The 55,932-nt window shown below is 62.1% G+C and carries 52 protein-coding genes (2 of these 52 only partly in view); 33 read left to right on the top strand and 19 right to left on the bottom strand.

Annotation, left to right across the window (positions count from 1 at the left end; all coding sequences use genetic code 11):
- The 3 genes in view from ACYU8T_RS11585 to ACYU8T_RS11575 are tightly spaced (at most 4 nt apart) and all read left to right on the top strand, a layout consistent with a single transcriptional unit that may run on beyond the window.
- Positions 1-201: the end of an SCO family protein gene (locus tag ACYU8T_RS11585; RefSeq protein WP_461159521.1), read on the top strand. Its footprint begins 456 nt before the window's first position; the window shows 201 of its 657 coding nt (coding positions 457-657); the start codon falls outside the window, past its left edge; it ends in the stop codon at positions 199-201.
- A 4-nt stretch (positions 202-205) separates the two neighbouring features.
- Entirely contained in the window at positions 206-631 is a 426-nt protein-coding gene (locus ACYU8T_RS11580; RefSeq protein ID WP_461159802.1) for a YcgN family cysteine cluster protein, read from the top strand.
- Complete coding sequence (locus ACYU8T_RS11575; RefSeq protein WP_461159520.1) at positions 612-1,322, top strand: M48 family metallopeptidase; 711 nt, start codon at positions 612-614, stop codon at positions 1,320-1,322. The genes ACYU8T_RS11580 and ACYU8T_RS11575 overlap by 20 nt, the downstream gene beginning before the upstream one ends.
- Before the next feature lie 3 nt (positions 1,323-1,325).
- Here ACYU8T_RS11575 and trhO read toward each other — a convergent pair whose 3' ends face one another.
- On the bottom strand, positions 1,326-2,141 hold the full coding sequence (gene trhO, locus ACYU8T_RS11570; RefSeq protein ID WP_461159519.1) for an oxygen-dependent tRNA uridine(34) hydroxylase TrhO: 816 nt from the start codon (positions 2,139-2,141) through the stop codon (positions 1,326-1,328).
- Between the two features lie 64 nt (positions 2,142-2,205).
- On the opposite strand from trhO, the gene pdeM reads away from it, so the two are divergent.
- Together pdeM and ACYU8T_RS11560 are read left to right on the top strand one after the other, a co-directional pair.
- Complete coding sequence (gene pdeM / locus ACYU8T_RS11565) at positions 2,206-2,865, top strand: ligase-associated DNA damage response endonuclease PdeM (protein WP_097090548.1); 660 nt, start codon at positions 2,206-2,208, stop codon at positions 2,863-2,865.
- Positions 2,866-3,050: 185 nt separating this feature from the next.
- The gene (locus ACYU8T_RS11560) at positions 3,051-5,840 is read left to right on the top strand and encodes a TonB-dependent receptor (protein ID WP_461159518.1); all 2,790 of its coding nucleotides are present in this window, start codon (positions 3,051-3,053) and stop codon (positions 5,838-5,840) included.
- On the opposite strand, the gene ACYU8T_RS11555 is transcribed toward ACYU8T_RS11560, so the two are convergent.
- Positions 5,818-6,552 carry a YggS family pyridoxal phosphate-dependent enzyme gene (locus ACYU8T_RS11555; protein WP_461159517.1) on the bottom strand — a complete coding sequence of 245 codons (735 nt, stop codon included), beginning with the start codon at positions 6,550-6,552 and terminating at the stop codon, positions 5,818-5,820. The genes ACYU8T_RS11560 and ACYU8T_RS11555 overlap by 23 nt on opposite strands.
- A gap of 23 nt (positions 6,553-6,575) precedes the next feature.
- Between ACYU8T_RS11555 and ACYU8T_RS11550 the strand changes: the two genes are divergently transcribed.
- Positions 6,576-7,136 carry a thiamine phosphate synthase gene (locus ACYU8T_RS11550; RefSeq protein WP_461159516.1) on the top strand — a complete coding sequence of 187 codons (561 nt, stop codon included), beginning with the start codon at positions 6,576-6,578 and terminating at the stop codon, positions 7,134-7,136.
- 305 nt (positions 7,137-7,441) lie between these two features.
- Here ACYU8T_RS11550 and ACYU8T_RS11545 read toward each other — a convergent pair whose 3' ends face one another.
- Positions 7,442-8,170 (bottom strand): hypothetical protein, encoded by a 729-nt coding sequence (locus ACYU8T_RS11545; RefSeq protein WP_097090544.1) that lies wholly within the window; start codon positions 8,168-8,170, stop codon positions 7,442-7,444.
- Positions 8,171-8,395: 225 nt separating this feature from the next.
- Here ACYU8T_RS11545 and ACYU8T_RS11540 point away from each other — a divergent pair, with 225 nt between their 5' ends.
- From ACYU8T_RS11540 to ACYU8T_RS11515, 6 genes are all read left to right on the top strand, one after another.
- The gene (locus ACYU8T_RS11540) at positions 8,396-8,845 is read left to right on the top strand and encodes a DUF3576 domain-containing protein (protein ID WP_097092617.1); all 450 of its coding nucleotides are present in this window, start codon (positions 8,396-8,398) and stop codon (positions 8,843-8,845) included.
- 86 nt (positions 8,846-8,931) lie between these two features.
- Positions 8,932-11,448: a leucine--tRNA ligase gene (leuS, locus tag ACYU8T_RS11535; protein ID WP_461159515.1), complete on the top strand. Its 2,517-nt coding sequence runs from the start codon at positions 8,932-8,934 to the stop codon at positions 11,446-11,448.
- 97 nt (positions 11,449-11,545) lie between these two features.
- On the top strand, positions 11,546-12,037 hold the full coding sequence (lptE, locus tag ACYU8T_RS11530; RefSeq protein ID WP_461159514.1) for an LPS assembly lipoprotein LptE: 492 nt from the start codon (positions 11,546-11,548) through the stop codon (positions 12,035-12,037).
- Entirely contained in the window at positions 12,034-13,059 is a 1,026-nt protein-coding gene (holA, locus tag ACYU8T_RS11525) for a DNA polymerase III subunit delta (protein WP_461159513.1), read from the top strand. Before lptE ends, holA begins: the two co-directional genes overlap by 4 nt.
- A gap of 39 nt (positions 13,060-13,098) precedes the next feature.
- Positions 13,099-13,503, top strand: coding sequence for a peptide-methionine (R)-S-oxide reductase MsrB (msrB, locus tag ACYU8T_RS11520; RefSeq protein ID WP_097090540.1), 405 nt, complete (start codon positions 13,099-13,101; stop codon positions 13,501-13,503).
- 111 nt (positions 13,504-13,614) lie between these two features.
- Complete coding sequence (locus ACYU8T_RS11515) at positions 13,615-15,690, top strand: transglycosylase domain-containing protein (RefSeq protein ID WP_461159512.1); 2,076 nt, start codon at positions 13,615-13,617, stop codon at positions 15,688-15,690.
- Here the strand turns inward: ACYU8T_RS11515 and ACYU8T_RS11510 are convergent.
- Positions 15,687-16,601: a retroviral-like aspartic protease family protein gene (locus ACYU8T_RS11510; RefSeq protein ID WP_461159801.1), complete on the bottom strand. Its 915-nt coding sequence runs from the start codon at positions 16,599-16,601 to the stop codon at positions 15,687-15,689. The genes ACYU8T_RS11515 and ACYU8T_RS11510 overlap by 4 nt on opposite strands.
- A gap of 317 nt (positions 16,602-16,918) precedes the next feature.
- On the opposite strand from ACYU8T_RS11510, the gene rho reads away from it, so the two are divergent.
- Both rho and ACYU8T_RS11500 read left to right on the top strand, forming a co-directional pair.
- A complete protein-coding gene (gene rho, locus ACYU8T_RS11505; RefSeq protein WP_461159511.1) occupies positions 16,919-18,175 on the top strand; it encodes a transcription termination factor Rho in 1,257 nt (418 codons plus the stop codon).
- Positions 18,176-18,196: 21 nt separating this feature from the next.
- Positions 18,197-18,916 carry a YjbE family putative metal transport protein gene (locus tag ACYU8T_RS11500; RefSeq protein ID WP_247232011.1) on the top strand — a complete coding sequence of 240 codons (720 nt, stop codon included), beginning with the start codon at positions 18,197-18,199 and terminating at the stop codon, positions 18,914-18,916.
- A gap of 44 nt (positions 18,917-18,960) precedes the next feature.
- On the opposite strand, the gene ACYU8T_RS11495 is transcribed toward ACYU8T_RS11500, so the two are convergent.
- Together ACYU8T_RS11495 and ACYU8T_RS11490 are read right to left on the bottom strand one after the other, a co-directional pair.
- Complete coding sequence (locus ACYU8T_RS11495; protein ID WP_461159510.1) at positions 18,961-19,938, bottom strand: quinone oxidoreductase family protein; 978 nt, start codon at positions 19,936-19,938, stop codon at positions 18,961-18,963.
- A gap of 16 nt (positions 19,939-19,954) precedes the next feature.
- Positions 19,955-20,653: a dienelactone hydrolase family protein gene (locus tag ACYU8T_RS11490; RefSeq protein ID WP_461159509.1), complete on the bottom strand. Its 699-nt coding sequence runs from the start codon at positions 20,651-20,653 to the stop codon at positions 19,955-19,957.
- A gap of 146 nt (positions 20,654-20,799) precedes the next feature.
- Here ACYU8T_RS11490 and ACYU8T_RS11485 point away from each other — a divergent pair, with 146 nt between their 5' ends.
- The 7 genes from ACYU8T_RS11485 to pepN all read left to right on the top strand — a co-directional run bounded on the left by ACYU8T_RS11485 (position 20,800) and on the right by pepN (position 29,261).
- A complete protein-coding gene (locus ACYU8T_RS11485; protein ID WP_097092615.1) occupies positions 20,800-21,054 on the top strand; it encodes a DUF6489 family protein in 255 nt (84 codons plus the stop codon).
- A 7-nt stretch (positions 21,055-21,061) separates the two neighbouring features.
- Positions 21,062-22,339: a tRNA uridine-5-carboxymethylaminomethyl(34) synthesis GTPase MnmE gene (gene mnmE / locus ACYU8T_RS11480; RefSeq protein ID WP_461159508.1), complete on the top strand. Its 1,278-nt coding sequence runs from the start codon at positions 21,062-21,064 to the stop codon at positions 22,337-22,339.
- A 59-nt stretch (positions 22,340-22,398) separates the two neighbouring features.
- Positions 22,399-24,249 (top strand): tRNA uridine-5-carboxymethylaminomethyl(34) synthesis enzyme MnmG, encoded by a 1,851-nt coding sequence (gene mnmG, locus ACYU8T_RS11475; RefSeq protein WP_461159507.1) that lies wholly within the window; start codon positions 22,399-22,401, stop codon positions 24,247-24,249.
- Positions 24,246-24,887 (top strand): 16S rRNA (guanine(527)-N(7))-methyltransferase RsmG, encoded by a 642-nt coding sequence (gene rsmG, locus ACYU8T_RS11470; protein WP_097090535.1) that lies wholly within the window; start codon positions 24,246-24,248, stop codon positions 24,885-24,887. Before mnmG ends, rsmG begins: the two co-directional genes overlap by 4 nt.
- Positions 24,884-25,666 carry a ParA family protein gene (locus ACYU8T_RS11465; RefSeq protein WP_461159506.1) on the top strand — a complete coding sequence of 261 codons (783 nt, stop codon included), beginning with the start codon at positions 24,884-24,886 and terminating at the stop codon, positions 25,664-25,666. Before rsmG ends, ACYU8T_RS11465 begins: the two co-directional genes overlap by 4 nt.
- Positions 25,663-26,592, top strand: coding sequence for a ParB/RepB/Spo0J family partition protein (locus ACYU8T_RS11460; RefSeq protein WP_461159505.1), 930 nt, complete (start codon positions 25,663-25,665; stop codon positions 26,590-26,592). Before ACYU8T_RS11465 ends, ACYU8T_RS11460 begins: the two co-directional genes overlap by 4 nt.
- Before the next feature lie 68 nt (positions 26,593-26,660).
- A complete protein-coding gene (gene pepN / locus ACYU8T_RS11455; protein WP_461159504.1) occupies positions 26,661-29,261 on the top strand; it encodes an aminopeptidase N in 2,601 nt (866 codons plus the stop codon).
- A 51-nt stretch (positions 29,262-29,312) separates the two neighbouring features.
- Here pepN and ACYU8T_RS11450 read toward each other — a convergent pair whose 3' ends face one another.
- The 4 genes from ACYU8T_RS11450 to ACYU8T_RS11435 are packed head-to-tail and all read right to left on the bottom strand — an operon-like array spanning position 29,313 to position 32,886.
- Entirely contained in the window at positions 29,313-29,927 is a 615-nt protein-coding gene (locus tag ACYU8T_RS11450; RefSeq protein WP_461159503.1) for an ABC-type transport auxiliary lipoprotein family protein, read from the bottom strand.
- Positions 29,928-29,938: 11 nt separating this feature from the next.
- Positions 29,939-30,901 carry an MlaD family protein gene (locus tag ACYU8T_RS11445; RefSeq protein WP_097090530.1) on the bottom strand — a complete coding sequence of 321 codons (963 nt, stop codon included), beginning with the start codon at positions 30,899-30,901 and terminating at the stop codon, positions 29,939-29,941.
- Between the two features lie 3 nt (positions 30,902-30,904).
- Positions 30,905-31,777, bottom strand: coding sequence for an ABC transporter ATP-binding protein (locus ACYU8T_RS11440; RefSeq protein ID WP_461159502.1), 873 nt, complete (start codon positions 31,775-31,777; stop codon positions 30,905-30,907).
- Complete coding sequence (locus tag ACYU8T_RS11435) at positions 31,777-32,886, bottom strand: ABC transporter permease (protein ID WP_201515446.1); 1,110 nt, start codon at positions 32,884-32,886, stop codon at positions 31,777-31,779. Before ACYU8T_RS11435 ends, ACYU8T_RS11440 begins: the two co-directional genes overlap by 1 nt.
- Before the next feature lie 99 nt (positions 32,887-32,985).
- Between ACYU8T_RS11435 and ACYU8T_RS11430 the strand changes: the two genes are divergently transcribed.
- Complete coding sequence (locus ACYU8T_RS11430; RefSeq protein WP_461159501.1) at positions 32,986-33,660, top strand: HAD family hydrolase; 675 nt, start codon at positions 32,986-32,988, stop codon at positions 33,658-33,660.
- 11 nt (positions 33,661-33,671) lie between these two features.
- Here ACYU8T_RS11430 and ACYU8T_RS11425 read toward each other — a convergent pair whose 3' ends face one another.
- Both ACYU8T_RS11425 and ACYU8T_RS11420 read right to left on the bottom strand, forming a co-directional pair.
- Positions 33,672-34,610, bottom strand: a complete 939-nt coding sequence (locus ACYU8T_RS11425) for a 2-hydroxyacid dehydrogenase (RefSeq protein WP_461159500.1) — start codon at positions 34,608-34,610, stop codon at positions 33,672-33,674.
- Positions 34,607-35,932, bottom strand: coding sequence for a cystathionine gamma-synthase family protein (locus tag ACYU8T_RS11420; RefSeq protein WP_461159499.1), 1,326 nt, complete (start codon positions 35,930-35,932; stop codon positions 34,607-34,609). The genes ACYU8T_RS11425 and ACYU8T_RS11420 overlap by 4 nt, the downstream gene beginning before the upstream one ends.
- 163 nt (positions 35,933-36,095) lie before the next feature.
- Here ACYU8T_RS11420 and ACYU8T_RS11415 point away from each other — a divergent pair, with 163 nt between their 5' ends.
- Positions 36,096-38,507 (top strand): ligase-associated DNA damage response DEXH box helicase, encoded by a 2,412-nt coding sequence (locus ACYU8T_RS11415; protein WP_461159800.1) that lies wholly within the window; start codon positions 36,096-36,098, stop codon positions 38,505-38,507.
- Here the strand turns inward: ACYU8T_RS11415 and ACYU8T_RS11410 are convergent.
- The gene (locus ACYU8T_RS11410; protein WP_461159498.1) at positions 38,504-38,920 is read right to left on the bottom strand and encodes a membrane-like protein; all 417 of its coding nucleotides are present in this window, start codon (positions 38,918-38,920) and stop codon (positions 38,504-38,506) included. The two genes, ACYU8T_RS11415 and ACYU8T_RS11410, sit on opposite strands and share 4 nt — an antisense overlap.
- Before the next feature lie 281 nt (positions 38,921-39,201).
- Between ACYU8T_RS11410 and ACYU8T_RS11405 the strand changes: the two genes are divergently transcribed.
- From ACYU8T_RS11405 to ACYU8T_RS11395, 3 genes are all read left to right on the top strand, one after another.
- The gene (locus ACYU8T_RS11405) at positions 39,202-39,717 is read left to right on the top strand and encodes a TadE/TadG family type IV pilus assembly protein (RefSeq protein ID WP_461159497.1); all 516 of its coding nucleotides are present in this window, start codon (positions 39,202-39,204) and stop codon (positions 39,715-39,717) included.
- Entirely contained in the window at positions 39,714-40,130 is a 417-nt protein-coding gene (locus ACYU8T_RS11400; RefSeq protein WP_461159496.1) for a TadE/TadG family type IV pilus assembly protein, read from the top strand. The genes ACYU8T_RS11405 and ACYU8T_RS11400 overlap by 4 nt, the downstream gene beginning before the upstream one ends.
- A gap of 83 nt (positions 40,131-40,213) precedes the next feature.
- Entirely contained in the window at positions 40,214-41,467 is a 1,254-nt protein-coding gene (locus ACYU8T_RS11395; protein ID WP_461159495.1) for a pilus assembly protein TadG-related protein, read from the top strand.
- A 33-nt stretch (positions 41,468-41,500) separates the two neighbouring features.
- Here the strand turns inward: ACYU8T_RS11395 and gyrB are convergent, their stop codons facing one another.
- Positions 41,501-44,008: a DNA topoisomerase (ATP-hydrolyzing) subunit B gene (gyrB, locus tag ACYU8T_RS11390; RefSeq protein ID WP_247231967.1), complete on the bottom strand. Its 2,508-nt coding sequence runs from the start codon at positions 44,006-44,008 to the stop codon at positions 41,501-41,503.
- An 86-nt stretch (positions 44,009-44,094) separates the two neighbouring features.
- Here gyrB and ACYU8T_RS11385 point away from each other — a divergent pair, with 86 nt between their 5' ends.
- Together ACYU8T_RS11385 and yczR are read left to right on the top strand one after the other, a co-directional pair.
- Positions 44,095-44,556, top strand: a complete 462-nt coding sequence (locus tag ACYU8T_RS11385) for a hypothetical protein (RefSeq protein WP_461159494.1) — start codon at positions 44,095-44,097, stop codon at positions 44,554-44,556.
- A gap of 146 nt (positions 44,557-44,702) precedes the next feature.
- Complete coding sequence (gene yczR / locus ACYU8T_RS11380) at positions 44,703-46,166, top strand: MocR-like transcription factor YczR (RefSeq protein ID WP_461159493.1); 1,464 nt, start codon at positions 44,703-44,705, stop codon at positions 46,164-46,166.
- Between the two features lie 186 nt (positions 46,167-46,352).
- Here yczR and ppa read toward each other — a convergent pair whose 3' ends face one another.
- Entirely contained in the window at positions 46,353-46,895 is a 543-nt protein-coding gene (ppa, locus tag ACYU8T_RS11375) for an inorganic diphosphatase (protein ID WP_097090516.1), read from the bottom strand.
- A 41-nt stretch (positions 46,896-46,936) separates the two neighbouring features.
- Positions 46,937-48,856 carry a M61 family metallopeptidase gene (locus tag ACYU8T_RS11370; protein WP_461159492.1) on the bottom strand — a complete coding sequence of 640 codons (1,920 nt, stop codon included), beginning with the start codon at positions 48,854-48,856 and terminating at the stop codon, positions 46,937-46,939.
- Positions 48,857-49,008: 152 nt separating this feature from the next.
- Between ACYU8T_RS11370 and hisS the strand changes: the two genes are divergently transcribed.
- The 4 genes from hisS (at position 49,009) to ACYU8T_RS11350 (ending at position 53,402) form a co-directional block, all read left to right on the top strand.
- Positions 49,009-50,286 (top strand): histidine--tRNA ligase, encoded by a 1,278-nt coding sequence (gene hisS / locus ACYU8T_RS11365; protein ID WP_201515457.1) that lies wholly within the window; start codon positions 49,009-49,011, stop codon positions 50,284-50,286.
- Complete coding sequence (prfA, locus tag ACYU8T_RS11360; protein ID WP_097090513.1) at positions 50,286-51,377, top strand: peptide chain release factor 1; 1,092 nt, start codon at positions 50,286-50,288, stop codon at positions 51,375-51,377. Before hisS ends, prfA begins: the two co-directional genes overlap by 1 nt.
- Positions 51,374-52,201, top strand: a complete 828-nt coding sequence (gene prmC / locus ACYU8T_RS11355; protein WP_461159491.1) for a peptide chain release factor N(5)-glutamine methyltransferase — start codon at positions 51,374-51,376, stop codon at positions 52,199-52,201. The genes prfA and prmC overlap by 4 nt, the downstream gene beginning before the upstream one ends.
- A gap of 424 nt (positions 52,202-52,625) precedes the next feature.
- Complete coding sequence (locus ACYU8T_RS11350; RefSeq protein WP_247231954.1) at positions 52,626-53,402, top strand: DUF4167 domain-containing protein; 777 nt, start codon at positions 52,626-52,628, stop codon at positions 53,400-53,402.
- Positions 53,403-53,490: 88 nt separating this feature from the next.
- Here the strand turns inward: ACYU8T_RS11350 and ACYU8T_RS11345 are convergent, their stop codons facing one another.
- Both ACYU8T_RS11345 and ACYU8T_RS11340 read right to left on the bottom strand, forming a co-directional pair.
- Positions 53,491-53,868 (bottom strand): acyl-CoA thioesterase, encoded by a 378-nt coding sequence (locus tag ACYU8T_RS11345; RefSeq protein ID WP_097090510.1) that lies wholly within the window; start codon positions 53,866-53,868, stop codon positions 53,491-53,493.
- Positions 53,861-54,160: a hypothetical protein gene (locus tag ACYU8T_RS11340; RefSeq protein ID WP_461159490.1), complete on the bottom strand. Its 300-nt coding sequence runs from the start codon at positions 54,158-54,160 to the stop codon at positions 53,861-53,863. The genes ACYU8T_RS11345 and ACYU8T_RS11340 overlap by 8 nt, the downstream gene beginning before the upstream one ends.
- 74 nt (positions 54,161-54,234) lie before the next feature.
- On the opposite strand from ACYU8T_RS11340, the gene ACYU8T_RS11335 reads away from it, so the two are divergent.
- Positions 54,235-54,663, top strand: a complete 429-nt coding sequence (locus ACYU8T_RS11335; RefSeq protein ID WP_461159489.1) for a CBS domain-containing protein — start codon at positions 54,235-54,237, stop codon at positions 54,661-54,663.
- Between the two features lies 1 nt (position 54,664).
- Here ACYU8T_RS11335 and ACYU8T_RS11330 read toward each other — a convergent pair whose 3' ends face one another.
- On the bottom strand, positions 54,665-55,932 hold the 3' portion of the coding sequence (locus tag ACYU8T_RS11330) for a lipopolysaccharide biosynthesis protein (protein ID WP_461159488.1). Its footprint extends 220 nt past the window's final position; only the last 1,268 of its 1,488 coding nucleotides appear in the window; the start codon falls outside the window, past its right edge; its stop codon occupies positions 54,665-54,667.

The following is a 55,932-nucleotide window of genomic DNA, read 5'->3' as shown; positions in this document are numbered from 1 at the left end:
AAGGATTTCGTCGTCATCGCCAACAAGGAAAAGGCGGAAGGAGCCAGCGGCTATCTGGTAAGCCATAGCCGCACGCCTTATTTGTTCGGTCCTGACGGTCAGCCTGTGGCTCTGGTGCCGGTGGATGATCCGGGAACGGCGGACAAGCAGGAAGGCACGGCGGATGATGTACGCGCCTTCCTGGAAAAATGGGTCAAGTGACGGTTTGAACTTCTGGGAAAAGCCACTCGACAAGCTGGACCGCGCGGAGTGGGAAGCGCTGTGCGACGGGTGCGGCAAATGCTGCCTGCACAAGGCTGAGGATGAGGATACGGGGCGCGTTTATCCGACCAACGTCGCCTGCCGTTTGCTCGACCGGCATAGCGGGCAGTGCAGCAATTACAGCGAACGGCGGCGCTACGTGCCCGATTGCGTCCGGCTGACGCCGCAAAAGGTGAAGACCATCAGCTGGCTGCCGCGCACCTGCGCCTATCGGCTGCGGGGCGAGGGCAAGCCGCTGCCGTCCTGGCACTATCTGATCAGCGGCGATCGCGAGGCGGTGCATCGTGCGCAAGAATCAGTGCGCGGCTGGACGATTGCGGAGGCGGACGCGGGCGATTGGGAAAATCATCTTGTCGACCGCGAACTCTGACAGCAGCATCACGATCGACGGGGTTGCCGTTCCGGTCCGCATCCGCCGATCAGCCCGGGCCAAAGCTTATCGTCTGTCGCTCGACCATGCGCGCGGGGAATTGCGGCTGTCGCTGCCGATGCGGGCCAATCTCAACCGCGCCCTGGGGTGGGCGCAGGGGCATGAAGGCTGGGTGCGGACGCAGATGGCGGCCCGGCCCGCGCTGGTGCGATTAGAGGATGGGACATGCTTTCCTCTGGAAGGGCGGGAGGTCCGCATCTGCTGGATCGCGGACGCGTCGCGCACGGTGCGGATCGAAGGCGACCGGCTGACGCTTGGCGGCGTGCGCGAATCGGTGGGGCCGCGTGTGCTGCGCTGGCTCAAGGCGCGGGCGAGGGCGGTGATGGAAGAGGAAAGCCATGCGATGGCGCGCGATCATGGCCTGATCGTGGCGTCGGTCGGCATAGGCGATCCCCGCAGCCGCTGGGCCAGTTGCGCGTCAAGCGGGGCGATCCGCTACAGCTGGCGCCTGATCCTGTGCCCGCCGCATGTCCGGCGCGCGACGGTGGCGCATGAACTCGCCCATCTGCTGCACATGGATCACAGCCCGGCCTTTCATGCGGCCCATGCGCGGATATTGGGAGAAGATCCCAAGCCCGCGCGCGCCTGGCTAAGGGAGCATGGATCGGGGCTGCACCGCTACATCGGCTGAGGGTTAAGGCGTTTCGCCTTCGGGCTCGCAGACATGCGCGGCGTCGTGGCGATGGGCGAGGCCACAGCTGCGGCAGATGATGTGGTTACCGGGCGTCAAGCCATGGCCAACCGACACGCGTTCATCGAACACATAGCAATCGCCCTGCCAGCGGCTCTGGTCTTCCGGCATTTCCTCCAGATAGCGCAGGATGCCGCCGCGCAGATGATAGACATCCTCAAAGCCGCGCGAGCGCACCAGCGCCGTCGACTTTTCGCAGCGGATGCCGCCGGTGCAGAACATGGCGATGCGCGGCTCGCGGCCGTCTTCGCGCAGCTGCTCGGCGAAGCGGTCGAACCAAGCGGGAAATTCGCGGAAGGAGCGCGTGCCGGGATCGATCGCGCGGTCGAAGCTGCCGACCGCGACCTCATAGGCGTTGCGGGTATCTATGACGATCGTGTCGGGATCGGCGATCAGCGCGTTCCATTCGGCCGGGTTGAGATAGCGCCCGGCTTGTGAGGCGGGGTCGAGGTCGCCTGCGCCCAGCGTCACGATCTCCGCCTTCACCTTGATCTTCATGCGGGCGAAGGGCGGTTCTTCTGCGGTGGCGAATTTGACGTCGAGATGGGCGCAGCCCGGAAGCGTACGGATATGGGCGAGGAGAGCGTCGATCGCTTCGGCACTGCCCGCGACCGTGCCGTTGATGCCTTCACGCGCAAGGATCAGCGTGCCGCAAGTGCCGAGCCGCGCGCATATTTCGCGCAGCTCAACCGCCAGAGCTTCAGGATCGGTGAAACTGGCGAAGCGGTAAAGCGCGGCGATGGTGAAGGGCGAAGCCATGGCGCGCCCATAGCGGCTTCAAACCACTCTTGAAAGGGCGGGCGCGAGCGCGCATAGGCGAGCCATGGTTCCCTTTTCGTTCGCGGGTCACGAATTCATGGCTTTGCCTGAGGCGGCGCTGTTCTGGCCCGCGCGATCGGCTTTGCTGGTGGCGGACCTGCATTTCGAGAAGGCGAGCTGGTTCAGCCGGTTCGGCCAGTTCCTGCCCCCGCATGACAGCCAGGCGACGCTGGACGTGATCGAGGCGCTGGTGGCGCGGACGGGCGCGCGGGCGGTGTGGTCGCTGGGGGACAGCTTTCACGATGCCGATGGCGCGGCGCGGCTGCCGTCCAAGGCCCGCGAGCGGCTGGAGGCGCTGACGGCGCGGCTGGATTGGTTGTGGATCACTGGAAATCATGACGCCGGCATGGATGCGACGCCGGGTGGGCGGCGTGTCGTGGAAGCCGAGGTCGATGGCATCTGGCTGCGGCATGAGGCCGATCCGGTCGATCCGCGACCGGAAATTTCAGGCCATTTCCACCCCAAGCTCCGCCTGTCGTTGCGTGGGCGACGGGTATCGCGGCGTTGCTTTGTCGGCTCTTCTTCCAAGCTGATTCTGCCTGCCTTAGGCGCGCTAACCGGCGGGCTGGACGCAGGACATGGCGAAATCCGTCGCGCCGTCGGGCCCGGCGCTATGGCGATGGTGCCGGTGGCCGACCGCATGCTGCGTTTCCCGCTTGGCTAGCAACGCTACGGAAACGTAGCGTTAAGCTGTTGCTGCTAAGCCACAGAAACCTGTAATCAGGTAAACCAACGGACGCAAAGGGTTGGAAAAGCTGGCTTGCCTTGCCTTTGGCCTGCTGTGTCCGCATAATCGCACTCCGTAGACGACATGGGACAATCATGCGCTGCAGGAGAGGAAAGGGTCTCATGAGCAAGAAGAATCTTTGGCTGTTGTCCGCCGGCATCATCGCGCTGGCTGGATCCGTATCCCATGCGCAGGCGCAGGAAACCCAATCGCAGACCAGCGCGGCAGAGGATGAAGGCATCATCATCGTAACGGCGACGCGCCGGGCCAGTCCGCTGTCGGACGTGCCGATCGCGGTATCCGCCGTGACGGCGCAGGCCATGCAGAATAGCGGCGCCAGCGATATCCGGTCGCTCAACCAGCTTGCGCCATCGCTGCTGGTGTCTTCGACCGGGTCGGAAGCCAATGCGTCCGCCCGCATTCGCGGCATCGGCACGGTCGGCGACAATCCGGGGCTGGAAAGCTCGGTCGCGGTGTTCATCGATGGCGTATACCGTTCCCGCACTGGCGCGGGCCTCAATGAACTGGGCGAAATCGAGCGCGTGGAAGTGCTGCGCGGGCCGCAGGGAACGCTGTTCGGGCGCAACGCCTCGGCTGGCCTTATCAACGTGATCAGCAAGGCGCCGGAGTTCGAATTGGGCGGCAAGGCCGAGGTCACCTACGGCAATTATGACTATTGGCGGCTCGCCGGGCGCATCACGGGGCCCGTATCCGAAAAGCTTGCCCTCAGCCTGGATGGGGTCTGGTCTAAGCGGGACGGCTTTTTCGACCTGGTGGACACGAGCGGAAACAAGGTTGGCGAGACCAATGATCGCGACCGCTATTTCCTGCGCGGGCAGGCGTTGTTCGAACCCAATGACGCGCTGTCGATCCGGTTGATCGGCGATTATACCAATCGTGACGAAAGCTGCTGCGGCGCGGCCTATATCGAGACGCGCGAGCGGCGGCCGGTGGCGGGCGGCGGGTACAGCACGGCTCCCTTCAATCGCATCGCCGCGATCCTGGCGGGACAGGGCAGTGTCTTCCCGTCCGATCCCTACGACCGGGAGCTGACGATCACGCCCGGGCGCGATTATGTCAGCAAGGTCAAGGATTGGGGCCTGTCGGGCGAGGTCAATTACGACTTGGGCGGCGCGAAACTGACCAGCATCACCGCCTATCGTGATTATAAGAGCCAGGACTATGGCGATTATGATTATAGCGGCGCTGACCTGCTGTACCGCGATCCCAATACCTATCGTCAGTTCCGCACCTTTACGCAGGAATTGCGCGCGCAAGGCTCCGCCTTTGGCGAGGTTCTCGACTGGCTGGTCGGCGGCTACTATGCGCATGAGAAGCTGACGCTGGAGGACAACATCGTCTTCGGCGACGACTATGGCCGCTTTGCCGCGTGCCGCCTGATGGCCGGGGCTGGGGTCAACAGCAACCTGACGGCGCAGCAACTCGCGGCGTGCGGCAGTGGCCTCGCGACACAGGCGCTGATCAGCGGGACGCAGGCGCAGCTCAATGCGGGTCTGACGCCTGCAATCGGCGCTGGCGCCGCGGGCGCACTTTCAACCGGCCTTGGGAACGGGCTACGCGCATTGGCGGCGATTCCCGGCGGCACGGGCGATCTGGCGTCGGTATATCGTCAGAAGAGCGAAAATTGGGCGCTCTTCACCCACAACATCATTCACATCACCAAGCAGCTCGATCTGACGCTGGGCCTGCGCTACACGCATGAGACAAAGCGTTTCTCAGCAGATTTCAGCAATAATAACGGAACTTGCGCTGCGTTGCAGGCGCGCAATCCCGGGGCGCTGAACGACCTGTTCGAGATCGCCACCACCCCTGCATTGGGGAGCGCCGCCGCGTTGGCGCAGGGTATATTGACGCTGGGTTGCCTGGGCAACAGTTCGACCGGGCTCAATACGCTGAACCTCAACGACAGGATCAGCGATGGCGAGTTTTCCGGAACGGCCGTGCTGTCATGGAAGCCTGTGGACGAAATGCTGGTCTACGGCAGCTATTCGAAGGGATATAAGGCGGGCGGCTATAATCTCGATCGGTTCCAGCTTGGATCGACCGGGCTGAACCCCGTTCCCGCCGTCTTCTCTCCGCGCGGCAATTCCGATGTGAGCAGCCTTCGCTTTGCCGCGGAGAAGGTCGATGCCTTTGAAGTGGGGCTGAAATATACACAGCCGAAGTGGAGCGTGAACATCGCGGCGTTCCGGCAGGAGTTCAAGAATTTCCAGCTGAACACCTTCAACGGCACCAGCTTTGTCGTCCAGAATATCAATGGTTGTGATGGATCGCTTTCGGCAGGCCGCACCTGTGACAGCGATGATGTCGGACCGGGCCTGATCAGCCAGGGCGTCGAACTGGAATTGTCGGCGTCGCCAGTGCGCAATGTCCGCGTGGCGGGCGGATTTACCTATGCGCGGGCGAAATTCGCCAACCGGTTGGTGGGCAGTGGCGACGGGTCCGTACCGCTCGATCCGGCGTTGTTCCTGCTGCCGGGATCGCTCAACAGCCAGGCGCCCGAGGTGGTGACGACGGTCAGCGCATCCTGGACGCCGGAGATCGGCTCCTCTGGGCTGTCCGCGCTTTTCTATATCGACGGGCGCATGACCAGCGACTTCAACACGGGGTCGGACCTGTTCCCCGAAAAGCGGCAGGATGGCTTTGCCGTGTTCAACGCGCGGGTCGGCATTAGGGGACCCGAGCAGCGCTGGGCGGTGGAATTCTGGGGCCAGAATATCTTCAATCAGGATTATACACAGGTGGCGTTCAGCAGTCCGTTGCAGTCGAGCAGTCCTTCGACATCGACGACGGGTCAGTTCGCGCTTGGCGCGCCAATGGCAAACCAGCTTATCTCGGCCTATCTGGCTGAACCGCGCACCTACGGCATTACCCTTCGCGGGAGTTTCTGATCATGCCTCTCCCGCTCGCCGGAACAGGGCGGGCGGGAGAAGGCCTTTGGCCGAACAGGGCCGTGCCGACGCGAATATGGGTGGCGCCCAGCATGATCGCCGTTTCGAAATCGCCCGACATGCCCATGGATAGCTGATCCATGCCCTCGTCCCGGGCGATCTTTGCCAACAGCGCGAAATAGGGCGCGGGCTCTACGTCCGCGGGGGGGACGCACATCAGGCCGGCCACGGGGATGCCGGCGTCGCGGGCGGCGCGGATCAGTGCCGGGGTTTCCGCGATTGGGCAGCCGCCCTTCTGCTCTTCCGCGCCGATATTGACCTGAATGAAGCAGGGGACGCGCTTGTCGGCCGCATCCATGGCCTTGGCGAGCGCGGTGAGCAGGGAAGGGCGATCGAGCGAATGGATGACGTCGAACAGGGCGACGGCGTCGGCCGCCTTGTTCGATTGCAGTTGGCCGACAAGATGCAGGGAAAGGCCGGGGGTTTCCTCTCGCAGCATGGGCCATTTGGCCTGGGCTTCCTGAACACGGTTTTCGCCGAATATGCGCTGGCCCGCGGCGATGAGCGGCCGGATGGCGGCGGCTTCCTGCGTCTTGGAGACGGCGATGAGGGTTATGTCATCGGTGGTGCGGCCGGTGAGGCGGGCCGCACGCCCCATTGTGTCGCGCAGGGCGTTCAGCCGGTCGGCGGCTTCGATGCTGTCGGTCGTCATAGGGGCTGCTATAGGCGAGGGCGATGAGAGCCCGCTACGCTAAAAATCTGCCCTCGATCTGGCTGGTGACGGACGAGCGTGTGTCGGATGATGCGCTGCTGGCGAGCGCTGCGCGGTTGCCGAAGGGGCGAGGAGGTATTCTGTTCCGCCATTATCATACCAGCGTGGGTGCGCGACGGGACCTGTTCCACAGGCTGGCGCAGGTGGCGCGGCGGCGGGGCCTCATGCTGCTGCTAGCGGGATCGGCGCGTGAGGCAGCGGCCTGGGGTGCCGATGGCTGGCATGGGCGGGGATACTGGCGGGCGGCGCGGCCTCTGGTTCGCAGCATGGCCGTTCACAATGCGCGCGAATTGCGAGCGGCTGAGCGGGCGGGGGTGGACCTTGTCTTCCTCTCGCCGCTCTTTGCGACGCGGTCGCATCCGGGGGGGAGGGTGCTGGGGCGGGTCGCTTTCGCGGCTCTGGCGCGCAGGGCGAGGGTGCCGATCGTCGCATTGGGAGGCGTTCGTGCGGAACATCGGCTGATGCTGAAGGGGATCGGCGCTTCGGGCTGGGCGGCGATTGATGGTCTTACTGAGGGATCATAGTGGCTTGCACAGGAGTGAATTCTCCCTCTCCCCTTCAGGGGAGAGGGTTGGGAAAAGGGGATTGAGGGAACGTCGCCCTAGTCGTCCCCGCTCCCGCCTTCACTTCGCTCGGCACCTCGGCCAGAGTCAGGTGCCTCTGGCTGATCCCTGAAGGGAACAGGGGAATGTTTTGGATCTTGGTCGGTAGACAATGCGCCCCAGGCCTGTTGGTTTTCGACAGCGCTCAGCCTCACGAAATCCCAACATTCGCTGGGATGACGAGCGAGTGGCTCAAATCATAGGTTGAAGGCAGCTGGGGACCAGGATCAGAACTTGAACACAGTGCCCAGATACACCGCCTGATTATCCTGACGGTCGTCGGTCATCGGCGTTAGGCGGCCGATCACGCTATTGTTGTAGCGAAGACCAGCGGTGACGTTCAGGTTGCGCGTCAGCGAATAGGAGCTGGCGAGATCCAGCGAATAATCCTTGTCCGCGTTCGGGTTGCGGATCGCGGTGCCCGGATCGCGGCGGCTTTCGATCATCACCTTGGTGCTGAAACGATTCTTGCCCTGATCCAGCGAGAAATTCTTCGCGCCAGCCATCTGCTCGATCGAAACCGGGTCCAGTTCCTTGCGGCCCACCGCTTCAGGCAGGGCGAACTTGCGCCAGTTATGCGCATTGTTCAGGCTGAAGGCGACGGGCGCGATGCCGACCGGGTCGATCGTGCGGCTGACCGTCACGCGATCATTGAGATCGGCCGCGCGGACCATGACCGTTACCGAGCGCTGTCCGCTGAGCGAACCGCTGGTGGGCGTAAACTTGAAATTCTGACGTCCGGCCGAGGCTGCGATGCGCGCATAGGCGGCAGCGAGGCGCGGATCCTTGGTCGTGGGCGTGAAGGAGGAGATGCTGCCCAGCGCGCCGAGCGAGACCGGGACATCGGCGCGGAGCTTCACAAGATCGGTGGCAGCGCCAATGGCAGGAGACAGCATGAAGCCAGCGACGGCAACTGCCGCGCCCGCTAACGCCAAATGTCCCCTATTCATGCGCATCACACGAATCTCTTCCCCACCGACTAATTTTTTAAAGCTGTACACCTATGTGCCTGCAATGGGTAGTGCGCCATGACCTTTTTGTCCGCGCTGTTGCACGGAACACACAGAGTCCAAACGCGCGAGGCGGCCAAGCGTTTCAGCGGCGACGACGGCCCCCTTGCCCATTGCCACGGCTTCTCTATAGATGCGGGGCGTTTTTCTTCAAATATGGGACATGTCCTGATGGTCCGCCGCCTACCCGCTCCTGTTTCCGCCGGTCTGCTGCTGGCCGCGCTTCTGCCGCTCGCCGCGTGCGGTGGCGGGTCAAAGGAGCGGCCCAAGGCCGACCTGGCCGCGTCCAAGGTGACGACGATCGGCGTCAACAGCTATCTGTGGCGCGCGACGCTAGACACGCTGTCCTTCATGCCGATGGTGCAGACCGATTCTAACGGCGGCGTGATCGTCACGGACTGGTATGCCAATCCGAACACGCCCAACGAGCGGATGAAGCTGACCGTGTCGATCCTGGACCAGGACTTGCGCGCCGATGCGCTGCGCGTCGCGGCCAGCCGCCAGGTGAACCAGGGCGGCCAGTGGGTCGATGCGCCGGTGCAGGCTGCGACCGTGCAGAAGCTGGAAGAGATCATCCTGACCAAGGCGCGCGACCTGCGCCGCATGGCCATTGCGGGATAAGCCATTCCCTTCAAAGGATTTCCTGAATAACTGGGGCTGGGCTTCTCAAAAGCTCAGCCCGCCTGCATTTTGAGGACTTGGAATAGATGCAAAGGCGCTTCAACCCGCTGGAGGCCGACGCCCGCTGGCAGTCTGTCTGGGACGAGAAGCAGACGTTCAAGGCGTCGGATACGAGCACCAAGCCGCGATCCTACGTGCTGGAGATGTTCCCCTATCCGTCCGGGCGCATCCATATCGGCCATGTCCGCAACTATTCGATGGGCGACGTACTGGCGCGCTTCCGCCGGATGACGGGGCATGAAGTGCTGCATCCGATGGGCTGGGACGCCTTTGGCATGCCGGCCGAAAATGCGGCGATGGAAAAGAAGGTGCATCCGGGCGACTGGACCCGATCCAACATCGCGACGATGCGGGCGCAGCTGAAGAAGCTGGGCTTTGCGCTTGATTGGAGCCGCGAACTCGCGACATGCGAGCCGGACTATTATGGCCATGAACAGGCGCTGTTCCTGGACATGATGGAAGCGGGGCTGGTCTACCGCAAGGAAAGCGCGGTCAATTGGGACCCGGTCGACATGACCGTGCTGGCCAATGAGCAGGTGATCGACGGCAAGGGCTGGCGGTCTGGCGCGCCGGTCGAGAAGCGCAAGCTCAGCCAGTGGTTCCTGAAGATCACGCAATTTGCCGATGACCTGCTGAAGGGGCTCAAGACGCTCGATCAGTGGCCCGAGAAGGTGCGGCTGATGCAGGAGAACTGGATCGGCAAGTCGGTCGGCCTGCAGTTCCGCTTCCAGCTGGACGAGCCGGTGGACGGCATCGAGGAACTGGAGGTTTTCTCCACCCGGCCCGACACCATTTTCGGCGCGAGCTTCGCGGCGATCGCGGCGGATCATCCCATCGCGCTGGCGTTGGAGGCGAAGGATGCGGGGCTCGCCGCCTTTGCCGAGGAATGCCGTCATAGCGGCACCGCTGCGGCGGAGATCGAGACGCAGGAGAAGAAGGGCTATGACACCGGGCGTTCGGTGATCCACCCCTTTACCGGCCGTAAGCTGCCGCTGTTCGTCGCGAATTTCGTGCTGATGGAATATGGCACGGGCGCCGTCATGGCGGTGCCGGGTCATGACCAGCGCGACCTGGATTTCGCCCGCAAATATATGCTGCCGGTCGAGCGCGTGGTCGCTGCCGAGGGCGATGAGGACAAGGGCATTGGTGACGAGGCCTATGCTGGTCCCGGCCGCCTGGTGAATTCCGATTTCCTCAATGGCATGAGCGTAGAGGATGCCAAGAACGAGGTGATCCGCCGGGCGGAGAGCGAAGGGTGGGGCAACGGCACCACCGTGTTCCGCCTGCGCGACTGGGGCGTGTCGCGACAGCGTTATTGGGGCACCCCGATCCCGGTGATCCATTGCGACGATTGCGGGCCGGTGGGCGTGCCCAAGGATCAGTTGCCGGTCGTGCTGCCCGAAGATGTCAGCTTCGACATTCCCGGCAATCCGCTGGATCGTCACCCGACATGGAAGCATGTCGATTGCCCCAAGTGCGGCAAGGCGGCGCGGCGCGAGACGGACACGCTGGACACCTTTGCGGACTCCAGCTGGTATTTCATCCGTTTCGCGAGCCGGCCCAAGGACAAGCCCTTCGACCGCGAGACGGTAGAGAAATGGCTGCCGGTCGGGCAATATATCGGCGGCGTGGAACATGCGATCCTGCATCTGCTCTACGCGCGTTTCTGGACCCGTGCGCTCCAGCATATGGGGCAGATCGGCTTTGCCGAGCCGTTCACCGGCCTGTTCACGCAGGGCATGGTGACGCATGAGACGTACAAGTCGCCCGAGGGTGCTTGGCTCGCGCCGCAGGATGTAGCGCGGCAAGGCGACAAGCTGGTCATGGTCGAAGGTGGTGCGCCGGTCACGGTTGGCCGCGTCGAGAAAATGTCCAAGTCAAAGAAGAATGTCGTCGATCCCGATGACATCATCGCCCAATATGGCGCGGACGCGGTGCGCTGGTTCATGCTGTCCGACAGCCCGCCGGAGCGCGACCTGCCCTGGACGGAGAGCGGCATCGAGGGATCGTGGCGCTTTATCAATCGCCTGTGGAGGCTGTTCGGTGAGGCCGACAAGGCTGCCGAGGGGCAGGACAAGGCGCTCGACCGCAAGCTGCACCAGACGATTGACGGCGTGGCGAAGGATATAGAGGCGCTGTCCTTCAACAAGGCGGTGGCGAAGATCTACGAGCTGACCAATGCGGTGGAGAAGGCCAAGCCATCCGCCAGTCGAAGCGCGGCGATCCGGGCTTTGGCCCTTCTGGTCGCGCCGATGACGCCGCATCTGGCGGAGGAAGCCTGGGCGGACATGGGCGAGGACGGCCTGATCGCCGACGCATCTTGGCCGCAAGTCGATCCGGCATTGCTGGTCGAGGATGAAGTCACGATCGCCTGCCAGGTGATGGGCAAGCTGCGCGATACCATTACCGTGCCCAAGGGGACGGCCAAGGAGGAACTCGAACGGCTCGCGCTGGCGGCGCCCAATGTGGCGCGGACGCTGGACGGCGCGACGCCGAAGAAGGTGATCGTGGTGTCTGACAGGCTGGTCAATCTGGTGATTTGAAGATCGCCGTTCGGGCTGAGCGGGCTTGGGCACTTTTCTTTCGAAGAGGAAGAAGGGGGCTTCGACAGGCTCAGCCCGAACGGATATAGGGTTGCTGATGAGATACGCTGTTCCCCTCCTGCTCCTCGCTACCCTTTCCGCCTGCGGGTTGCGTCCTGTTTATGGCGGCGGCAGTCATGGCGCTGTTGCGCAGAAGTTGGGCAGCATCGACATCGCGCCGATCGAGGGCAAGGCTGGTTGGCTGGTTCGCAACGCGCTGAACGATCGCCTGGCCGCGATGAGCGGCGAGGGGCCGAGATATCGGCTGGTGGTGAAGCTGGATGACCAGATCAGCGGCTTTGGCCTGCGCGCCGACCAGGCGATCACGCGCGAGCGGCGGACCTTGCGGGCGCGCTATCAGCTGATCGATGACAAGGGCGCACAGATTATCGACGATACGGCGGGATCGGATGCCGGCATCGACGTCACGTCGAGCGAATATGCGACCATCGCGGCGGAAGACACTGCGCTTGAGCGCTTGTCCCAGACAATCGCGGATCAGATCATATCCCGGCTCGCCCTGTTCGCGGCGAGGGACCAGCAGCGTTGAAGGCCAATCGCGGCCAGATTGAAAAGGCGCTCGACGCACCGTCGGCCGATATCCGTTTCTTCCTGCTCTATGGTCCCGATGAGGCGGGAAGCGCCGCGCTAGGCAAAAGGCTTGAGCGGGCGATGGGACCCGAGGCCGAGCGCGTCGATCTGGACGGGCCCACTTTGCGGGACGATCCTGCGCGGCTGGCTGATGAAGCTGCGTCCTTTTCCATGTTCGGCGACCGCCGGTGGGTGCGGGTGAATGGCATGGGCGAGGAATCGCTGGCTGCCGTAACGGCGCTGCTGGAGGCGGAGGCGGCAGGCAATCCCGTGATCGCGACGGCTGGGGCGTTGAAGGGCACGTCGAAGCTTTTGAAGCTGGTGCTCGACAGTCCGCGAGCCATGGCGTTCATTTCGTACCAGCCGGATGCCCGAGAGGCCGAGCAGATCGCTGTAGCGCTGGCGCGGGAAGGGGGGCTGCGCCTGCCCAACGACCTCGCCAAGCGGATCGTCGACCTTACCAATGGCGACCGCGCGCTGATGAGCGGCGAGATCGAGAAGCTGATCCTCTATCTCGACGCCGCGCCGGATCGCCCTGCCGAGGCGACGGCGCAAGCACTGGATGCCTTGTCGGCCGACAATCCCGATGCGGACGCTGCTCCGCTGGTGAACGCTGTGCTGGGAGGCGACTTGCGCGCGATGCACCGGGAACTGGGCCGCTTGGGCGAGGCGGGAACAGCGATGGCGGCGGTGCTGCGGCCGCTGCTGACGCGGGCGATGCTGATCGCCAATATTCGTACGTCCTTCGATGAAAGCGGGCGGCTGGAAGGTGCGGTCGAGGCGGCGGGCAAGCAGGTGTTCTGGAAGGACAAGCCTGTCGTGACCCGGCAGGTACGGCTGTGGGACGCGCATGGCATCGCCCGCGTGATCCAACGGCTGGCGCAGGCAGAGCGGGCGAGCCGATCGGGCAGGGGGCTTGGCGACCTGATGGTGCGGCACGAATTGCTCGCCATTACCCGGCAGGCGGCGCGGGAGCGCTAGGCGCTTGATCGCAGGAAGAGCCGTCGCCATATTGCGGCCATGGACAAGCTCAACCTGACCGATGCCGAATGGCGCGAGCGCCTTTCCCCCGAACAATTTCATGTGTTGCGAGAGGCCGGGACCGAGCGGGCCTTTACCGGCAAATATAATGGCAACAAGGCCGATGGCGTCTATTATTGCGCCGGATGCGGGGCCGAGCTGTTCGATGCCGAGGAAAAATATGACAGCGGGTCTGGCTGGCCGAGCTTTACCGCGCCCGTGGACATCGACGCGGTGGAAGAGGTGCGCGACAGCAGCCATGGCATGATCCGCACCGAAGTACGTTGCGCCAAGTGCGAAGGGCATTTGGGCCACGTCTTCCCTGATGGGCCGGGCGTCAACGGCCTGCGCTATTGCATGAACAGCGCGTCGCTGGATTTCAAGCCGCGCGACGAGGTTGAATAATCATTCATCGCCGGTAAAGCGTCGTCCCTCTTGAGAAACAGGCTCATGGGCAGGCTCGCGTCCGATTTGCGCTGGCGGCTCTATCAGTTAGCGCGTATCCGGGCGGGATAGATGGCACGATCAGGCAAGAGCAAGGACACGCCCGGGGGCGCGAAGCGGTGGCTCGTGAGGGCGTTCAAGTTCGGGCTGGTCGCGACCCTTGGCGCTTTGTTCGCGATCATCGTTGCGGTGGTGATCGCCTATCAGTCGCTTCCCAGCTATGAATCGCTGAAATCATCGCCCAATGGCCAGATGATCCGCGTCCATGCCGCCGACGGTAGCGTGATCGTCTCTTTGGGGCCGAGCTTTGGCCGCTGGCTGTCCTATGATCAGATCCCCACGGTGATGGTCGATGCGATGGTGTCGACCGAGGACAAGCGTTATTACATGCACCCCGGCGTCGATCCGATCGGCATGGCGCGCGCCACCTGGGTTGCGCTGGAGAACCGGGGCAAGGGCCGCCGCTGGCAGGGTGCGTCGACCATCACCCAGCAGGTGACGCGCAACATCTTCCTCAACAACAGCTATAGCTGGGGGCGCAAGGTCAGGGAGATGATCCTGGCGCTGGCGCTGGAGCGGAAATTTTCCAAGCGGCAGATTTTGGAGCTTTACCTCAACAAGGTGTATTTCGGCGGCGGCGCATATGGCATCGATGCCGCAAGCCGCAAGTTCTTCGGTCATCCCGCGACCACGCTTGATCTGCCGGAAGCCGCGATCATCGCAGGCCTGGTGAAGGCGCCGTCCAGCTACTCCCCCACCGCTGACGCTGAAGCGGCGATCGGCCGCGCGGGCGTGGTGTTGCAGTTGATGCAGGAAAATGGCGCGATCAGCGCGGCCGAGCGCGCGAGCGTCGACCTGGACGACGTCAAGATGGCGCCGGAGCCGCCGCAAAACAGCGTCCGTTATTTCACGGATTGGGCTTTGCCGCAGCTCGACGTGCTCGTCGATGAGCCCAATGAACCGCTGGAAGTGTATACGACCATCGATCTAGGCATGCAGAAGGCCGCGACCGCAGCGATCCAGGCCAATGTGCCGGGGGGCGCGCAGGGCGCGCTGGTCTCACTCGATCGCGATGGGGCGGTGCGGGCGATGGTCGGCGGGCTCGATTATGTGACGTCCAACTATAATCGCGCGACCACCGCAACGCGACAGCCGGGTTCGGCGTGGAAGATCTTCGTGTACATGGCGGCGCTTGAGGCGGGTTACACGCCGGATACGGGCGTGACCGACAAGCCCGTCACAATCAATGGCTGGAGCCCGCGCAACAGTTCCGGCCGCTTTTCCGGCGACATCGATGTGCGCACGGCCTTCGCTTATTCGATCAATACGGTCGCGGCGCAGCTGGGCGTGGAAGTCGGCTTTCCCACGGTGGCCGACATGGCGCGACGCTTTGGCGTGACGACGCCGATCAACACGCATCCTTCGATGGTGCTGGGCACGTCCGACGTGCGCCTGATCGACATGACGCGCGCCTTTGCCTCCATCGCGCGCAAGGGCGTGGCGGTGACGCCCTATGGCATCACCAAGGTGACGACGGCTGACGGGCGGCTGCTTTACCAGCATCAGGATGATACCAGCCGCGTGCTTGTCGCGCCCTGGGTGGCCGCGGGCATGACCGACCTCATGCAGACGGCGGTCAGCACCGGCACGGGCAAGGCCGCGCAGATCGGCCGCCCTGTAGCGGGCAAGACCGGCACGACGAGCAGCAACAAGGATGGCTGGTTCCTGGGCTTTTCCAGCGGCATCACGACTGGCGTCTGGATGGGCCGGGACGATGCGCGCCCTGTCGGCGTGTTGCAGGGGGGACGCGCGCCCGCCCATGCCTTTGCCGACTATATGAAGGTCGCGGTTTCGCGCCGCCCTGTGGAACAGTTTGAGACGCAGGTGACGCTGCCCGAATGGCAATTGGAGCCGGACGAGGAAGCCTATTATGGCGAGCCCGACAATGGATCGGGCGGTGGCATGATGGTGGATGAAAATGGCATGCCGATCAGCCAGGACCAGCAGCAGCAACAGGATGACGGCACGGAGCCGGACGACCAATCCGTCGAGCAGGCGCCTCCCGCCCGCACGACGCCGCCCCGGTTGGATCAGCAATGGATCGACCAGGTGCTCGGCCGCGAAGGGCGGCGGCCGCCGCCGCGCTAACCGGCCTTACGCGGTGCGCTGGCCAGGCGCTGCCGGTCGAGGGCGCTCGCGTCCGGCATCAGGAAGTCGATTTTTCCCCGGCCGAAATCGATGGCGACGCGGTCGAACATCTTGAGCGCCTGAATGCCGAGCAGCAAAGTGGGCTTGTCGGACAGGCCGAGTTCCCGAAAAGGCTGCGCATCGGCGAACATGACCGGCAGGTCGGTCAGGGAGATCGGCCCCATGCGGATCTTGCCGATGCGCCCCAGTTGACCGGTCAAGGTCTCGCCCGTGACACTGATCAGGCTGACCTCGCTCATAGAGGGCGCACGTTTCTTGCGGATCAGCTTGTCGCGCAGGGCCGGGTTGCCGACGCTGAGCTGTGTGCCGGTGTCGAGTATGATGTTGACCTTCAGCCCGTTCGCGTCGGAATGGAGCAGGATCAACTGTCCCTTGCGCCGCCGCGCCTCGACGATGATCGCATTGGGGTCGCGCCATAAGGGACGGCTGGCGCCGATTTCCATGCGTCCGGTGCGGAAGTTGAGGAGGAGACGCTTGGCATGCAGGCTGTCGAGCCCCAGCAGTCCAGCCGCGCCGAGATGATCAGCCTCCAGAACCGGAGCCTCGATATCGTCGATCATTTCCTTGCCATAGCCGAGGCGGGGGAGGGCAACCGTCCGCGCTTCGCTGCGCCCTGCCATGCTGACGATGGTGACGGGGCGGCGGGCGGGGAGGGCGAGTTGATCGGCAAGGTCACGGGATATGACGGTGCGCTGCGAGCCCGTATCCACGATGAAGTTCCAGGGCCCGCGGCCACCAATGTGGATCGGAATGGAGACGCGGTCGTCGCTGGCGCCAAGGGTGCGGACAATGGCGGGCGGATCGACTGCCGGGACGGGCTGACCTGCAGCGGGCAGGCAGAGCATCAGCATTGCCAATGGCGGGACGAGATACGCGTTTCTCATGCCCTTCGCCTCTTCAGCGGGAAGGCCAGATCATAGCATGGATGAGCGGCGCGGGTCCATTGCCGCAACTGTTGCACCATTTGCCGACAGGAGTGGCCGGAGCGCGCATTTTCCGGGAACGGGACGCGACGCGATGCCTTGACTTGCATGGGCGCTGATCGCTAAACGCGGACAGTCTATCCCGGCCGTCCCGCGCCGGAGTCCCGTGTTTCTCCATACCGGGCAGATCTCTCCTTTTCTATCGCAGTTTCGTTCCTCATCTCTCTCCATCGGACTCAAGTCGAATGCACCTTAAGGACCTCAAGAAGAAATCCCCCGCCGATCTTGTCACCATGGCGGAAGAATTGGGCGTGGAAGGCGCGTCGACCCTGCGCAAGCAGGACTTGATGTTCGCAATCCTCAAGGCCGAGGCGGAGAATGGCGAGCAGATCATGGGCGAGGGCACGATCGAAGTGCTGCCCGATGGCTTCGGCTTCCTGCGCAGCCCGGAGGCTAACTTCCTTGCCGGTCCCGACGACATCTATGTGTCGCCCAACCAGGTGCGCAAGTTCGGCCTGCGCACCGGCGACACGGTGGAAGGCGAAATCCGCGCGCCCAAAGATGGCGAGCGCTATTTCGCGCTGACCAAGCTGATATCGGTCAATTTCGACGGTCCCGAAGTCGTCCGGCACCGCGTCAATTTCGACAATCTGACGCCGCTCTATCCGACGCAGAAGTTGGTGCTCGACACGCTTGATCCCACGGTCAAGGACAAGTCGGCCCGCGTCATCGACATCGTGTCGCCGCAGGGCAAGGGCCAGCGCGCGCTCATCGTCGCGCCGCCGCGCACCGGCAAGACGGTGCTGTTGCAGAACATCGCCAAGGCGATCACCGACAATCATCCGGAAGTCTTCCTGATTGTCCTGCTGATCGACGAGCGTCCGGAAGAAGTCACCGACATGCAGCGCAGCGTGAAGGGCGAGGTCGTGTCCTCCACCTTCGACGAACCGGCGCAGCGGCATGTGCAGGTTGCCGAAATGGTGATCGAAAAGGCCAAGCGCCTCGTGGAACACAAGAAGGATGTGGTGATCCTGCTCGACTCGATCACCCGCCTGGGCCGCGCCTACAACACGGTTGTTCCTTCGTCGGGCAAGGTTCTGACCGGCGGTGTCGATGCCAATGCGCTGCAGCGTCCGAAGCGTTTCTTCGGTGCGGCGCGCAATATCGAGGAAGGCGGCTCGCTCTCCATCATCGCGACGGCTCTGATCGACACCGGCAGCCGCATGGACGAAGTCATCTTCGAAGAGTTCAAGGGCACCGGCAACTCGGAAATCGTGCTGGACCGCAAGGTTGCGGACAAGCGCATCTTCCCGGCGCTCGATGTCGGCAAGTCGGGCACCCGCAAGGAAGAGCTGCTGGTCGACAAGGCCAAGCTCAGCAAGATGTGGGTGCTGCGCCGTATCCTGATGCAGATGGGCACGGTCGATGCGATGGAATTCCTGCTCGACAAGATGAAGGATTCGAAGACCAACGAAGATTTCTTCGATTCGATGAACCAGTAAGCGGAGTTATATCAGGCCGTTATGATCGACCTTCTTACGACTGCCGCTGCCGCCGCGCAGGGTCTGGGATCGCCCGCCGACATTTGGGGGCACATCGTCAACGACTTCAGCAATATCGGCTCTCCGACTGCTCTGGCGGCCTTTGGCCAGGTGCTGATGATCGACATCTTGCTAGCTGGCGACAATGCGATTGTCGTGGGCGCCCTGGCAGCGGGGCTGCCGGTGCAGCAGCGTCAGCGCGTCATCTTGATCGGCATCATCGCGGCGTTGGTGCTGCGTATCGGTTTCGCATTGGTCGTGACCCAGTTGATGCAGATCGTTGGTCTGATCCTGGCCGGTGGGTTGCTGCTGCTGTGGGTCAGTTGGAAGATGTGGCGCGAACTGCACCCGAAGCGGGGTGCGGATACGCCGGACCCCAGCGACGACGACATTTCGGGGCTGCGGCCCGCCAAGAGCTTCGCGGCCGCAGCCTGGGCCGTTGCCGTTGCCGACGTGTCGATGAGCCTGGACAATGTGCTGGCGGTCGCGGGCGCGGCGCGGGATCATCCCGGCATCCTGATTATCGGGCTTGTTCTGTCGGTCGCTCTGATGGGTGTCGCGGCGAACATCATCGCCAAATATATCGAGCGTTTCCGGTGGATCGCTTATCTGGGTCTCGCCGTGATTATCTATGTCGCGGTCAAGATGATCTATGAAGGCTTCGTCGACCATCAAGTCGGCGTCCTGACGCTCTTCAGCTAATGAGCGGCGGCGGGTTTGATGCCCGCCGCCTGCTTTCCTGCTTTTTAAACCCCGTCGGGCACCAATATGGTGCTGCCCATCGTCTTCCGCCCTTCCAGCGCCTGGTGCGCTTCGGCAACATCCGATAAGGCGTAGCGCTGCCCGATATGCGGGCGAACGATGCCGCGGCGCATGCGATCGAACAGACGCGCGCTGACATGGTCCAACTCTTCCCGCGTGGCGATATAGTCGAACAGGGTGGGCCGGGTCACATAGAGCGATCCGGCGCGGCTGAGCTCCAGCAGCGAAATGGGCGGCACCGGACCCGACGCGTTGCCGTAGCTAACCATCATGCCGCGCCGCTTCAGCGAAGCGAGTGAGGCGGTCCAGCTGTCCCTGCCCACGCCATCATAGACCACATCGACCCCGTTTCCTTCCGTCAGCTCACGCACTTGGCCGGCAAGGTCTATGAATGGGCAGTACAGGCTATGGTCCGCCTCGACCTGAGCGGCTTTTTCTACAGAGCCGCTATGCGCGATGACGGCCACGCCCTTGTCGCGAAGCCAAGGCACCAGCACTGATCCGACACCGCCCGCCGCCGCATGAACCAGCGCCACCTGGCCGGACTGCAACGTCAGCGTGTCTTCGGCCAGGAAGCATGCGGTCATCCCCTTCAGCATCATAGCGGCCACTTCGTCCGTGCCGATTTCCGCCGGAATCTTGATCACCCGGTCGGCCGCGACGGTACGATGGGTGGCGTAGGCGCCAAAACCACCCGCCGCACCGACTTTGTCCCCGACGGCCAGGCCCTCGACGCCCGGCCCGACAGCCGCGACATAGCCCGCGCCTTCCACGCCGAGGGTGAGCGGGAGCGGGGTGCCGTAGAGGCCGGAGCGGTGATAGGTATCGATGAAGTTCAGGCCTATGGCGTCCTGCGCGATCAGCACCTCACCCTTTGCCGGGGGAGCGGGATGGAAATCCTCCCGCTCGATCACCTCCGGACCGCCCGTCTCGCGAATGACCATGCGCCACGCCTGAGCCATTGATGGCGTCCCCTGTTTAGAGATGGGTAGCGAAGAAGTCGGCTGTCCGCTGGTCCGCCAATTGAGCGGCTTCTTCCACCCGGCGGTCGCCCATCTCGGCGGCGAAGCCGTGATCGAGCCCCTTATAATCATGGAGGACCACATGGCGGTTGTCCTTCAGGCCCTCATGCATCTTCTTCTGAACCTCCGGCGGCACGAAGCCATCAGCGGTGGGAATGTGCAGCATCACCGGCTTGCCGATCGCATGCTGCTCACTCAGGAGATTGTCGATGCCAACGCCATAATAGCCGACAAAAGCGTCGCCATCGGTCCGGCAGGCAGCCATGAACGTCAGGCGGCCGCCGAGGCAGTAGCCGACAACGCCAACCTTGCCATCACCGCCAAGCTGGGCCCGCGCGAACTTGATCGCTGCTTCGATATCATAAATGGCGCGGTCCTGATCCAGCTTCTGCATATGGTTGATCGCTGCCTGGAAATCCTCGGCGACATCAGCGTTCAGTTCGACATGCGGGGTATCGCGCCAAAACAGATCGGGCGCGACGGCCAGATAGCCCTGGGCCGCCCAATTTTCGCATTTGCGCCGGATGCCCTCATTCACTCCGAAAATTTCTTGAATGACGATGATCGCCGCGCGGGGCGTGCTTTGCGGCTGCGCGACATAGGCGTCGAATTGGCCATCGCCTTCCAGGGTCGAAACTGACGTGAATGATCCCATGGCTGTTATCCTTCCCTAATATCGGAGTTTAGGGTGAGGATAATCGGCTTTGGGTGAGCCGCCAACGCCGCTTTTGCCAATTTATTTGCGTTTGTGGCCCATGTTGCGGCATGACGATCAGGGCTCCGCAGACGAAGGCGCATGACATGAAAGTGACCGTGGACGTAGATTGTACCCCAGCCGAAGCACGGTCTTTCCTGGGCCTTCCCGACGTGACGCCGATACACGACAAATATGTGAAGACTATGCTCGACAGCTTCGACGGCATTGCCAATGTCGAGCAGATGGAAACCATGTTCAAAAGCTTCTCTCCGCTAGGTGATGCGGGGATGCGCTTGTTCCGGCAGATGATGGATATCGGCTTGGCCAGCGTTCCGGGGAAGAATGGCGACAAGCCTTGAGCCGTTGATGGCTGACACGATTTTCGCGCTGTCGAGTGGTGCGCCGCCGGCAGCCATTGCCGTCATCCGGATTAGCGGGCCTTTTGCGGCGGCGGTGCTTCAGAGTCTGGCGGGACACCTTCCTGAGCCCAGGCGCGCGCGTTTGGCATTATTGAAGGACCCCCGCAACGGGATGCCGCTCGATCGGACGCTGATATTATGGTTTCCCGGGCCGACAACTGCAACCGGTGAAGATCTGGCTGAAATCCATTGTCATGGCGGGCGCGCCGTGGTGGCCGGGATTGAAGAGGCACTGAAATCCTTCTCCGGGCTGCGGCTTGCGGCTCCGGGTGAATTCACGCGGCGTGCTTTTGCGCACGGGCGCATGGATCTGAATGAAGTCGAAGGACTGGCCGATCTGCTCGCTGCCGAAACACAGCAGCAGCGGCGCGCAGCCTTGCTCATGTCGGAAGGGCATTTTTCTCGACGGCTGGAGGCGTGGCAGACACGGCTGCTCGATCTGTCCGCAATGGTTGAGGCTGTGCTGGATTTCTCCGACGAGGACGACGTACCGGAGGCTGGTGCCGAAGAGCTTGTTGCCAGTGGTGCCCGGCAGTTGGCTATGGAGGTGAGAGCGGTTCTCGTTGCCCCCTCGGCCGAGCGGCTGCGTGACGGTATCAGGGTGGTGCTTGCCGGACCGCCCAATGCCGGGAAATCGACGCTGCTGAATGCGCTCGTTGGGCGGGATGCCGCGATCGTTTCCGAAGTTGCCGGGACGACGCGCGACCGGATCGAAGTACCTGCGGCGCTGGCGGGCACAGCCTTCCTCTTTACCGACACCGCTGGATTGCGGGATAGCACGTCGGACGCCATCGAGATAATCGGAATGGATCGGGCGCGCGCGGCGTTGGAGAGCGCGGATATCATCTTGTGGCTTGGAGACGCTGCGGAACTGCCCCGGCCCGACGCAATATTGGTGGCCGCCCAATGCGACCGCCGGGCCGTCGCCCAAGGCTTGCCGATATCGGCCGTCACAGGGGAAGGAATGGCCGAACTCATATCCACATTGCTGGAGCGAGCCGCTGCGCTTTTGCCTGGAGAAAGCGAATATGCGTTGCATGAGCGCCAGCGGCGGGGGGTCATGTCGCTTGCCGAACATTTGAGCAGCGCAGCGGCAAGTGGCGACTTCCTGATAGTTGGGGAGGAATTACGCCACGCTCGAGCAGCCATCGACAGTCTGACTGGCCGCGCCAGTACCGAGCATATGCTGGACCGCCTTTTTACGGGATTTTGTATCGGCAAATGAATGCTGTTCCACGTGGAACAGTTTTGCCCCGCTCCGCCAAGTCTGTTATGGGCACGGCCATGCGGACAGCTTTTGATGTGATTGTGGTTGGCGGCGGCCATGCCGGGTGCGAAGCAGCGGCTGCTGCTGCCCGAAAGGGCGCGCAAGTGGCACTTCTCACCTTTGAGAAGGCGACCGTAGGCGCAATGTCCTGCAATCCTGCTATAGGCGGCTTGGGCAAAGGCCATCTGGTCCGAGAGGTCGATGCGCTCGATGGGCTAATCGCGAGAGCTGCGGACGCTGCCGCCATCCACTATCGCATGCTGAACAGCAGTAAGGGCGCCGCGGTTCAGGGGCCAAGAGTGCAGGCGGATCGAGCGCATTATCGCGCCGCCATCCATCGCATGATCGAGGCTCAGGCGGGATTGACCCTGGTTGAAGGGGAAGCCTCCGCCTTGTTGCTGGACAAGGGTGAAGTGGCGGGACTGGCGCTGGCGGATGGGACAAGCCTGTCGGCACCGGCCGTCATTCTGGCAACCGGCACCTTCCTTGGCGGAAAGCTTTTCCGAGGCGAAGAGACAAGCTTTGGCGGGAGGACGGGAGAGCGGGCTGCGGCGGCGCTTGGGCTGCAACTCCGCGAGCTTGGGCTCCCTATGGCGCGGTTGAAAACTGGTACGCCGCCGCGGCTCGACGGTCGAACAATCAACTGGGCTGTGCTGGAAGAGCAAGCATCGGATGAAGGGGGCTGGACGATGTCGGCGCTGTCGAAGCACCGGCAGCTTCCTCAATTGAGTTGCGCGATCACGCGTACGAACGCGATTACGCACGCAATCATACGGGATGGCTTGGGGCGTTCACCTTTGTTCAGTGGCGCGATCGAAGGGCGGGGGCCGCGCTATTGCCCGTCGATCGAGGACAAGGTGATCCGTTTCGGGGATCGGGATGGTCACCAGATTTTCCTTGAGCCGGAGGGGTTGGATACAGAGCTGGTCTATCCGAACGGGATCAGCACGTCCCTGCCTGCAGATGTCCAGGAACGGATGGTCCGCTCGATGATCGGGCTGGAGCAGGTGGAGATCGTTGTTCCGGGCTACGCGGTCGAATATGATCATATCGATCCGCGCGCCCTTCAGCATACGTTGGAGATGCGGGACGTGCCGGGTCTCTTCTGTGCAGGCCAGATCAATGGCACGACCGGATATGAGGAGGCCGCTGCTCAGGGGCTCGTCGCTGGCGTCAATGCGGCGGCGCGGGCGCTAGAGGTCGAGCCGATGATCCTTGACCGGGCGAGTAGCTATATCGGCGTGCTGATCGATGATCTGGTTCTTCAAGGGGTGACTGAGCCTTATCGGATGTTGACTGCGCGTGCGGAGTATCGGCTACGATTGCGGGCTGACAATGCGGGTTCGAGGCTCGTGGATATCGGCCGGGAGCATGGTCTTCTGAGTGAAGAGCGGCTCGCTCATTATGATAGCTTGTCGGCGCAAAGGGTCGTTGTCGACAAGGAGCTCGCAGAGCAGTTCAGCGCCACCCAGCTTGCCCGTGCCGGAGCAAATGTCCGGCAAGACGGCGCACGGCGAAGCCTGTTTGAATGGGCGCGTTTTCCGGAGGTGCAGCGGGAACTACTGTTTGCCCTCGCGCCTTCGCTGACCAACATCGACGCTGACCTTCGCGAAGAGATTTTGGAAGATGCGCATTATGCTCCCTATCTCGAGCGCCAGGCTGCCGAGATTGCGGCTCTGCGCCGTGACGAGCGGGTGATCATTCCGATGGATTTTGATTTCGCCTCAGTCGGTGGCCTTTCCAGTGAAATGGTGGAGCGTCTCGACCGGGCTCGTCCCGATACGCTCGCAGCGGCAGCGCGCATAAGGGGTGTTACGCCTGCGGCCTTGGCGGCATTGCTGGTTCATGTGCGTCGGCAGGCGGCATGACCGAGGACGAAGCGAAGACGTGGCTGAAGGCGAATTTCGACGTTCCACGTGAAACATGGGCACGCTTGGACAGCTATGTGCAGATGCTCTTGGCGGAGATGGATCAGCAGAATTTGATCGCGGAATCGACGCGCGAGCATGTGTGGTCGAGACACATCGTAGACTCTGCCCAGTTGATGAAGTTGGATGGCGCCGCGAATGAAGGACTATGGATCGACCTGGGATCAGGAGCAGGGCTGCCGGCGATCGTGGTCGCTATATTGAGCAAACGGCCCGTTCTGATGATAGAGTCGCGCAGAAAGAGGATCGACTTTTTGAACCGGCTTGTCGGTGAATTGTCGCTCAACAATGCAGATGTGTATGGCGGTCGGGTCGAGAGTGCCCCGGCGACGGAGGCAGCTGTGATTAGCGCGCGGGCCTATGCGCCACTGGACCGACTGCTTTCATCGGCGCTGCATTTATCCACGGATAAAAGCCTGTGGATCTTACCGAAAGGGCGCAATGCGCAAATTGAACTGGAGGCGGCGCGATCCTCATGGCAAGGTGTGTTTCACGTGGAACGCAGCATCACTGATCCGGAAAGTGCAATCATCATAGCACGGTCAGTCGCGCCAAGGGGCAAGAAAGGTCGCAAATGATCCGTATCGCCATTGCCAATCAGAAAGGCGGTGTGGGGAAAACCACGACCGCGATAAATTTGGCTACAGGGCTGGCAGCGACGGGGTTGCGGGTGCTGCTAATCGATCTCGATCCGCAAGGAAATGCATCCACGGGTTTGGGCGTCAATCAAGCTGACAGGACATGGTCGAGCTACGATCTGCTGGTTGGTAATTGCGCCATCGAAGACGTTATCCATCCTACGCGCGTGCCCAAGTTGGATATCGTCGCTGCAACCCAGGACCTGTCTGGTGCTGAAATCGAGTTGATCGAATATGAAGAGCGGACCCACAGGCTGGAGCGGGTTCTCAGTGAAGCCCAGGCAGGGCGGTGGGACATTTGCCTGATCGACTGTCCTCCTTCCCTTGGTCTGCTCACCATCAACGCGATGGTGGCGGCGCAATCACTTCTTGTCCCTCTTCAATGTGAGTTCTTTGCGTTGGAAGGGCTGTCGCAGTTGTTGCAAACGGTCGAGCGGATACGTGGGCGTTTCAATCCCGGTCTTTCGATCCTGGGGGTGGCTCTTACGATGTATGACCGTCGAAACCGGCTGACTGATCAAGTCGCTGATGATGTTCGGGCGTGCCTGGGAGACTTGGTATTTTCCACGGTGATTCCGCGTAACGTCAGGCTTTCTGAAGCGCCAAGTCATGGCGTGCCCGCACTTATCTATGATTTTCGTTGCTCCGGATCGGAAGCCTATATGCGCCTTGCCCGCGAACTGATTTCACGACTGCCCCGACAGGAGGCTGCAGCATGAGCAGTGAGAGTGATGAGAAGCTGAAGGTGGCCAAGCGTCCTCATGGACTTGGCCGCGGTTTATCAGCATTGTTGGGCGATGTTTCCCGAGAAGAGCCGGTGGCGCCTCAAACGCCTTCAGCTTCGACCAAGGCGATCCAGAGCATCGAGGTGGCGCTGATCCAGCCTCACCCGGAACAGCCCCGCCGCCATTTCGACGAGGGCGCCTTGGCGGAACTGGCCGACAGCATCGGGAAACGCGGCGTCATACAGCCGATCATCGTCCGTCCGCATGGTGGTGGATTTCAGATCGTGGCGGGGGAACGCCGCTGGCGTGCCGCCCAGCGCGCGCAACTGCACCGTATTCCAGCAATCGTTCGTGATTTTGACGAAGCAGAGACGCTGGAAATCGCGCTCGTGGAAAATATCCAGCGCGAGGATCTCAATCCGATCGAAGAGGCGGAGGCATACCGCAAGCTGATCGCCGACTTCCATCACAGCCAGGAAGCGTTGGGCCGGATCGTCGGCAAATCGCGCAGCCACATCGCCAATTTGATCCGGCTACTAGACTTGCCAGCATCCGTACAGCGGCAGGTGGTCGAGCAGAAGCTGTCCATGGGGCACGCTCGGGCCTTGATTGGCGCTCCCGATTGCGAAGCGCTGGCGCAGACTGTCGAAGCCAAGGGTCTGTCGGTCAGAGATACCGAGGAACTGGTTCGCCGGTCGAAGAAGGGGGAAGGGGCAGCCCCGCGCAGCCGCGCGGCCTCCGCTCCATCATCAGGCAAGGATCCCGACATCGCTGCGTTGGAGCAGCATCTTGCCGACATTCTGGGGGTCAAGGTAGAGATCGGGCATGGCGAAGGTGCGGGCGGCACATTGTCCTTGCGCTATTCGACGCTCGACCAGCTGGACATGCTGTGCCAGCGGCTTTCAGGCGAACGGATCTGATGGGATTGTCTGCCGTCTGACAGACGCGGCCACTGGCCTTTTGACTGCGGGCTTCTTAGGTTGCGGTCATGGCTGACATTCAATCGACAAGCGCTTCCTCTCCTATAGTCGTTCGGCGTCGGGATTACCGTCCACCCGACTGGCTTGTCCCTACTATCGATCTTGATTTCAGCCTCGATCCGGCGCGTACGATCGTCCGGGCGAGCCTTAGCGTCACTCGCAACGGAGGGCATGACCGGCCACTCAAGCTCGACGGCGACGAGCTGACGCCGATCGAGGTGAAAGTCGATGGGCGCGCGCTCGGGCCGGGCGAGTGGAGTATCGAACAGGGCGCTTTGGTCATTCCTCTGCCTGAAACCGCGCATCAGGTGGAAACTGTGGTCGCGTTGGCTCCTGAGCAGAACAGCAAGCTGATGGGCCTTTATGCCAGCGGCGGGCTGCTGTGCACGCAATGCGAGGCGGAGGGATTTCGCCGGATCACCTTCTTCCCTGACCGGCCTGATATTCTCTCGCGCTATTCCGTTCGCCTGGAAGCCGACCAGGCCCGCTATCCGATCCTGCTTTCGAACGGCGACCCGACAGAGCAAGGCGAGCTGCCGGACGGGCGGCATTGGGCGAAGTGGATCGATCCATTCCCGAAGCCTTGCTATCTTTTTGCCCTCGTCGCCGGAGATCTTGCCTGCAACAGCGACAGCTTTGTCACGATGAGCGGACGCGCGGTTAAGCTGGGCATCTGGGTCAAGGAGGCCGACTTGCCCCGCACCAGCCACGCCATGCAGGCTTTGAAGGACAGCATGGCCTGGGATGAGCGGGTCTATGGCCGCGAATATGATCTCGATGTGTTCAACATTGTCGCCGTAGCTGATTTCAATTTCGGAGCGATGGAGAATAAGGGGCTTAACATCTTCAATTCGCGCTACATTCTTGCCGACGCGGAGACCGCTACGGACGCCGATTATGATGGCGTCGAAGGGGTGGTGGCCCATGAATATTTCCACAACTGGTCGGGCAACAGAGTGACGTGCCGCGACTGGTTCCAACTGTCGCTGAAGGAAGGGTTCACCGTCTTTCGGGACCAGAATTTCTCGGCCGACATGGGCAGCCACGCCGTCAAGCGGATCGAAGACGTGCGCGTTTTGCGAGCCGCGCAGTTTCAGGAGGACTCAGGACCGCTGGCTCATCCGGTGCGGCCGGAATCCTATATGGAGATCAGCAACTTCTACACAGCGACGATCTACAACAAAGGCGCCGAGCTGATCAGGATGATTGCCCTGATGCTTGGCCCGGATCGCTTTCGCGCAGCTACCGACCTGTATTTTGAGCGGCATGATGGAGAAGCGGCGACCTGCGAGGATTTTATCCGGGCAATGGAAGAGGGCGGCGGAATCGATCTCACCCAATTTCGCCGCTGGTATGAACAGGCGGGGACACCCCGTGTCAGGGCCAGCTTAACGCATGATCCGATCACGCAGTCGGTGGAACTGGTGCTGGAGCAGAATACGCCGCCGACGCCGGGGCAGCCCGACAAAGCGCCGCTGGCTATGCCGCTGCGCGCGGCGCTGTTCGACCGGCATAGCGGCCGCAGCAGTGGCGAGACGCTGCTGATGCTGACGGAGGAGCAACAGCGCTTCACCTTCAATGGCTTTGCCGTGGCTCCTGTTTTGTCGATCAATCGCGGCTTTTCAGCGCCGGTGATTGTCGAGACCAGCAGGAGTCAGGCCGATCTCGCCTTCCTCGCCGCGCATGATGATGATCCCTTCGCCCGGTATGAGGCAATGCAGCAATTGATGGTCAACGCGCTGGTGGGCAGAGTGGCGGGGCAGGCGGTGGATGAGACAGCAGTCATCGCGGCGATCCGCGATACAGTAAACGATCCGCATCTCGACAGCGCCTTTATCGCCGAAGCTATTCGGCTGCCCAGCGAAGCATATATCGGCGATCAGATGGTGCAGGTCGATCCGGACGCCATCCATGCGGCGCGTGACGCGTTGCAGCGGCGCGTCGGAAAGGAACTGGAACCGCTTTGGCGCGATGTCCATGCCCGGACCAGAGCCAACGGGTCCTCGCTCTCGGCTGCTGCGAAAGGCGCTCGCAAGCTGCGCAACAGCGCCCTGATCTATCTGGTGGCGTCGGGCGCGGCGGATGGGCCCACAGTGGCTTTCTCGCAATTTGACGAAGCCGACAATATGACGGAGCGGCAATCGGCGCTCGCTACCTTGGCAAATGACCGCAGTAACGAACGCGAGGCGGCACTCGACATCTTCTACAATCGGTATCGGGATGATGCGTTGACGCTCGACAAGTGGTTCCAGACGCAAGCCTTTGCTTCGCATCCGGGCACCGTTGATCTGGTCGAGGAGCTGGCCGGGCATCCCGATTTTACCTTGGCCAATCCCAACCGGGTGCGTTCGCTCTTCGGCGCCTTTGCAGGCAACCAGTGGGCGTTCCATCATCAGTCTGGGAAAGGCTACAGGCTTGTGGCGGACTGCATCATCGCGCTCGACAAACTCAATCCGCAGACGGCTGCGCGCCTGGTGCCTCCGCTGGGGCGCTGGCGGCGTTTCGACGAGGAGCGAGCCGCTTTGATGCGTGGGGAATTGCAGAGAATATTGTCGCAGCCCGGTCTATCAAAGGACGTCACCGAACAAGTGAGCAAGAGCCTGGAGTAAGGCTGAGGATGCCATGCTGAACGTCATTCAGAATGGCATCCTTCAGAGGGCTTAGCGTCCGCTAGCAGTGAACCATGCGGCCACGTCAGCAGCAACCTTGTTCGCCGCGCCGTTGAGCGGTGCGCCGATCGTGGTTGCGTCGATCTTGCCACCTACAGGCACGCTGGCAGTAAAGCGCTGCCGCGCAATTGCCGTGCCGCCGGGGCCCGCAAGGATGGCATCATAGGTGACGACGGCGCTGTTGCTTGCCTCATCCAGGCCGAAATCTACCAATTCGCCCATCAATCGCTGGCCCGCATCCGCTGAATATTGACCGGGATCGAGCACGATGCGGTTGCTGCTGGCGGCGATCGTTTCGGACAGCAGCTTCTGGAACAGGTGGCGCGGCGTGTCTGCCCACTGCACCTTGGTCACATAGGCGAGCGACGTGGGCGAAGTGCGCACGGGAACGCGAACCGTGTCGAGGAGCTTGGGAGACTCCGGATCCGCGACGGTGATGGTTGTTCCCGCAGCGGTGCTGCGAAGCGTGCCCGGTGCGACCTTCCGCGCAGCATCCAGCGACAGCAGCCGTTCGGGCGGCTTGCCGCCGAAGGAAACGCAGCCTGACAGGGACGCGGCGAAAGCCAGCATAATCGGGAGGGCGGCAGGTTTCTTGTGGAACGTCATCGCTGTCCCTCTCATCGCTTATAGTCGGGCAGTTTGGGCGACCCGACGATCGAACCCGCACCCTGTTGATCCAGTTTTTCGGCAACGCCGCGGAACGCGCGCGACATTTCACGCAGGTCGCGCACCAGCTGATTGACCTCCGGCATCGTCTGATTGCTGAACGCGCGGACGCCCGGTTGCGCTTCGGCAATCGTCTTGTCGAGCGTTTCGATGCTGCGGGTGGCCGACTGCACGCTCTTGCGCAGATCCGCCATCAGCGGCTTGCCTTCTTCGGTGAGCATCGAGTCCGTGGTCGCGGCGAGCTTGCCGATCTGTTCCGCCGCTATGCCCGTGCGCTGAACCGCAATGCGCGCTTCGGCAAGGGTGGCGGCGATTTCGGGGCTGCGATCTGCGAGAGCGCCCGATACGCGTTCGACATTGGCGAGGATGCCCGCGATCGATTGCTGATTCTTGTCGTTCAGAAGTTCGGTCAGCCGCTCGGTCAGGGTGGAGAGCCGCTCCAACAGTTGCGGAGCGTTGTTCAGCAATTCACCCAGCGCACCCGGCTTTGTGGGGATGACCGGCACGCCGTCAGGGCAGGCGGTCAGGGGATTTTCTTCCGGACAGGTGATGGGCGGAGCGCCTTTCACAGCGCCATCCAGCACGATCTCGCTGACCCCGGTGAAGCCGACGCCAGCGATCGTTGCGGTGGTTCCCTGAAGGACCGGCGTGCCTTCCTTGACGGAGATGCGTACCTTGACGAAGCTTGGATCGCGCTTCCAAAGCTCGATCTTCTCAACCTGTCCCGATGGAACGCCGGAATAATTGACGCTCGATCCCTTGGCGAGGCCGTTCACCGACTGTTTGAAGAAGATGTCATATTCCATGTTGTCGCCCTCGGAGAGGCGCGAAAACCAGAAGGCGGCGACCATGATTGCCGCCAGCAGCAGCAATGTGACCGTGCCCACCAGCACATGGTTGGAGCGGGTTTCCATATCCTATCGCCTTCCGTCCGATGGCTGCGGCGCCGTCTTTTCCCGTTCGCGGGTCACGGCCGCCGTCGCGGCGCGCCCGCGTGGGCCATTGAAATATTCCTGAATCCAGGGGTGATCCGTCGCCAGCAGCTCATCGATCGTGCCGACAGCGATCACCTTCTTATCTGCCAGCACCGCTACGCGATCGCAGATCGAATAGAGTGTGTCGAGGTCATGGGTGATGAGGAAGACGGTGAGGCCGAGCGTTTGCTGGAGCTTTCGCGTCTGATCATCGAAAGCTGCTGCGCCAATCGGATCTAGCCCGGCAGTGGGCTCGTCAAGAAACAGCAGGTCCGGGTCCAGCGCCAGTGCGCGGGCGAGGCCCGCCCGCTTCTTCATGCCGCCTGACAATTCGGCAGGGTATTTCGGGCCAGCTTCGGCTGGGAGGCCAGTCAGCCGGATCTTGTAGGCGGCAATTTCGTCGCGCAGTTGCGGCCCGATGTTGGGATAATATTCGCGGATCGGCACTTCGACATTCTCGGCCACCGTCAGAGTCGAAAAGAGCGCGCCGCCCTGGAACAGCACGCCCCAGCGCTTACGGATCGCCAAGGCCTCGTCATCCAGGCGGCCGATCATCGATTCGCCGAACACGTGGATTTCGCCTTGATCGGGCGTCTGAAGACCGATGACCGAGCGCATCAGCACCGACTTGCCGGTGCCAGAGCCGCCGACGACGCCCAAAATCTCGCCCTTACGCACATCGAGATCAAGATTCTCGTGCACGACCTGATCGCCGAAGCTGTTCTTGAGGCCTCTTACGGAAATGGCGACATCGCTTTTCTCGACAGCCTTGTCGACCCGCGCTTCCTCGGCGGCCGCTTCCTCTTCCTCAGCCATCAATTCCACCCCAGCCAAGTGAAGAAGACGGCGAAGAAAGCGTCGATAACGATCACGAGGAAAATGGCCTGGACCACGGCGGAGGTCGTCCGCAGTCCTACTTCCTCGGCATTGGCCTTTACCTGCATGCCCTGAAAACAGCCGGAAAGCGCGATAATGATCCCGAACACGGGCGCCTTGAGCAAGCCGACCCAAAGGTCGGTAATCGGTACGACCTCTCGCAGCCGCTGAATGAAAGTAATGGGCGGAATGTCGAGTGACACGGCGCAGAGAAAACCACCGCCGATGACCGCCACGATGGACGAATAGAAGCCGAGCAGCGGCATCATAATGACCACGGCCAGCGTACGGGGAAGGACGAGCGCCTCCATGGGCGACACGCCGATGGTGCGCATCGCGTCCACTTCCTCGGTCAGCTTCATGGTGCCAAGCTGCGCCGCGAAGGCTGATCCCGAACGGCCTGCGACCATGATCGCCGTCATCAGTACGCCCAGTTCGCGGAAGGTTAGCCGGCCGACGAGGTTGATCGTCAGCATTTCCATGCCGAATTGCCGCAGCTGTACCGAACCCTGCTGCGCGATCACGATGCCGATCAGGAAGCTCATGAGGCCGATGATGCCAAGCGCCGAGACACCGACGACCTCAAAACGTTGCACGACGGCGTTGACGCGGAACTTGCTAGGGTGCCGGATGACGTTCCAGCTTGCCACCAAGGTCGCGCCGAAGAAGCCGAGCAGGCCAAGGAGCGTGGTGAAGGAGTTGACTACCGCCTCGCCGATCTGGCCGACGACGCGTTGGAGGGGGGGGACATAATCGGGGCGGATGTTGACCGGTTCATCCAGCTTGCCCACGGCCTCGATCAGGCGCTGTGCGTCATCATTGCCGCCAGTCACCTCAGAGCCCAGCCGCTTGGCCGTGCGGTGCACGGTCCAGGCGCCAATCGTGTCCATATGTTCCACGCCGGACAGATCGATAGCCGAAACGGGGCCCGTCACAGCATCGAGGCGCGCAGGCAGGTCGCGCAGACAGGCGATGGAGAGATGCCCGAGAAGCCGAATGACAGCACCGCCATCGCGCGTTTCTTCGACAAGATCGGCGGCTTTGTTCATCAAAGGCGGTTAGTGGTCCATTATCGGTTGCACGGCAAGCCGAAACGGCCCATCCGCACGGTAGAACGACAATAGCGGCCAAAAAGTTTCGGACACGGCATGACGCACCGCCTGGCAATCTACGACATGGACAGAACGGTGACCTTTTCGGGCACCTATACCGGCTTCCTCATTCATGTATCCAAAGCGATGGCGCCATGGCGGCTGGTCCTGCTGCCCTGCGTCATCCTGTTGATGCTGGCCTATGTCTTCAAGCTGATCAGCCGGCAACGGCTGAAGGAACTCAATCAGGCGTTGATGATCGGCTTCAATGTCGAACGCGCCAAGCTGATGCCACATGTGGAAAGCTATGCGGCGAAGGTCGTGGCCAACAATGTTCGCGCGGGCGCTCTCGAGCAGATCGCGCGGGACCGGGCGGACGGCTACCGGCTGGTGCTCGCCACCGCGTCCTACCGCCTTTATGTGGAACCGATCGCCCGCAGGCTGGGGTTCGACGCCGTGATCGCGACCGATCATCTGAGCCAGGATCTGCGCTATGTTCGTGCGAAGATCGCGGGCGAGAATTGCTACGACACCGGCAAGCTGCGGATGATCAAGGCGTGGATGGCGGCAGAGGCCATCGACCGCGAGCAGGCGCAGATCAGGGCTTATTCAGACCATGTGTCCGACGCGCCGATGCTGGAATTTGCCGACATGGCCTTTGCTTCCAATCCGCACAAGCCGCTCGCCAGGCTGGCGGCGGCGAAGGGGTGGCCACGCGTGGACTGGCTCTAAGGCTCGCCTAGTCAATCAGGCCTGACGCGGTTCGGCAGTGCTTCTCCGGCGAAAAAGGCCTCAAGGTTCGCCAGCACCATCCGGGTCATGCGCGCTACCGCTTCATGGGTGGCGCCGCCCATGTGCGGCGTCAGGACGCAGTTGGGGACATCCGCCCAGATATCGGCCGGAGTAGGCTCCTGTTGGAACACGTCCAACGCCGCGCCGCCGAGTTTCCGCTGTCGCAGCGCCTGCCTTAAAGCCGGTTCGTCCACCAGTTGCCCGCGCGCGACATTGACGAGGAGCCCGTTCGGGCCGAGCGCATCCATAACGCCCGCATCGATCATCCCGCGATTGCCGCTGTCGGCACGTGCTGCGACGAGTAATATATCGCTATCACGCGCCAGCGCGTTCAGGCTTTCCGATCGCGGCCAAGGCAGTGCCGGCTTGTCGCGCGGGCCCCACCAGCCGATCTGCATCCGCATCGCCTCCGCGCGCCTGGCGACTGCTTGCCCGATATGGCCCATGCCGACGACGCCGAGCCTTGCTTCTGCCAGCGAATGCGACAGCCTTTCAGGGCCAGCGATCCACAGGCCCGTCCGTAACAGCCGGTCACCTTCGACAATGCCCCGGCGGTGCGAGAGCATGAGCCCTATAGCGTGGTCCGCAACATCTTCCGCATTGGCGTCGGCACCATGGGTTACCACTATACCGCGCCGATCCGCCTCCATCAGGTCGACGCCATCATAGCCCACGGTGAAGCAGGCGATGAGGCCAAGTTGCGGCATGATGTCGAGCAGCGCTGGCGCCAGCGGGAATTCTCCGGCCCAAACAACTGCCCGGGCCTCACTGCATCGGCGTTCGCCCTCATCTTCCCACAGCGGCCAGACGTCATAGAGCGGCCGCAGGATTGGCAGCAGCGGAGCCAAGAGCGGCTGTCCGACCAGGACGACGGGACGGCTATCGCTCATCCCACGGCTTTCAGCGCCTGCGCAAAGTCTGCGATCAGGTCGTCGGCATCCTCGCAGCCGATCGATATGCGCACCATATTGTCGCTGATCGCCAGAGCTTTCTTGCGCTCAGGCGGCACGGACAGGTGCGTCATGGCTGCCGGGTGGCTGGCCAGCGTTTCCGTGCCACCCAAGCTGACGGCCAGCTTCGCGATCTTCAGCGCGTCGAGGAAGGCGAAGGCTTCGGCCTCGCCGCCATTCAGATAGAGGGAGAAGGTCGAGCCCGCCCCCTTGCAGTGGCGGCTGTATATGTCTGCCTGCCGCTCCGTTTCCGGGAAACCGAGATAGACGACCTTCTCCACCTGCGGCTGGTCCTTGAGCCACGCGCAGACCTTCGCTGCGTTGTCGCCAGCCCGGCTCATGCGTAGTTCGAGCGTTTCCAGGCTACGGAGCAGCATCCAGGCACTGTGCGGGTCGAGGATCGTGCCAATGGTGTTGCGCATCAGCCTGATGGTGTTGATCAGGTCCTTTGGCCCCAACACCCCACCTGCCACCAAGTCGCTATGGCCGCCCGCATATTTTGTGAGGCTGTAGATGACGAGGTCGGCGCCATGGGCGAGCGGATGGTGCCAGAGCGGCCCGAGAAACGTATTGTCGATCGCTACCGGCGGAATATGATCCTCTCCGGCAAAGAGATGGTCCCGCCGGGCCACGACCGCTTCCACGTCGACCAGCACATTGGTGGGATTGGCGGGGCTTTCCAGATAGATAAGCGCGACGCGGCCAAGCGACTTTGCTTGTTCGATTACCGCGCCGATCTCCTCCTCGGTCGAGCCCGCCGGGAAATCGAGCCATTGCACCCCGAATTTGCCGAGGATTCGGCCGATGAGTGATTCCGTCGCTGCGTAAAGCGGCGCCGAATGGACGATGACATCGCCGGGTTGGACGAGCGCGAGGAGCGTTGTCGCTATCGCAGACATGCCACTGGAAAAAAGCAGGGCGTCTTCCGCTTCCTCCCACACCGCGAGCCGGTCTTCGGCGATTTCCTGATTGGGGCCATTGAAGCGGGAATAGACCAGCCCTTCCGCGCCGCCCGGCCTGATCCCCGTCACCCCTTCGAAATGCCGCTTGCCAGCGGCCGCGCTTTCAAAGGCGAAAGTCGATGTCAGGAAGATGGGAGGCTTCAGCGATCCTTCCGACAACATGGGGTCATAGCCATGGCCCATCATGAGCGTCGCTGGTTTCAGCTTGCGCCCGCCGATCTCTATGATGGCGGCTTTGGCACGGCGCCGGTTGCGCGTGGGCTCGGCCCCGGACAGGTCGGCCTCTGTTTCGCCGGTCATCGCTGTTCTCCTGAGTTGGCGGCTTTGCAGCCTTGCTCTGATGTCCTGGAGTGTAACGCCTTTGGAAGGGAAAGAGAGCAGTCATTCGGCATTTATCTCGCCTTCATGATCTTGCGAGGGAGGGATCGTGACAGCGCCGGTGCGCGTTCCTACATCTGTCGATATGAACCAAGGCCTTCCTGAACAGCTGGAGCAATGGTTCACCGCGCGCGGCTGGTCGCCGCGTCGCCACCAGATGGAGATGCTGGCAGCCGCACGGGCAGGGGATCATGCCTTGCTCGTGGCGCCGACGGGTGCGGGGAAGACATTGGCGGGGTTCCTGCCAACGCTTGCCGATTTGATCGAAGAACCGAGCGATGGTCTTCACACCCTCTACGTATCACCGCTCAAGGCGCTGGCGGTCGATGTGCGGCGCAATCTCCTTACCCCGATCGAGGAGATGGACCTTCCCATCCGCGTCGAGACGCGCACGGGCGACACGCCTTCGGACCGCAAGGCTCGGCAGCGCGCTCGGCCGCCGCAGATCCTGCTGACCACGCCGGAGTCCCTGTCCCTCCTGTTGAGTTACCCCGACAGCTTCCTGATGTTCGCGCAGTTGAAGACGGTGATCATCGACGAGGTCCATGCCTTCGCCACGCAGAAGCGGGGGGATCTGCTCAGTCTGTCGCTTGCGCGCTTGCAGAGGATCAATCCCGAACTGCGCCGCGTCGCTCTGTCGGCGACCGTAGCGGATGTCGACGCTTATCGCGCTTGGCTTGCGCCCGACGGTGACATCAACAGCGTCGCGCCGGTCATGGGGGAGGAGGGCGCTGATCCGGACATCGCCATCTTCATTCCGGAAGGGCGCATTCCCTGGTCCGGCCATTCGGGCAAATATGCCGCAAAGCAGGTCATGGCCGAAATCGAGCGGCGGCAGACGACGCTGATATTCTGTAACACGCGTGGACTTGCGGAGCTGATCTTTCAGGAGCTTTGGACCGCGAACGAGGCCAATCTGCCGATCGGCATCCATCATGGCAGCCTGTCGGTGGAGGCGCGGCGGAAGGTGGAAAATGCGATGGCCGACGGCAGGCTGCGCGCGCTTGTCGCCACGGCCAGCCTCGATCTGGGCGTCGATTGGGGCAATGTCGATTGCGTGATCCAGATGGGTGCGCCCAAAGGTTCATCCCGCCTGCTCCAGCGCATCGGCCGCGCCAATCACCGGCTGGACCAGTCGAGCGAGGCCATCATCATTCCGGGCAACCGCTTTGAATATCTGGAAGCCCGCGCCGCGCTGGATGCGGTGGAGGCGGGGGAGCGGGATGCTGATGATTTCCGCATAGGCAGCCTCGACGTTCTGGCGCAGCATGTGATGGCGCTGGCCTGCGCGGCACCGTTTGCGGAACCGGAGTTGCTGGACGAAGTCCGATCGGCCACGCCCTACAGTGCGCTCACCGATGAGGGGTTGGCCAACGTCCTGCACTTTATCGAAGGGGGCGGCTATGCGCTGAAGGCCTATGACCGGTTCAAGCGGTTGACCCATGACGAAGACGGCTTGTGGCGCGTGTCGCACCCGCGCTTCATTCAACAGCACCGCATGAATGCCGGGATCATCGTCGATCAGCCGGTGTTGGACGTCCGGTTCGCCAATGGGCGAAAGCTTGGCACGGTGGAGGAGGGCTTTGCCGCGACGCTGCGTCCCGGCGACAGCTTCTTCTTTTCCGGCTTGGCGTTAGAGGTGGTGCGTATGGACGTCACCGACCTGGTCGTGCGCGCAACGTCTAAGCAGGCGCGGGTGCCCGCCTGGGGCGGCACGCGGATGGCCATGTCCACGCGGCTTGCCGACCGGGTGCGCCACTTTCTGGCCGAGCCGGAGGAATGGCATCGCTTCCCCGACGATGTGCGGGAGTGGCTGGAAGTGCAGAAATATCGGTCGGCCCTACCCGAACCGGGGCAACTGCTCATTGAAACCTTCCCGCATGAGGGGCGGCATTATCTCGTCTGCTACAGTTTTGAAGGATGGAACGCCCATCAGTCACTGGGGATGCTGCTCACCCGCCGCATGGATGCGCAGGGTTTGATGCCGCTCGGCTTCGTGTCCAACGATTACGCGCTTGCCGTCTATGGGATGAAACCGGTGACGGACCCGCAAAGCCTGTTTTCCGCAGACATTCTGGATCATGAATTTGTCGAATGGGTCGAACAATCAAGTCTGTTGAAGCGGGCTTTCCGCGACGTCGCGGTCATCGCGGGCCTCATCGAACGCCAACATCCCGGCAAGCGGAAGACCGGGCGGCAGGTCACTTTTTCGACCGACCTCATCTATGACGTGCTGCGCAAATATCAGCCGGATCATTTGCTGTTGAAGGCGGCCTGGGCCGACGCCCGTGCGCGCATGACGGATGTCGGGCGGCTCGGTGATCTGATCGACCGCGCTTCGGCGACGATGTTGCATGTCGACCTTGATCGGGTCAGTCCGTTGGCCGTGCCGGTGCTGATCCTGATCGGCCGTGAACAGGTGGCGCAGGCGGCGGCGGAGGACGCCTTGCTCATGGAAGCCGAGGCGCTGGTGGCAGAGGCGATGCGAACGGATTAGAAGTCCTCGCGTACGCCGCCGCAGCCTTTCAAGGTGCCTTCGCCGAAGGACAGCGCGACGCTATCGGCCCAATGCGCGTCGCTCATGCCGTCGCTGCACGGACCTTCGGTCACCGTCATGGCGAATCCGTCTGCCAAATAGCGTATGGCGCGGCCATCATCCGTTCGGCTGACCGTGAAATGTCTTGGAGGCTTGTCTGGACGTTCGAGGGTTGCAACGGATCCCTTGACGGTCACGGACCAGAAGGGCTCGGTGCCGAGCGCCCTGTAGCGTGTTTCGCTGCTCAGCGGCGCTGTATCGACGGTTTGTGGCGACGGTGAGGTGATCTCCGGGCCGACATGAGCTTCAGCTTTGGAGAAGATGGCCGGCTGCTGCTCCGTCGTCTGGCCCTCGACGATCTGCGCATTTGCCATGTGCAGGTCCTTTGCGGGCCGATCAGCCATATCCTCATTCCGACCACAGCCGGTGAGGAGCAAGCCGCTCGCAACAAAAAGCCAAAGCTTCATAAACTCCCCGCTTCTTTACCGCTAATTAATATAACATCAGATATATACCTGAACATAAACAGCATATTAGTATATTATTAAGCATGCTGTTTAACGCAATGGACAGCATATGCTGAGTAGAAAATCCCGGTGCGAAGGGATTTTCGATGCGTCCTTTTATGTTCAGCCAAGCGTTGTCGAGCGGTGCGATGAGTGATTCGCCTCGCGCTCGGCCATTTGGTGCGGCTCCGGCGTTTGTTCGCGCCCTACTGACCAAGCTGCAGATCGACACATCCGGAATTGCGCTTGTGGAAACGGCGATGGTGGCTCCGGTTCTCGCCATGATAATCATGGGGACAACAGATGCTGCCCGCTATGGCGCAGCCAAGATGAAGGTTCAGCAAGCCGTAAACCGCGGGCTGGAAATGTCTTGGATGGGCGGCACGAATGTTTCCGCAGCCGATATTCAGACGCAGGCGGCCGCGCAGGCAGATGTTGCAACGAGCGCGGTGACGGTCACCCAGACGCTTGAATGCGGGGGTACGGCGACCACCTGGACGACCAGTTCCAGCCCCTGTCCATCCGGGGAGACGGCACGCTATACCCAGATCCAGATTTCGACGACCTTCACCCCGTCCTTTGCGGGTAGTGCGCTGGCGAAGATGTTGGGCAATTCCAATGGCGTCGTACCTATTTCGGCAACGGGCGTCCTGAGGATCCAATGACCCGCTTTTTTCGTCTTCTCAACCCACTCGCGCGCGACTGCCGCGGCGTCGGCGTGCTCGAATTCGCGATCGTGGCGCCCGTCCTACTCGCAATGCTGATCGGTATTCCGGCGCTCGGCATCCTCTTTTATGCGCAAGCAGGTTTGCGCAGCACCGTCGAGGATGCTGCGCGATATGCGACGACCTGGCCCAAGCCAGGCGAAGCAGACATACAAGCGCGAATCGCCTCGAACCGGTTCGGAATGAAACCGGCGGACATCGTTGGGCCGACGGTCACCTTTACGTCTGGCACCAGCAGTTCGTCCCCCAGCTATGTGACAATAACCATGGGCTACAATCTGGCGGTGAACTTCCTGTTCGTCGGCAAGACAATCACGCTGTCTGAAACGCGCCGAGCCTATGTCGCGAGCTAAAAGCCGAGGACCTGACGATGCCCCTCTCCAATTGCCTGTCCCGCTTGCGCACACTTTGGTCTGATGCCCGAGGCAATGCCCTCATGCTCACGGCGCTGGCGCTGCCGGTCATGATCGGTGCAGCGGGCCTTGGCGTGCATACGATGCAACTGGCGCATGTGAAGCGGGAATTGCAGCGCGAAGCTGACTCCGCGGCCATGGCTGGGGCCTATTCGCTGTATCAGGACCAGGGGAATAGCGCCGCGACCGCTCAGGCGAACAAGGCGCTGACGCAGAATGCCCTTGTGCCGGGGGCCACGTCGACGATCACGCCGGGGGCTTATACCAGCGGCAGCATCACCTACACCTCGGCAATGTACGTCCGGCTGGTGAGCACGCAGCCCACTGCCTTGATGGCCCTGTTCGGGATGTCGACCTCCACGGTGGCTGCCGAAGCGCGGGCAGCGGTCGTTTCCGATGGTGATATCTGCTTCCGTGCGCTGGAAGACGGAAATAATACCGGGATCAATTTCGCGGGTAATTCGATTCTGGAACTGTACTGCGGGGCAGGGACCAACTCGACCAGCAGGTCGGCAATTAATGTGAATGGGCAACCCTCAGTCAAAATTTCGCCGCTCGTGGCCAGAGGTGGAATACCGTCATCAACTGCGTATGCCACCGGCACCGTATTGATGCCCGATCATACGGCCTTGGTTGATCCCTTTGCGGGGACAAATTATGATCCGAGCACCAATGACGTTTCCAATGGCAAATGTAAAAACGGCACCAATTGGAAAGTGATCGACGTCCCTTCCGGAACAACAGTCAATGACATCGGCGGAACTCAGAATCCTCCCTTCGCATGCTATGGCTCGATCAACGTTCAAGGCACCCTAACATTGGCGCCGGGTACCTACTATCTCGCTAACGGCGCTAATAATGGGGGTCTGCAGATAGGTGCCCAAGCGAAATTCACGTGCCATGGCTGCACGTTCGTACTGACGAGTACTACGCCTAATAATCCAAATAGTTTTGCAACGATGGATATTAATGGCGGCGCCACGATCGACATCTCCGAACCAGAGAATGGTACCTATAAAGGCATCACCATTTATCGAGACAGCAGGGCGGCAGCGAGTAATCAATGTTGCCAGATCAACGGCAACTCCAACTCAAAATTCAGTGGAGCCTTTTACTTTCCAAAAGATACGCTAACGTTCAATGGAACGTCGGGCATGACGCTCGATTGCTTTCAGATGGTAGCGCTACGGCTCGCGTTCAGCGGTAATTCGGTTATCAGGAATACCTGCGATCTTCCACCTGAATGGTCGATAAGCGCCGTCCGGCTGATAAGTTGAAGCGGCTGCAAGAGCCGCTTCACTCTACCACAATCAGACGTCCAGGTTCGCGACGTTGAGGGCGTTGTCCTGAATGAATTCGCGGCGGGGTTCGACCACGTCGCCCATCAGCCGGGTGAAGATTTCGTCCGCCACATCCGCCTGCTCGACCTCGACGCGCAGCATCGAGCGGTTGTCCGGATCCAGCGTTGTTTCCCAAAGCTGCTCGGCATTCATTTCGCCAAGGCCCTTATAGCGCTGGATCGCCAGACCCTTGCGGCCCGAACTGAGGATCGCCTCCAGTAATTCGCTCGGCCGGGTGACTGATACCGCGCCTTTGGATACGACCGGCAGATCATCGTCACCAGCCTCTTCAGCGGCGGCCGCGGCCTTTGCGGTGACGAGGCGGCTGGTGGTACGATAGCTGTCCGCTTCTTCGGCGGCGATCGCGTGCAGCTTGCGCGCCTCGGCCGAACCTATGAAGCCATGTTCGATCATGTGGTGATCGGTCACGCCGCGCCACAGCCGTTCGAAGTGGAAGCCGCCTTCTTCGGCGATCCGCCCACTCCATTTTCCTTCTTCATCCTGCGCGTCCATCCAGCGGACAGTCGCGGCCAGCCGCTCGGCCTGGGCCTGCTGGCTGAGTTCCGGATCAAGCGCCCCATTGATCGCCAGCGCTTCGATAATGGCGGGATTATAGCGGCGCGGCACGTAGCGCATCACCGCCCGCATCCGACGGCCATGTTCGATCAGGTGACGCAGGTCTTCGCCCGAACGCATGCCGCCGCTCGTTTCCAGCGCCATGGACTCAACGCCATTGTCGACGAGATAATTTTCCAGCGCCGCTTCATTCTTCAGATACACCTCAGAACGGCCCCGCGTCGCCTTGTAGAGCGGCGGCTGAGCGATGTAGAGATGCCCCGCCTCGATGATCTGCGGCATCTGGCGATAGAAGAAGGTCAACAGCAGCGTGCGGATATGCGCGCCGTCGACGTCGGCGTCGGTCATGATGACGATCTTGTGGTAGCGCAGCTTTTCCAGGTTGAAATCGTCGCGGATGCCGGTGCCCATCGCCTGGATCAGCGTGCCGACTTCCTTGGACGAGAGCATCCGGTCGAAACGGGCACGCTCCACGTTCAGGATCTTGCCCTTGAGCGGGAGGATGGCCTGGTTATGGCGGTTGCGCCCCTGCTTGGCAGAGCCGCCCGCCGAGTCACCTTCGACGAGGAAGAGTTCGGATTTGGCAGGATCGCGCTCCTGACAATCGGCGAGCTTACCGGGGAGCGATGCGATGTCCATCACGCCTTTGCGCCGAGTCAGTTCGCGCGCCTTTTTCGCGGCTTCGCGCGCGGCGGCGGCGTCGATCACCTTCTGGATGATCATCTTGCCGTGACTGGGGTTCTCCTCCAGCCACTCCGCCATCTTGTCCGCCATCAGGCTTTCCAGGGGCTGGCGGACTTCGGAGCTGACCAGCTTGTCCTTGGTCTGCGATGAGAATTTGGGATCGGGCAGCTTCACCGACACGATGGCGGTGAGGCCCTCGCGCATGTCCTCGCCAGTCAGCGAGACCTTCTCCTTCTTCAGCATGCCCGACTTGTCGGCATAGCTGTTGAGCGTACGGGTCAGCGCCGCGCGGAAAGCGGCCAGGTGCGTGCCGCCGTCCCGCTGAGGGATGTTGTTGGTGAAGCAAAGGACGTTCTCATAATAGGAATCGTTCCACTCCAGCGCGACGTCGATCGTCACATCATCGCGGCTCCCCGCGATCGCGATGGGATCGGGCATCAGCGGCTGCTTGTTCCGGTCGAGCCACTTCACGAAAGCCGCGATGCCGCCCTCATAGAACAGCTCGACTTCCTTCTTTTCCTCATGCCGCGCGTCGATCAGGAACAGGCGCACGCCGGAGTTCAGGAAAGCGAGCTCGCGGTAACGATGCTCCAGCTTGTCGAAATCGAACTCGGTATGGTTCTTGAACGTGCCGCCGTCACCCGGAACCTTCTCGGTCGAAGGGAGGAAGGTGACGCGAGTGCCCTTCTTGCCTTCCGGCGCATCGCCGACAATTTTAAGCGGCGCCACGGCATCGCCATAGGCAAAGCGCATATAATGCTCCTTGCCGTCCCTCCAGATGTTGAGGTCGAGATATTCGCTGAGCGCATTCACGACGCTGACGCCCACGCCATGCAGGCCGCCCGAAACCTTGTAGGCATTGTCGTCCGAGGTGTTCTCGAACTTACCGCCAGCGTGCAGCTGGGTCATGATGACCTCTGCCGCCGACACGCCTTCTTCCTTGTGGATGTCGGTAGGTATGCCGCGGCCATTATCCTCGACGCTGACCGATCCATCGGGATTAAGCGTGATCAGGATACGGTCGCAATGCCCGGCCAGCGCTTCGTCGATTGCATTGTCGCTGACCTCGAACACCATATGGTGCAGGCCCGACCCGTCATCGGTATCGCCGATATACATGCCGGGCCGCTTGCGTACCGCGTCGAGGCCCTTGAGGACCTTGATGCTGTCGGCGCCATAGGCGTTGCTGTTGGGGCTGCTTAGACTTTCCTCGCTCATGCCCGAGCATATAGGGAAAGGCCCGCCGAAACTAAAGCGAAACATGCCTGCTTCCGCTTGAGGGTGGGGCGGTCTATCAGGGTGGCATGCGCGCCATCTTTCCCTTGTTTCTGATGCTTGGCGCCTGCTCCGACAGCAGCGACGTCCTGGAGGAGCTGCCCAACAGTTCCATCGCCGGTGCGCCGCGCGACGCCATGCCGGAAACGCGGCTGGAGGCAAAGATCATCCGTCCGGTGACGATCGGAGAAGACGGGCCTCGCCTTGATGCATGCGGCGCGATGGGGCAGGCGGCTCGCGTGGGCGCGAGAGGTCTTGCGATCCGCGCGGCCCCCTTTGCCGATGCGCAGGTAGTCGGACGGCTGGCAGAGGGCGGGCGCGTTCATGTTTGTACCCGCAGTCTCGATCAGAAATGGCTGGGCGTGGTCGTGTTGATGCCCGCTCCCAATGATTGCGGCCTGTCTGAACCGGTCGAGCGCAGGCAGCCTTATGAAGGGCCATGCCTTAGCGGCTGGGTCTCGAGCGCTTCGATCCGGTTCGTTGCGTACTGAAATGGAAAAAGAACCGGCCAGCGGGTTCTGGCTGGCCGGTCAGGGGACAAGGGTCTCGATCAACATGTGGCGCCAAATGGCCTTTTACAAAACGTCCATTTTTCCATAAGTGGACTTTGTAGATCCCGTTTGGATAACCATTGGCCATGGCCACCTCTGCCCTCCGTCCGCCCTCTCTGCTCCGCTTGCTTGGCGCCTGGCGTGTGGAGGAAAGCGCCGAACCAGCCTATCGCCAACTGGCGCAGGCGCTACGCATGCTGGTATTGGATGGGCGCGTCGGCTTGAATGTACGCTTGCCGGGTGAGCGGGAGCTGGCCGCTGCGCTCGGCCTCAGCCGTACGACTATCGCTGCCGCCTTCGATCGGCTGCGGGACGAAGGGTATCTCGAAAGCCGGCAGGGGTCGGGCAGCGTTACTCGGCTGCCGACGGGGCGGATGGAGGCAGAGCCGCCTGAACTGGATATGTCATCGCATGGCAATATCCTCAATTGGACCCATGCCGCTTTGCCCGCAGCCGCTGGCGTGGGGCGCGCCTGTAAGGCTGCCGTGGAGGCGCTACCTGCTTTCCTCGGTGAACTTGGCTATGACCCGCTTGGCCTGCCGCCGCTGCGCCGTGCGATTGCGGCACAGTTCGAGCGGCGTGGATGTCCTACCAGTCCCGACCAGATCATCGTTACCAATGGTGCGCAGCAGGGCTTTGCACTGCTGATGCAATGGCTGACGGGACCGGGCGACCGGGTGGTGATCGACCATCCGACCTATCATAATGTGATCCAGGCCTTGCAGCGCTCCCATGTCGTGCCTGTGCCGGTCGGACTCCCCGTCCAAGGCTGGGACATTGACGCCATGGAGGCGGCGTTTCGCCAGACAAGCCCGCGCTTCGCCTATATCATCGCCGATTTCCACAATCCGACCGGTCGCAGCATGGATCCGGCGACCCGGCGCGCCCTGGTCGCTGCGGCCGCGCGGACGCATACGCCGCTGATCATTGACGAGACCATGGTGGCGATGGGGCTCGATTTCCCCGCGCCGCCGCCAGTCGCGATCCATGATCCTTCGGGGCGGCAGGTTATCTCGATGGGATCAGCGAGCAAGATCTATTGGGGCGGCTTGCGGGTCGGCTGGATTCGGGCCGATCCGCAGACGATCGCCGCGCTTGGACGGCTGCGCACGACCATGGACATGGCAAGCCCGGTAGTGGAGCAACTTGCCGCCGCGCAACTGATCGACAGCGAGGAAGGGCTGGGGCCGCGCACGGAGGTTCTCCGGGCGCGGCGGGACCATCTTATCGCGGAGATCGAGAAGCATCTGCCGCACTGGCGCGTCGAATCGCCAGCGGGCGGCCTGTCGCTCTGGGCGGAACTGCCCCGCGCGGAAGCGACTGCCTTGGCCGCGATCGCGGAAAGCCATGGCGTGCGAGTTGCGCCCGGGCCCCGCTTTGGAGTGAGCGGCGCTTTTGAGCGGTTCCTGCGCCTGCCCTTCACCTTGCCGGAGGAGCAGCTGACCTTGGGCGTCGAGCGGCTGGCGGAGGCGGATGCGCGCCTCCATGCGCGTCTGCCGCGTGGGCGTGATTCGCTGGCGGCGGCGCTGGAGGCGGATCGGCTGATTTGAGGTGGGATCGGGGGCAGGCCCCGATTTAAGCATCTTCCCAGCGGAAGCTGGCATCTCAGGCCAACTTGCGCGCCATCTACTGAGATGCCAGCTGTCGCTGGCAGGACGGATTGGGGACGCAACAGCCTTGATGAAAAAGAGCCGCGCAGGACATATCCTGCGCGGCTCCTAACTCACTGCGCAGCTTTATGCCGCCTTCTTGTCAGCCTTGTAACGCTCGATCGCTTCCAGCGTGATCTGGCGAGCGTCTTCAGCGCCGCCCCATGTGCCGATGCGCACCCACTTCTGCTTTTCCAGATCCTTATAGTGGGTGAAGAAATGTTCGATCTGCTCCATGACGATGCCGGGCAGGTCGTCCTTTTCACCAACCTTGGAATAATAAGGGAATGTCTTGTCGTCAGGCACACAGACGAGCTTCTCATCGCCGCCCGCTTCATCTTCCAGATTGAGAACGGCGATCGGGCGTGCACGCACGACGCTGCCCGGGATGAAGGGCGAGCGCGAGATTACCAGCGCGTCCAGAGGATCGCCATCGGGCGAAAGGGTGTGCGGCACGAAACCATAATTGGCCGGATAGCGCATCGGCGTATGCAGGATGCGATCGACGAACAGCGCGCCCGATGCCTTGTCGAACTCATATTTCACGGGCTCGCCGCCAGTCGGCACCTCGATGATGACGTTCAGGCTGTTGGGCGGATCGTCGCCGACCGGGATCAGTTCGATATTCATGGACTTCAAAGCCTTTTGATGCACGTTGGCGTTGCGGGTGATTATGTCCTTGGTTTGAGCAGCCGGTCGAGGCTGCCGTCACCCTCTCCTGTCTTTTCGAGGCGCGGATAGCGCAGGCCGCCGGAATAAGCGAGCGTCAAAGTGCGGTAGTATTTATCCTGTTTGACGATGATCTGCATCGGCTGGGCGGCCTTGAGCGCAGCCTTGAAGACCTCGCCCGAATATTCATCGCCATTGATCGCGACGATCTTTGCGCCAGTGACCAGACCGGCCTTGAAGGCGGCGCTGTCCCAGACGACGTTGCTGATCTCGCCGTCACTCTTGACGATCATGCCGACGCCAAAGCTTTGATCGACATTCTTGCCTGCGCTTTCCGCCGCCTTGGTGAAGGCGTTGGGCGTGTCGCCATAGACGAGCTTGTAGCCGCCCATGGTGAAGCCGCCCTTGGGCGTTTCCCGCGTCGTACTGTCGACATGTCGGGTGAAGAAGCCTGCCCAATCATAGGGCGCGACGCCGTTCAGCGTCCGGATGACATCATCGCGATTATAGACAACCTGGCCCCAATCGCCCGGATTGATGCCGAAGAATGCCTTTGCAAAATCGTCCAGCCCCTTTGCACCGCGCGTTTGGCGGCGGATGATCGCGTCGGCCTCCAGCCAGATCATCAATCCTTCATTATAATAGTCCTCCGACCGCTGCCAGCTGGTCCAGCCCTTGGGACGGCGAGCCGAAATGATCGGGTCGTGGGTCGTATCCTCCATCGCCCGCCACTCACGGCCGCGCGTGGTGTCGAGCTTGGCCGCGATATGGGCATAGGCGTCGAGCGTTTCCTGCTTAGTGAACAGGCCAGACCGCGCGCCCAGCACATAGCCCCAGAACTGCGTCTGCCCTTCATAAACCCACAGCAGATTATCCTGCATCGGCACGTTGAAGTCGGGCGTCCACAAAAGGTCCGGGCGACGGAACTTGCCGTCCCAGCTATGGACGAATTCATGAGGCAGAAGGTTGCGATCCAGCAGTGCGTCGCTGTCGCTCCACTTCCTGAAATAGCCCGGTTCCACCTGATTCTCCGATGAACGGTGATGCTCAAGGCCGATGCCGCCCATTTCGTCGGTGATCGCGAACAGGAAATCATAATGGTCGAAATGATAGGCGCCAAACAGCGCCCCTGCTTCATCGACCAGCTTCTTGTGCTTGGCGATCTGGTCAGGCTTCGCCTCCAGCTCATCCGCCTCGTCGGCGACGATGTTGAGGGTGACGTTGTGGCCCAAGTCCACCGGCTTGAAATAGCGCCCGGCGAAGACCGGCGAATCCTGCAGCGCCTCATAGTCGATCGTCTCATAGGTGACGGTCGATCCGGTCTTCTGTCCACGCAAGGCGGTGGCCGCCTGCCAACCGTCGGGATAGGTCACTGTCGCCTGAATCGGAATCTGCCGCGTATAATAGCCTGCGGGGTAGAGCGAGACCGACTCCCATTGGATGTTCAGCATCTTGGGCGTCACCACGACCCGGCCCTGATTGGGCTGGGTAGCCGACAGGAATTGGAAAGATGCTGTGACTTCGCGCGTGCCCTGCGGCACGTCGATGATGAAGGCGTAGACGTTGAGCGGATCGCGTTTCCAGGTGACCGGTTTGCCATCGGCGGTGAAAGTCAGCCCGCTGATCTTCTCGATCTGCCCGCGCGGCGCATGATTGCCCGGCAGCCATTCGGGCACAAGTAGCGTCATAGGGCCGCTCGTCGCGACGGGAATATGCTCCTTTACCCGAAAGATTCTCTGGGTTGTGTCGGTCGCATCGACTTCCAGCCGGATCGTACCGCCGGGGTAAGGTACGTCGCGGGGCGCCGGAGCGGCGTCGTTCACTGGCAGTGCGGCAGGCTTTGACCTTACGGCATCCTGGGCAACAAGCGGGCTGATGATGGCGGTGGAAAGCAAGAGGGCGGCAGCGAGGCTGCGGATCATGTCTGTCTCCGAAAAAAGACGCGGCAGGAATGCCTTATGAAATCAGCATGACGAACCAAGATGACCGCGTCCACCCGGAAGAAGAGCGGCGACATTATGTGACAAAAAAGCGCGTTTCCTTGAGCCTTCTTTGCCGCTAAAGGCGCATCCCCATGGCGAAAATCGAAAATCCGCGCCCAAAGACACCCAATGCGGTGCGCGGCACGCAGGACATGCTGGGGGGCACCGCTGACGCGTTCCAGGAACGCTTTGCCCATGTGATCGCGACCTTTGATCGCGTCCGCAGGCTCTATGGCTTTCACCGGGTCGAAGTCCCGGTGTTTGAAGCCACCGCCGTATTCGCCCGTTCGCTTGGCGAAAGCACCGATGTCGTTTCGAAAGAGATGTACACCTTCGAGGATCGGGGCGGGGACAGCATCACGCTTCGTCCCGAATTCACCGCGGGGATCGCGCGGGCCTATGTCACCGAAGGCTGGCAGCAATATGCGCCGCTCAAAGTGGCAACCCATGGCCCACTGTTCCGTTACGAGCGTCCGCAAAAAGGCCGCTTTCGCCAGTTCCACCAGCTTGACGCCGAAATCATCGGCGCTGGCGAAGCAGGGGCGGATATCGAGCTGCTGGTCTTCGCCGACCAGTTGCTGCGCGAGCTTGGCGTTTCCGAGGGCGTCACGCTGAACCTCAACACGCTGGGTGACGCGCAAAGCCGTGACGCCTGGCGCACCGCGCTAGTCGCCCATTTCGAAGCGCATCGCGATCAGCTTTCGGAAGAAAGTCTCGACCGGCTGAGCCGCAACCCGCTTCGCATCCTCGACAGCAAGGACCCGCGCGATCGGCCTGTGGCGGACAGCGCACCCGAGATCGATGCCTATTTGACGGACGAGGCCCGTGCTTTCTTCGATAAGGTGACGGCGGGCTTGGACGCGGCGGGCGTCGCTTGGCAGCGCAACGCCCGGCTGGTGCGCGGCCTTGATTATTACCGCCACACCGCGTTCGAGTTCATCACCGACCGGCTGGGCGCACAGGGCACCGTGCTTGGCGGCGGACGCTATGACGGGTTGATCGAGAACCTCGGCGGCCCGGCGACGCCCGCCGTTGGCTGGGCTGCGGGCATTGAGCGGCTCGCCATGCTGGTGGATGCGCCGGAACCTTCCGCGCCCACAGTGGTCATGATCCCGCTGGGCGAGGCGGCGGAAGCAAGGGCGACGGGCCTTGTCGCTGATCTTCGCCGCGCCGGGATTATGTGCGACATGGGTTTTCGGGGGAATATGAAGAAGCGGATGCAACGCGCCAATGCTTCGGGCGCCTCCTGGGCTGTCATCATCGGCGAGGATGAACTGACTCGTGGAGAAGCGGGTCTGCGCGATCTGCGGTCCGGGGAACAGCAAGCCGTGCCGTTGGCCGGACTGGTCGAGAAGCTGACGGCTCTTTGATGCATATTTCCGCCGAACGCATCGCGCAGATCGAGGCGCGCCGGGACGAGGTGCAGGCGTCGATGACGCGTGCCGACCTCGCGCCCGAGGAGTTCGTGCGGTTGTCGAAGGAATATGCGGAGATCGAGCCGGTCGCGCGCGCCGCGCATGAAGTGCGGCGGCTTCGGCAGGAACTTCAGGCGCTCGAATATATGGCGGGTGGCGATGGCGCCGACGCAGACGCCGCGATGCGCGAGATGGCGCAGGAGGAAATGCAGCTGATCAAGAGCCAGCTGCCGGGCGCCGAGCGTGCGCTGGCCCTGCAACTGCTGCCGCGCGATGCAGCCGATGCGCGCCCGGCGATGCTGGAAATCCGTGCCGGAACCGGTGGAGATGAGGCTGCGCTGTTCGCGGGCGACCTGTTCCGCATGTATCAGCGCTATGCCGACGCCCAAGGCTGGAAGATGGAGATGATCTCCGCCAACGCTGCCGAAGTGGGCGGCTTCAAGGAAGTGGTTGCCAGCATCACGGGCGCAGGCGTGTTCGCCAAGCTCAAGTTCGAGAGCGGCGTCCATCGGGTGCAGCGTGTGCCCGTGACCGAAAGCGGCGGGCGCATCCATACCTCCGCCGCGACCGTCGCTGTCCTGCCGGAACCCGAGGAGGTCGATGTGCAGATCGCCGACAGCGACCTCAAGATCGACATCTACCGCGCATCGGGCGCTGGCGGGCAGCATGTGAATACGACCGACAGTGCCGTGCGGATCACGCACTTGCCCAGCGGCATCGTCGTGACGCAGCAGGACGAACGATCGCAGCACAAGAACAAGGCAAAGGCCATGCAGGTGCTGCGCGCTCGTCTTTACGAAGCGGAACGCGAGCGGACACAGAGCGAGCAGGCAGGCGCGCGCAAGGCGATGGTCGGATCAGGCGACCGGTCCGAACGCATCCGCACCTATAATTTCCCGCAAGGGCGCGTGACGGATCACCGCATCAACCTGACCCTGCATCGCCTGCCGGAAATCCTGGAAGGCGCAGGCCTGGCCGAAATCATCGATGCGCTGATTGCCGAGGATGAAGCCGCACGCCTTGCCCAGCTGGATGGCATCGGGTGAGCATCGCCCAAGCGCTCCGCGATGCGGCTGCGTGTCTCGACAAGGTCAGCGGCACGCCGCGCCTTGATGCCGAACTGCTGCTCGCGCACGCGCTGGGCCTGAGCCGGAACGCGTTGCTGCTTCGTCAGCAGGACCTGTCCGTGCCCCATGGCTTCGCCGCTCTTCTCGACCGGCGGCTTGGCGGTGAACCCATCGCCTATATCACCGGCGTTCGGGATTTCTGGACGATCAGCCTGCGGGTCACGCCCGATGTGCTGATCCCTCGCCCCGATACCGAAACGTTGATCGAGGCGGCGATCGAGCATTTCAAGGATCGTTCGCCGGAACGGATACTGGACCTGGGCACCGGATCAGGCGCGCTGCTGCTCGCGGCGTTGGATCAATGGCCGCGAGCGAGCGGGATTGGAGTAGATCTTTCCTCTAAAGCGCTTGCGGTGGCGCAAGATAATGCCGAACGTCTCGGGCTTGCCAGGCGGGCGTCTTTTCGGTTGAGGGATTGGGCGGAGGGGATGACCGGACCCTTTGACCTCATCCTGGCCAACCCGCCCTATATTGCGAGCGAAGAGGAATTGACCGGCGACGTGCTGCACGAACCCGCAAGCGCTCTGTTTGCGGGAGCAGATGGTCTGGACGACTATCGGCGTATCGCGCCCATGATCGCCGGGCTTCTCACGGACCGCGGCGTGGCCGCCATCGAGATCGGCCATGACCAGAGGGAAAGCGTGTCCGCGCTGCTTCGCGCGGAGGGACTTGTAGTGGCGGTCCGCAAGGACATGGCAGGGCACGACCGCTGCCTGATCGCCACTCGCCCCTCGCAATCCTAAAAGGCGAGGGCGCGCCGGAGTTGCTTCAAGATGGGAAATATGCTGGTTTTACCGCGCTATCTCGCGCCGCGTTGACGGCTGCGGACGACCACCCATGGGTTCGCCCGCCAAACTCACCGGAATCGCTTCGGCTCAAGTGAAAATTGCTTGGTTTATCTCCGCAAAGACACTACATGGAGAGCAGGGACGGCATTATCCTGAGGATCTGCCCTGTGGGGCTTAGCTGAGAAAAGGCCGTTTTCCCGCTCCTTCAAAGTCACGATGGCGCTGCTGCGCAGGCGCCTCTGGCAGCGTAAGGGCAAGGGTTGTCGCACAGCCCCTGTCCGGCGGAGCCCTACCCGGCCTGATGAGCAGGCGGTGTTTTAGGATGCGACTGAACGATGTTTTCAGTGAATGATGGCAAAGTGAACGCAAGGACCAGCTCTTGATCAACAACAGGCAGGCCGGTCGCCGTAATCGCGGCCGGAACAATAACGGACGTCCGGGTGGCGGCAACCGGGGCGGCGGCGATAGCGGCAACCGGATTGATAGCCGCGCACGCGGTAACGCGGTCCAGCTTCTCGAAAAGTACAAGAATATGGCTCGCGACGCCCAGATGGCGGGCGACCGTGTGAATGCGGAATATTATCTGCAGTTCGCGGACCATTATTTCCGCGTGCTGGCCGACAATCGCGCCCGGCAGGAGGAGCAGCAGCAGCGCTTCCGCCGTCCGGAAGACAATGGCGATTATGAAGGCGATGATTTCGACGCCCCGGATTTCGCGGGCGACGACAATCGTAGCGAACCGCAGCAGCAGTTCGAGCGTGGCTATGAAGGCGATCGCCGCCGCGATCAGCAGCGTGACCAGCAGGATAATCGCGACAACCGTAACCGCCGCGACCGCCCGCGCCGCGAGCGCCCAGCCTATGAAGTGGCCGAGCGGCAGGACGAAGAAGCCCCGGAAGCTCCGGCACCGGTCGCAGAGCGTGCGCCTGAACCTCAGGCTGAAACGGAAGCTGCGGCAGCAGCGGAAGCGCCCCGCGCCCGTCGCGGCCGTCCCCGGAAGGCGGATGTGGCGAAGTCTGAAGGCAGCGAAGGGCTCGACCTTTCCGTCCTGCCGCCTTCGATCGCCCGTGCCGACAATGACAGCGAGCCCGCTGCCGAGGAAGCGCCGCGCAAGCGTACGCGCCGCGCGCGTCCGGCTGCGGAAGCGGCGGAATGATCTAGCGTCTCGCTTCGGATAACGGCGAGATCGGATTTGAAGGGAGTGGCGTACGCGCCGCTCCCTTTTTCTTTTCGGCTGCGGCAATTCAGCGCGCGGGCAACACGCGTGGCCGATGTTGATCGTCAAGCGCGACGAAGGTGAAGATACCGCTCGTCAGGTCGATCTGCCGCTGATCCGTCCCGCGTGTCGCCACCACATCTACGCGAATGCCGAGGGACGTTCGACCGCGGCGTTCTTCATGCGCATAGACCGTCACGATATCACCAAGCAGCATCGGCGAGATGAACTTCATGCCGTCGATAGCCACCGTCGCCACTGCGCCTTCAGCCAATCGGCCCGCCACGATCCCTCCGGCGATATCCATCTGGCTTAAGATCCATCCGCCGAAAATATGTCCGTTGCTGTTGATCTCGGTAATGCCGGGCACCACCCGCAGAACCAGTTCGCCCCTCTTTTCAGTCATCGATGGATACCTCGTCCTTCAGCGGGTCCATGACCTGATCATCATGGCCCGTTCCACTCGAAAGGAATACCAAGGAGATCAGGCCGGTCCCCAGCATGAAGGTCAACCAGACGCCGATGACGGTGGCCAGGACCATGTGCAAGGGCATCGGGCCAGCCCATAGGCGAAGGCAGCCCAGTGCCACGCCAACGCACAAAGCTCCGCCAAGCGCCATCCAAAGCATGATGCGCCGAAACCGCCCCCAGGCGGTCGCTGCGATCCTTGGATCATCCAGGCCCTGTTTATCTCTCATCCCTTTTCTTTGGGGAACGAAAGTGGGATCATCAAGGGACGGACGCATAATGTCTGAACGCAAGGAGACGGGGCATGACGATCACCGCGATTCTGCAGGGCAAAGGCCATGAGGTCACCCAGGTCCGACCGGAGGACAGCGTGCTATCGGTAGTCCAGCTCTTGTCCGAACGGCGGATCGGCTGCGTGCCTGTTGTCGATGATGGTCAGGTGCTCGGGATTTTCTCCGAACGCGACCTCGTCCATCAAATTGCGCGAGATGGCGCGTCGGTGCTGGAACGCAGGGTGGGGGAGGTGATGACCGCCCCTCCCATAACCACCGATGACAAGACTCCGGTGATCCATTGCCTGTCACTCATGACGAAGAAGCGGGTCCGCCACCTTCCTGTTGTTGTCGATGGTAGGCTGACAGGTCTCGTGTCGATTGGCGACCTCGTCAAATTCCGGATCGACAGCATCGAATCGGAAGCAGCAGCACTGCGCGATTACATACAGTCGGCGTAAGTCAGGCGGGGGCGGGCTGCGGTGCTGTCCGCCTCACCACCAGGCTGACGAGTTCCATCAACGTACCGCGCGCGCAAAGCATCAGCGCGGCAAGGAAGGCGAGGGCGCCTGAAGGCACTAGGACGCAAAGCCGCACCAGTGCCGGCAGTGCGGGCAGTAGCGAATCGACAATCAGCACTATCCCCGCCATCATAATGGAACAGCCAAGGCCCGGAGCCGCAGCGCGAATCAGGTCCATCAGCCGCAATCCCATCGCTCCCCCGGCTAGGCGCGCAGTGACCGCGGTTAGCAACGGGAAGGCCCCAAGCCAGGCCCAGGCCAAGCCGATCGCGCCGAATCGAATGCCCAGCAGGAATGCGATCGGCATCAACACAGCCCCCACGGCGGCGATTCGCGCCGTAGTCCCAGGACGCCCGAGGGCATTGCTTACCGGGGCGAACATGACCTGCAGCGTCATGAACGGCATGGCGAGCGCCAGGACCGACACAAAGGGCGCCATCTCAAGCCACTTCGCGCCGAAAAGGGTTTCCACCAACGGCTCGGCAGTAACCGCCATGCCGAGATATACAGGGCAGGAAATGAGCAGCAGCAGCCGCACGGCCTTGCAGAATGACCATGCGATTCGCGCCGGATCCTTTTGCATCCGCGCATAGGCGGGAAAGGCGACGTCGTTCAGCGGGGGGATGAATTTGGACACGAAGATCTGCGTCAGAAAGAGGGCTTCGGCATAAAGACCAAGCTGATGCGGATTGAGCGCGCGACCGCCGATGAAGATATCCGCCTGGCTCTGGATGATCCAGAAAAGCTGGCCGCCGAGCAGCGACGCGCCATAGGCGACCATCGCGCCCGTACCCCGAAAATCAAAGCTGGGAATCGGCCGGAAGCCTGTAGCGATGATATAGCCCACCGCCTTGACCCAAAAGCCCGCCATGGGCGCAAATACCAGCGTCCACACGCCCCATCCTGACAGCGCACCTGTCAGGGCTACAGCGGCTGATGCCGCTGCCGCTATCAGGTTGACCAGCGCAGGCCGCTTGAAATCCAGCGCCCGCCCCATGAGCGCTTCAGGTATGGAGATGAAGGGAGTCGACAGGTAAAGCAGCGCCTGCACCCGCAGCAGGTCCGCCACCATGGGTTGGTCGTAATAATCGGCTGCCCACGGCGCGATCATCAGTTGTGCTAGGGCAAGGCCGCCGTTCAGCAGCAGCATGATGCCAAATGCCTGGCGCAGCTTATGCGAATCGAGCGTCTCCGACTGAACCAGCGCGC

This window comes from Sphingobium sp. TomMM35A, from assembly GCF_054771735.1.
The sequence above is the reverse complement of the archived record's forward strand: the minus strand, read 5'-3'. Positions and strand labels throughout refer to the sequence as shown.

What these genes read in the sequence shown, in the direction of transcription:
- ACYU8T_RS11425 (WP_461159500.1), bottom strand. Translation starts at nt 34,610, where the DNA reads ATGAGCGATAGCCGTCCCGTCGTCCTGGTCGGACAGCCGCTCTTGGCT.
- ACYU8T_RS11445 (WP_097090530.1), bottom strand. Translation starts at nt 30,901, where the DNA reads ATGGAAACCCGCTCCAACCATGTGCTGGTGGGCACGGTCACATTGCTG.
- ACYU8T_RS11405 (WP_461159497.1), top strand. Translation starts at nt 39,202, where the DNA reads ATGAGTGATTCGCCTCGCGCTCGGCCATTTGGTGCGGCTCCGGCGTTT.
- ACYU8T_RS11485 (WP_097092615.1), top strand. Translation starts at nt 20,800, where the DNA reads ATGAAAGTGACCGTGGACGTAGATTGTACCCCAGCCGAAGCACGGTCT.
- ACYU8T_RS11400 (WP_461159496.1), top strand. Translation starts at nt 39,714, where the DNA reads ATGACCCGCTTTTTTCGTCTTCTCAACCCACTCGCGCGCGACTGCCGC.
- ACYU8T_RS11540 (WP_097092617.1), top strand. Translation starts at nt 8,396, where the DNA reads ATGGTCCGCCGCCTACCCGCTCCTGTTTCCGCCGGTCTGCTGCTGGCC.
- ACYU8T_RS11430 (WP_461159501.1), top strand. Translation starts at nt 32,986, where the DNA reads ATGACGCACCGCCTGGCAATCTACGACATGGACAGAACGGTGACCTTT.
- ACYU8T_RS11550 (WP_461159516.1), top strand. Translation starts at nt 6,576, where the DNA reads ATGAGAGCCCGCTACGCTAAAAATCTGCCCTCGATCTGGCTGGTGACG.
- msrB (WP_097090540.1), top strand. Translation starts at nt 13,099, where the DNA reads ATGGACAAGCTCAACCTGACCGATGCCGAATGGCGCGAGCGCCTTTCC.
- ACYU8T_RS11555 (WP_461159517.1), bottom strand. Translation starts at nt 6,552, where the DNA reads ATGACGACCGACAGCATCGAAGCCGCCGACCGGCTGAACGCCCTGCGC.
- ACYU8T_RS11415 (WP_461159800.1), top strand. Translation starts at nt 36,096, where the DNA reads ATGAACCAAGGCCTTCCTGAACAGCTGGAGCAATGGTTCACCGCGCGC.
- hisS (WP_201515457.1), top strand. Translation starts at nt 49,009, where the DNA reads ATGGCGAAAATCGAAAATCCGCGCCCAAAGACACCCAATGCGGTGCGC.
- ACYU8T_RS11440 (WP_461159502.1), bottom strand. Translation starts at nt 31,777, where the DNA reads ATGGCTGAGGAAGAGGAAGCGGCCGCCGAGGAAGCGCGGGTCGACAAG.
- ACYU8T_RS11490 (WP_461159509.1), bottom strand. Translation starts at nt 20,653, where the DNA reads ATGGGATCATTCACGTCAGTTTCGACCCTGGAAGGCGATGGCCAATTC.
- ACYU8T_RS11410 (WP_461159498.1), bottom strand. Translation starts at nt 38,920, where the DNA reads ATGGCAAATGCGCAGATCGTCGAGGGCCAGACGACGGAGCAGCAGCCG.
- ACYU8T_RS11385 (WP_461159494.1), top strand. Translation starts at nt 44,095, where the DNA reads ATGCGCGCCATCTTTCCCTTGTTTCTGATGCTTGGCGCCTGCTCCGAC.
- leuS (WP_461159515.1), top strand. Translation starts at nt 8,932, where the DNA reads ATGCAAAGGCGCTTCAACCCGCTGGAGGCCGACGCCCGCTGGCAGTCT.
- pdeM (WP_097090548.1), top strand. Translation starts at nt 2,206, where the DNA reads ATGGTTCCCTTTTCGTTCGCGGGTCACGAATTCATGGCTTTGCCTGAG.
- ppa (WP_097090516.1), bottom strand. Translation starts at nt 46,895, where the DNA reads ATGAATATCGAACTGATCCCGGTCGGCGACGATCCGCCCAACAGCCTG.
- ACYU8T_RS11465 (WP_461159506.1), top strand. Translation starts at nt 24,884, where the DNA reads ATGATCCGTATCGCCATTGCCAATCAGAAAGGCGGTGTGGGGAAAACC.
- prfA (WP_097090513.1), top strand. Translation starts at nt 50,286, where the DNA reads ATGCATATTTCCGCCGAACGCATCGCGCAGATCGAGGCGCGCCGGGAC.
- trhO (WP_461159519.1), bottom strand. Translation starts at nt 2,141, where the DNA reads ATGGCTTCGCCCTTCACCATCGCCGCGCTTTACCGCTTCGCCAGTTTC.
- ACYU8T_RS11370 (WP_461159492.1), bottom strand. Translation starts at nt 48,856, where the DNA reads ATGATCCGCAGCCTCGCTGCCGCCCTCTTGCTTTCCACCGCCATCATC.
- ACYU8T_RS11460 (WP_461159505.1), top strand. Translation starts at nt 25,663, where the DNA reads ATGAGCAGTGAGAGTGATGAGAAGCTGAAGGTGGCCAAGCGTCCTCAT.
- mnmG (WP_461159507.1), top strand. Translation starts at nt 22,399, where the DNA reads ATGCGGACAGCTTTTGATGTGATTGTGGTTGGCGGCGGCCATGCCGGG.
- ACYU8T_RS11450 (WP_461159503.1), bottom strand. Translation starts at nt 29,927, where the DNA reads ATGACGTTCCACAAGAAACCTGCCGCCCTCCCGATTATGCTGGCTTTC.
- ACYU8T_RS11560 (WP_461159518.1), top strand. Translation starts at nt 3,051, where the DNA reads ATGAGCAAGAAGAATCTTTGGCTGTTGTCCGCCGGCATCATCGCGCTG.
- pepN (WP_461159504.1), top strand. Translation starts at nt 26,661, where the DNA reads ATGGCTGACATTCAATCGACAAGCGCTTCCTCTCCTATAGTCGTTCGG.
- rho (WP_461159511.1), top strand. Translation starts at nt 16,919, where the DNA reads ATGCACCTTAAGGACCTCAAGAAGAAATCCCCCGCCGATCTTGTCACC.
- yczR (WP_461159493.1), top strand. Translation starts at nt 44,703, where the DNA reads ATGGCCACCTCTGCCCTCCGTCCGCCCTCTCTGCTCCGCTTGCTTGGC.
- gyrB (WP_247231967.1), bottom strand. Translation starts at nt 44,008, where the DNA reads ATGAGCGAGGAAAGTCTAAGCAGCCCCAACAGCAACGCCTATGGCGCC.
- ACYU8T_RS11435 (WP_201515446.1), bottom strand. Translation starts at nt 32,886, where the DNA reads ATGAACAAAGCCGCCGATCTTGTCGAAGAAACGCGCGATGGCGGTGCT.
- ACYU8T_RS11515 (WP_461159512.1), top strand. Translation starts at nt 13,615, where the DNA reads ATGGCACGATCAGGCAAGAGCAAGGACACGCCCGGGGGCGCGAAGCGG.
- ACYU8T_RS11335 (WP_461159489.1), top strand. Translation starts at nt 54,235, where the DNA reads ATGACGATCACCGCGATTCTGCAGGGCAAAGGCCATGAGGTCACCCAG.
- ACYU8T_RS11510 (WP_461159801.1), bottom strand. Translation starts at nt 16,601, where the DNA reads ATGCTGATGCTCTGCCTGCCCGCTGCAGGTCAGCCCGTCCCGGCAGTC.
- ACYU8T_RS11545 (WP_097090544.1), bottom strand. Translation starts at nt 8,170, where the DNA reads ATGCGCATGAATAGGGGACATTTGGCGTTAGCGGGCGCGGCAGTTGCC.
- ACYU8T_RS11340 (WP_461159490.1), bottom strand. Translation starts at nt 54,160, where the DNA reads ATGAGAGATAAACAGGGCCTGGATGATCCAAGGATCGCAGCGACCGCC.
- rsmG (WP_097090535.1), top strand. Translation starts at nt 24,246, where the DNA reads ATGACCGAGGACGAAGCGAAGACGTGGCTGAAGGCGAATTTCGACGTT.
- ACYU8T_RS11395 (WP_461159495.1), top strand. Translation starts at nt 40,214, where the DNA reads ATGCTCACGGCGCTGGCGCTGCCGGTCATGATCGGTGCAGCGGGCCTT.
- ACYU8T_RS11500 (WP_247232011.1), top strand. Translation starts at nt 18,197, where the DNA reads ATGATCGACCTTCTTACGACTGCCGCTGCCGCCGCGCAGGGTCTGGGA.
- ACYU8T_RS11420 (WP_461159499.1), bottom strand. Translation starts at nt 35,932, where the DNA reads ATGACCGGCGAAACAGAGGCCGACCTGTCCGGGGCCGAGCCCACGCGC.
- mnmE (WP_461159508.1), top strand. Translation starts at nt 21,062, where the DNA reads ATGGCTGACACGATTTTCGCGCTGTCGAGTGGTGCGCCGCCGGCAGCC.
- lptE (WP_461159514.1), top strand. Translation starts at nt 11,546, where the DNA reads ATGAGATACGCTGTTCCCCTCCTGCTCCTCGCTACCCTTTCCGCCTGC.
- ACYU8T_RS11495 (WP_461159510.1), bottom strand. Translation starts at nt 19,938, where the DNA reads ATGGCTCAGGCGTGGCGCATGGTCATTCGCGAGACGGGCGGTCCGGAG.
- ACYU8T_RS11345 (WP_097090510.1), bottom strand. Translation starts at nt 53,868, where the DNA reads ATGACTGAAAAGAGGGGCGAACTGGTTCTGCGGGTGGTGCCCGGCATT.